The organism is Frigoribacterium sp. Leaf44 (genome assembly GCF_001421865.1).
Classification (GTDB): domain Bacteria; phylum Actinomycetota; class Actinomycetes; order Actinomycetales; family Microbacteriaceae; genus Frigoribacterium.
Genome location: NZ_LMLG01000007.1, coordinates 66,370 through 123,092 on the forward strand (window position 1 = coordinate 66,370; position 56,723 = coordinate 123,092).

Annotated in this window: 52 protein-coding genes (1 of these 52 running past the window's edge); 28 read left to right on the top strand and 24 right to left on the bottom strand. The window is 72.0% G+C overall.

The window, feature by feature from the left end; genetic code table 11:
- Positions 1–358: 358 nt before the first annotated feature.
- From ASE87_RS14495 to ASE87_RS16420, 8 genes are all read left to right on the top strand, one after another.
- The gene (locus tag ASE87_RS14495; protein ID WP_200925489.1) at positions 359–2,206 is read left to right on the top strand and encodes a sugar transferase; all 1,848 of its coding nucleotides are present in this window, start codon (positions 359–361) and stop codon (positions 2,204–2,206) included.
- Positions 2,207–2,371: 165 nt separating this feature from the next.
- Entirely contained in the window at positions 2,372–3,766 is a 1,395-nt protein-coding gene (locus ASE87_RS14500; RefSeq protein WP_056229845.1) for a polysaccharide biosynthesis tyrosine autokinase, read from the top strand.
- A 67-nt stretch (positions 3,767–3,833) separates the two neighbouring features.
- Positions 3,834–4,931 carry a polysaccharide biosynthesis protein gene (locus ASE87_RS14505; RefSeq protein ID WP_082452698.1) on the top strand — a complete coding sequence of 366 codons (1,098 nt, stop codon included), beginning with the start codon at positions 3,834–3,836 and terminating at the stop codon, positions 4,929–4,931.
- Positions 4,931–6,022 carry an SDR family oxidoreductase gene (locus tag ASE87_RS14510; protein ID WP_056229847.1) on the top strand — a complete coding sequence of 364 codons (1,092 nt, stop codon included), beginning with the start codon at positions 4,931–4,933 and terminating at the stop codon, positions 6,020–6,022. Before ASE87_RS14505 ends, ASE87_RS14510 begins: the two co-directional genes overlap by 1 nt.
- The gene (gene wecB, locus ASE87_RS14515; protein WP_056229850.1) at positions 6,019–7,158 is read left to right on the top strand and encodes a non-hydrolyzing UDP-N-acetylglucosamine 2-epimerase; all 1,140 of its coding nucleotides are present in this window, start codon (positions 6,019–6,021) and stop codon (positions 7,156–7,158) included. The genes ASE87_RS14510 and wecB overlap by 4 nt, the downstream gene beginning before the upstream one ends.
- Positions 7,155–8,594 carry a hypothetical protein gene (locus ASE87_RS14520; protein WP_056229853.1) on the top strand — a complete coding sequence of 480 codons (1,440 nt, stop codon included), beginning with the start codon at positions 7,155–7,157 and terminating at the stop codon, positions 8,592–8,594. The genes wecB and ASE87_RS14520 overlap by 4 nt, the downstream gene beginning before the upstream one ends.
- Positions 8,591–9,763, top strand: a complete 1,173-nt coding sequence (locus tag ASE87_RS16415) for a hypothetical protein (protein WP_162235898.1) — start codon at positions 8,591–8,593, stop codon at positions 9,761–9,763. The genes ASE87_RS14520 and ASE87_RS16415 overlap by 4 nt, the downstream gene beginning before the upstream one ends.
- Positions 9,760–10,917: a glycosyltransferase family 4 protein gene (locus ASE87_RS16420; RefSeq protein ID WP_056229858.1), complete on the top strand. Its 1,158-nt coding sequence runs from the start codon at positions 9,760–9,762 to the stop codon at positions 10,915–10,917. Before ASE87_RS16415 ends, ASE87_RS16420 begins: the two co-directional genes overlap by 4 nt.
- Before the next feature lie 170 nt (positions 10,918–11,087).
- On the opposite strand, the gene ASE87_RS14535 is transcribed toward ASE87_RS16420, so the two are convergent.
- Complete coding sequence (locus ASE87_RS14535) at positions 11,088–12,290, bottom strand: LCP family protein (protein ID WP_056229861.1); 1,203 nt, start codon at positions 12,288–12,290, stop codon at positions 11,088–11,090.
- A gap of 134 nt (positions 12,291–12,424) precedes the next feature.
- Here ASE87_RS14535 and ASE87_RS14540 point away from each other — a divergent pair, with 134 nt between their 5' ends.
- Positions 12,425–13,816, top strand: coding sequence for a GNAT family N-acetyltransferase (locus ASE87_RS14540; protein WP_056229863.1), 1,392 nt, complete (start codon positions 12,425–12,427; stop codon positions 13,814–13,816).
- Positions 13,817–13,846: 30 nt separating this feature from the next.
- Here ASE87_RS14540 and ASE87_RS14545 read toward each other — a convergent pair whose 3' ends face one another.
- The 5 genes from ASE87_RS14545 to ASE87_RS14565 all read right to left on the bottom strand — a co-directional run bounded on the left by ASE87_RS14545 (position 13,847) and on the right by ASE87_RS14565 (position 20,435).
- Positions 13,847–15,028: a glycoside hydrolase family 1 protein gene (locus ASE87_RS14545; protein WP_056229866.1), complete on the bottom strand. Its 1,182-nt coding sequence runs from the start codon at positions 15,026–15,028 to the stop codon at positions 13,847–13,849.
- A gap of 34 nt (positions 15,029–15,062) precedes the next feature.
- Positions 15,063–16,757: an ABC transporter ATP-binding protein gene (locus ASE87_RS14550; protein ID WP_056230070.1), complete on the bottom strand. Its 1,695-nt coding sequence runs from the start codon at positions 16,755–16,757 to the stop codon at positions 15,063–15,065.
- 62 nt (positions 16,758–16,819) lie between these two features.
- On the bottom strand, positions 16,820–17,773 hold the full coding sequence (locus ASE87_RS14555) for an ABC transporter permease (protein ID WP_056229867.1): 954 nt from the start codon (positions 17,771–17,773) through the stop codon (positions 16,820–16,822).
- On the bottom strand, positions 17,770–18,750 hold the full coding sequence (locus ASE87_RS14560) for an ABC transporter permease (protein WP_043594062.1): 981 nt from the start codon (positions 18,748–18,750) through the stop codon (positions 17,770–17,772). Before ASE87_RS14560 ends, ASE87_RS14555 begins: the two co-directional genes overlap by 4 nt.
- On the bottom strand, positions 18,747–20,435 hold the full coding sequence (locus ASE87_RS14565; RefSeq protein WP_056230073.1) for an ABC transporter substrate-binding protein: 1,689 nt from the start codon (positions 20,433–20,435) through the stop codon (positions 18,747–18,749). Before ASE87_RS14565 ends, ASE87_RS14560 begins: the two co-directional genes overlap by 4 nt.
- A 277-nt stretch (positions 20,436–20,712) precedes the next feature.
- Between ASE87_RS14565 and ASE87_RS14570 the strand changes: the two genes are divergently transcribed.
- On the top strand, positions 20,713–22,077 hold the full coding sequence (locus ASE87_RS14570; RefSeq protein WP_056229870.1) for a globin domain-containing protein: 1,365 nt from the start codon (positions 20,713–20,715) through the stop codon (positions 22,075–22,077).
- A 68-nt stretch (positions 22,078–22,145) separates the two neighbouring features.
- On the opposite strand, the gene ASE87_RS14575 is transcribed toward ASE87_RS14570, so the two are convergent.
- Positions 22,146–23,315 carry a LacI family DNA-binding transcriptional regulator gene (locus ASE87_RS14575; protein ID WP_056230076.1) on the bottom strand — a complete coding sequence of 390 codons (1,170 nt, stop codon included), beginning with the start codon at positions 23,313–23,315 and terminating at the stop codon, positions 22,146–22,148.
- Positions 23,316–23,637: 322 nt separating this feature from the next.
- Here ASE87_RS14575 and ASE87_RS14580 point away from each other — a divergent pair, with 322 nt between their 5' ends.
- From ASE87_RS14580 to ASE87_RS14590, 3 genes are read left to right on the top strand one after another with little or no spacing between them, the layout of a single operon-like run.
- The gene (locus ASE87_RS14580; protein ID WP_056229874.1) at positions 23,638–24,342 is read left to right on the top strand and encodes a PadR family transcriptional regulator; all 705 of its coding nucleotides are present in this window, start codon (positions 23,638–23,640) and stop codon (positions 24,340–24,342) included.
- The gene (locus ASE87_RS14585; RefSeq protein WP_043594069.1) at positions 24,339–25,067 is read left to right on the top strand and encodes an ABC transporter ATP-binding protein; all 729 of its coding nucleotides are present in this window, start codon (positions 24,339–24,341) and stop codon (positions 25,065–25,067) included. Before ASE87_RS14580 ends, ASE87_RS14585 begins: the two co-directional genes overlap by 4 nt.
- The gene (locus ASE87_RS14590; protein ID WP_056229876.1) at positions 25,064–27,868 is read left to right on the top strand and encodes an FtsX-like permease family protein; all 2,805 of its coding nucleotides are present in this window, start codon (positions 25,064–25,066) and stop codon (positions 27,866–27,868) included. Before ASE87_RS14585 ends, ASE87_RS14590 begins: the two co-directional genes overlap by 4 nt.
- 17 nt (positions 27,869–27,885) lie before the next feature.
- Here ASE87_RS14590 and ASE87_RS16525 read toward each other — a convergent pair whose 3' ends face one another.
- Entirely contained in the window at positions 27,886–30,324 is a 2,439-nt protein-coding gene (locus ASE87_RS16525) for a S8 family serine peptidase (protein WP_235472357.1), read from the bottom strand.
- 161 nt (positions 30,325–30,485) lie between these two features.
- On the opposite strand from ASE87_RS16525, the gene acs reads away from it, so the two are divergent.
- From acs to ASE87_RS16215, 4 genes are all read left to right on the top strand, one after another.
- A complete protein-coding gene (gene acs / locus ASE87_RS14600; RefSeq protein ID WP_056229881.1) occupies positions 30,486–32,543 on the top strand; it encodes an acetate--CoA ligase in 2,058 nt (685 codons plus the stop codon).
- Positions 32,544–32,639: 96 nt separating this feature from the next.
- Positions 32,640–33,245 (top strand): nitroreductase family protein, encoded by a 606-nt coding sequence (locus ASE87_RS14605; protein ID WP_056230078.1) that lies wholly within the window; start codon positions 32,640–32,642, stop codon positions 33,243–33,245.
- 58 nt (positions 33,246–33,303) lie between these two features.
- On the top strand, positions 33,304–34,101 hold the full coding sequence (locus ASE87_RS14610) for an isocitrate lyase/phosphoenolpyruvate mutase family protein (protein WP_056229884.1): 798 nt from the start codon (positions 33,304–33,306) through the stop codon (positions 34,099–34,101).
- A 102-nt stretch (positions 34,102–34,203) separates the two neighbouring features.
- Complete coding sequence (locus tag ASE87_RS16215) at positions 34,204–34,368, top strand: hypothetical protein (RefSeq protein ID WP_157489931.1); 165 nt, start codon at positions 34,204–34,206, stop codon at positions 34,366–34,368.
- Between the two features lie 98 nt (positions 34,369–34,466).
- Here ASE87_RS16215 and ASE87_RS14615 read toward each other — a convergent pair whose 3' ends face one another.
- The 5 genes from ASE87_RS14615 to ASE87_RS14635 form a co-directional block, all read right to left on the bottom strand.
- Positions 34,467–35,654 (bottom strand): YihY/virulence factor BrkB family protein, encoded by a 1,188-nt coding sequence (locus ASE87_RS14615; RefSeq protein WP_056229888.1) that lies wholly within the window; start codon positions 35,652–35,654, stop codon positions 34,467–34,469.
- A gap of 3 nt (positions 35,655–35,657) precedes the next feature.
- Entirely contained in the window at positions 35,658–36,074 is a 417-nt protein-coding gene (locus tag ASE87_RS14620) for a DUF3618 domain-containing protein (RefSeq protein ID WP_056229891.1), read from the bottom strand.
- Positions 36,055–36,483 carry a phage holin family protein gene (locus ASE87_RS14625; RefSeq protein WP_056049738.1) on the bottom strand — a complete coding sequence of 143 codons (429 nt, stop codon included), beginning with the start codon at positions 36,481–36,483 and terminating at the stop codon, positions 36,055–36,057. Before ASE87_RS14625 ends, ASE87_RS14620 begins: the two co-directional genes overlap by 20 nt.
- Positions 36,476–36,886 carry a hypothetical protein gene (locus ASE87_RS16220; protein ID WP_043594082.1) on the bottom strand — a complete coding sequence of 137 codons (411 nt, stop codon included), beginning with the start codon at positions 36,884–36,886 and terminating at the stop codon, positions 36,476–36,478. Before ASE87_RS16220 ends, ASE87_RS14625 begins: the two co-directional genes overlap by 8 nt.
- 136 nt (positions 36,887–37,022) lie before the next feature.
- Positions 37,023–38,411, bottom strand: coding sequence for a glycosyltransferase 87 family protein (locus ASE87_RS14635; RefSeq protein ID WP_056229895.1), 1,389 nt, complete (start codon positions 38,409–38,411; stop codon positions 37,023–37,025).
- A 103-nt stretch (positions 38,412–38,514) separates the two neighbouring features.
- Here ASE87_RS14635 and ASE87_RS14640 point away from each other — a divergent pair, with 103 nt between their 5' ends.
- A complete protein-coding gene (locus tag ASE87_RS14640; RefSeq protein ID WP_231567049.1) occupies positions 38,515–39,048 on the top strand; it encodes a MarR family winged helix-turn-helix transcriptional regulator in 534 nt (177 codons plus the stop codon).
- Between the two features lie 57 nt (positions 39,049–39,105).
- Here ASE87_RS14640 and ASE87_RS14645 read toward each other — a convergent pair whose 3' ends face one another.
- Genes ASE87_RS14645 through ASE87_RS14670 form a run of 6 tightly spaced genes read right to left on the bottom strand, consistent with a single transcriptional unit; the run spans position 39,106 to position 44,521 of the window.
- Positions 39,106–40,089, bottom strand: a complete 984-nt coding sequence (locus ASE87_RS14645; protein WP_369814018.1) for a prenyltransferase — start codon at positions 40,087–40,089, stop codon at positions 39,106–39,108.
- On the bottom strand, positions 40,086–40,502 hold the full coding sequence (locus ASE87_RS14650; protein WP_082452700.1) for a lycopene cyclase domain-containing protein: 417 nt from the start codon (positions 40,500–40,502) through the stop codon (positions 40,086–40,088). Before ASE87_RS14650 ends, ASE87_RS14645 begins: the two co-directional genes overlap by 4 nt.
- Positions 40,499–40,873 (bottom strand): lycopene cyclase domain-containing protein, encoded by a 375-nt coding sequence (locus tag ASE87_RS14655; protein ID WP_056229898.1) that lies wholly within the window; start codon positions 40,871–40,873, stop codon positions 40,499–40,501. Before ASE87_RS14655 ends, ASE87_RS14650 begins: the two co-directional genes overlap by 4 nt.
- The gene (gene crtI, locus ASE87_RS15895; protein WP_171007279.1) at positions 40,873–42,576 is read right to left on the bottom strand and encodes a phytoene desaturase family protein; all 1,704 of its coding nucleotides are present in this window, start codon (positions 42,574–42,576) and stop codon (positions 40,873–40,875) included. The genes ASE87_RS14655 and crtI overlap by 1 nt, the downstream gene beginning before the upstream one ends.
- Positions 42,573–43,454 (bottom strand): phytoene/squalene synthase family protein, encoded by an 882-nt coding sequence (locus tag ASE87_RS16530; protein ID WP_056229901.1) that lies wholly within the window; start codon positions 43,452–43,454, stop codon positions 42,573–42,575. The genes crtI and ASE87_RS16530 overlap by 4 nt, the downstream gene beginning before the upstream one ends.
- The gene (locus ASE87_RS14670) at positions 43,451–44,521 is read right to left on the bottom strand and encodes a polyprenyl synthetase family protein (RefSeq protein WP_082059877.1); all 1,071 of its coding nucleotides are present in this window, start codon (positions 44,519–44,521) and stop codon (positions 43,451–43,453) included. The genes ASE87_RS16530 and ASE87_RS14670 overlap by 4 nt, the downstream gene beginning before the upstream one ends.
- Positions 44,522–44,539: 18 nt before the next feature.
- Here ASE87_RS14670 and idi point away from each other — a divergent pair, with 18 nt between their 5' ends.
- Both idi and ASE87_RS14680 read left to right on the top strand, forming a co-directional pair.
- Positions 44,540–45,109 (top strand): isopentenyl-diphosphate Delta-isomerase, encoded by a 570-nt coding sequence (gene idi / locus ASE87_RS14675; RefSeq protein WP_043594089.1) that lies wholly within the window; start codon positions 44,540–44,542, stop codon positions 45,107–45,109.
- Between the two features lie 128 nt (positions 45,110–45,237).
- Positions 45,238–45,435: a hypothetical protein gene (locus ASE87_RS14680; protein ID WP_137847395.1), complete on the top strand. Its 198-nt coding sequence runs from the start codon at positions 45,238–45,240 to the stop codon at positions 45,433–45,435.
- Between the two features lie 40 nt (positions 45,436–45,475).
- Here the strand turns inward: ASE87_RS14680 and ASE87_RS14685 are convergent, their stop codons facing one another.
- Positions 45,476–46,618: an acyl-CoA desaturase gene (locus tag ASE87_RS14685; RefSeq protein ID WP_056229906.1), complete on the bottom strand. Its 1,143-nt coding sequence runs from the start codon at positions 46,616–46,618 to the stop codon at positions 45,476–45,478.
- Between the two features lie 158 nt (positions 46,619–46,776).
- Between ASE87_RS14685 and ASE87_RS14690 the strand changes: the two genes are divergently transcribed.
- From ASE87_RS14690 to ASE87_RS14700, 3 genes are read left to right on the top strand one after another with little or no spacing between them, the layout of a single operon-like run.
- Positions 46,777–47,460 (top strand): hypothetical protein, encoded by a 684-nt coding sequence (locus ASE87_RS14690; RefSeq protein WP_156155487.1) that lies wholly within the window; start codon positions 46,777–46,779, stop codon positions 47,458–47,460.
- A 34-nt stretch (positions 47,461–47,494) separates the two neighbouring features.
- A complete protein-coding gene (locus ASE87_RS14695; RefSeq protein ID WP_235472359.1) occupies positions 47,495–48,193 on the top strand; it encodes a DUF308 domain-containing protein in 699 nt (232 codons plus the stop codon).
- The gene (locus ASE87_RS14700; RefSeq protein ID WP_043594098.1) at positions 48,190–48,435 is read left to right on the top strand and encodes a hypothetical protein; all 246 of its coding nucleotides are present in this window, start codon (positions 48,190–48,192) and stop codon (positions 48,433–48,435) included. Before ASE87_RS14695 ends, ASE87_RS14700 begins: the two co-directional genes overlap by 4 nt.
- 127 nt (positions 48,436–48,562) lie before the next feature.
- On the opposite strand, the gene purB is transcribed toward ASE87_RS14700, so the two are convergent.
- The 3 genes from purB to ASE87_RS14715 are packed head-to-tail and all read right to left on the bottom strand — an operon-like array spanning position 48,563 to position 50,852.
- On the bottom strand, positions 48,563–49,945 hold the full coding sequence (gene purB, locus ASE87_RS14705) for an adenylosuccinate lyase (RefSeq protein WP_056229911.1): 1,383 nt from the start codon (positions 49,943–49,945) through the stop codon (positions 48,563–48,565).
- A complete protein-coding gene (locus ASE87_RS14710; protein ID WP_255350958.1) occupies positions 49,942–50,448 on the bottom strand; it encodes a low molecular weight protein-tyrosine-phosphatase in 507 nt (168 codons plus the stop codon). The genes purB and ASE87_RS14710 overlap by 4 nt, the downstream gene beginning before the upstream one ends.
- Positions 50,445–50,852: a phage holin family protein gene (locus tag ASE87_RS14715; protein ID WP_043594100.1), complete on the bottom strand. Its 408-nt coding sequence runs from the start codon at positions 50,850–50,852 to the stop codon at positions 50,445–50,447. The genes ASE87_RS14710 and ASE87_RS14715 overlap by 4 nt, the downstream gene beginning before the upstream one ends.
- Before the next feature lie 108 nt (positions 50,853–50,960).
- Between ASE87_RS14715 and ASE87_RS14720 the strand changes: the two genes are divergently transcribed.
- From ASE87_RS14720 to ASE87_RS14740, 5 genes are all read left to right on the top strand, one after another.
- On the top strand, positions 50,961–52,031 hold the full coding sequence (locus ASE87_RS14720) for a histidinol-phosphate transaminase (RefSeq protein WP_056229914.1): 1,071 nt from the start codon (positions 50,961–50,963) through the stop codon (positions 52,029–52,031).
- A gap of 30 nt (positions 52,032–52,061) precedes the next feature.
- Positions 52,062–53,222 (top strand): thiamine pyrophosphate-dependent dehydrogenase E1 component subunit alpha, encoded by a 1,161-nt coding sequence (locus ASE87_RS14725; protein ID WP_056229918.1) that lies wholly within the window; start codon positions 52,062–52,064, stop codon positions 53,220–53,222.
- Positions 53,219–54,247: an alpha-ketoacid dehydrogenase subunit beta gene (locus tag ASE87_RS14730; protein WP_056229921.1), complete on the top strand. Its 1,029-nt coding sequence runs from the start codon at positions 53,219–53,221 to the stop codon at positions 54,245–54,247. Before ASE87_RS14725 ends, ASE87_RS14730 begins: the two co-directional genes overlap by 4 nt.
- Positions 54,248–54,257: 10 nt before the next feature.
- Positions 54,258–55,787, top strand: coding sequence for a dihydrolipoamide acetyltransferase family protein (locus tag ASE87_RS14735; RefSeq protein WP_056229924.1), 1,530 nt, complete (start codon positions 54,258–54,260; stop codon positions 55,785–55,787).
- Between the two features lie 148 nt (positions 55,788–55,935).
- Positions 55,936–56,667: a GntR family transcriptional regulator gene (locus tag ASE87_RS14740; RefSeq protein WP_056230100.1), complete on the top strand. Its 732-nt coding sequence runs from the start codon at positions 55,936–55,938 to the stop codon at positions 56,665–56,667.
- A gap of 23 nt (positions 56,668–56,690) precedes the next feature.
- Here ASE87_RS14740 and ASE87_RS14745 read toward each other — a convergent pair whose 3' ends face one another.
- Positions 56,691–56,723, bottom strand: the final stretch of a protein-coding gene (locus ASE87_RS14745; RefSeq protein ID WP_056229926.1) for a PTS glucose transporter subunit IIA. 426 nt of this gene lie beyond the right edge of the window; the window shows 33 of its 459 coding nt (coding positions 427–459); its start codon lies beyond the right edge, outside the window; it ends in the stop codon at positions 56,691–56,693.

A 56,723-nucleotide genomic window follows, 5' to 3' on the forward strand; every position in this document is an offset into this window, starting at 1 on the left:
GGTCAGCACCGAGGTCCGCCCCGACGGCAGCTGGAGCATCAGCCGCGGCTTCGGACCGTCGAAGTACAACGCCGCGGTGTTCGTCCAGACCGGCGGACCGGGCGCCGACCAGATCATCCCCTTCCCGCTCGACGGCACCCGCTGAGACAGACCCACACCGACCGACGGGCCCCGAGACACCTCGGGGCCCGTCGCCGTGTCAGCAGCAGGTCGTCTCCCCGTTGACACGAGGAAACCTAAATATTAGTATATTTCACTGGTACGTCGGCAGGGAGCTGATGGTGCCGACCCGAGACGCGAGGAGTCCCATGACCCGCACACCCACCACCCGCCGCGATGCGACGATCGGTCCGCGACGATGAAGATCCTGTTGATCACCCAGTTCTTCGACCCCGAGCCGACCCTCAAGGGCATGGCCTTCGCCCGCGAACTGACCCGTCGGGGCCACGACGTCCAGGTGCTGACCGGCTTCCCCAACTACCCGAGTGGTCGCCTCTATCCGGGGTGGCGGCAGCGTCCGTTCGCCCGCGAGTCCGTCGACGGCATCACGGTGACCCGCGTCCCGCTCTACCCCAGTCATGACGACTCCGCCGCCCGCCGAGCCCTGAACTACGCATCTTTCGTCGCGAGCGCATCGCTCGCGGCCCTGCTCGTCGATCGACCCGACGTGGCCTACGTCTACAACCCCACGGCCGGCATCGCCGCCTGGGCGCTCAAACATCTGAGGGGCGTGCCGTTCGTGCTCGACGTCCAAGACCTCTGGCCCGAAACCGTGACCAGCAGTGGCATGATGCGCAACCGAGTGCTCGTGCGCGTCCTCGGAGCGATGACCGCTCGGGTCACCGCCGCCGCAGAGCACGTGGTGACCCTGTCCCCGGGAATGACCCGCGTGGTGGCCGAACGATCGCGACGCCCCGAAGCCGTCTCGACGATCCCCAACTGGGCCCACGAGCCCTCCCCGGCGGAACCTGCGGCCCCGGCCCCCCTGGCCCCGGCCGCCCCGGCCGGCCGGGCCGGCCGGTTCGTGGCGACCTTCGCGGGCAACGTCGGCCCCGCCCAGGGCGTCGACACCCTCCTCGACGCCGCCGCCCTGCTGTCGGACGCACCCGGCGTCACCATCCGCGTGGTCGGCGACGGCCTCGACGCCGACCGCCTGCGGCGCCGCGCCCAGGTCGAGCGACTGTCCAACGTCGAGTTCACGGACCGCGTGTCCGTCGAGGAAGCCGCGAGGATGCAGCAGTCCTCCGACGCCCTGATCGTGCACCTCACCGACGATCCCCTCTACCACATCACGGTCCCGTCGAAGACCCAGGCCTGCCTGATGGCCGGACGCCCCGTCGTGATGGCCGTCCACGGGGACGCGGCCGAGCTCGTACGACGAGCGGGCGCGGGTCCGGTCGTGCCCCCCTCCGACCCCGGACGACTGGCCGACGCCCTTCGCGACCTCGCCCGGCTGGACCCCCACGAGAGAGAGCTCCTCGGAGCGGCGGGACGCCGCTTCTACGACGCCGAGCTCTCCCTCCGGAGAGGCGTCGACCGGTTCGAGTCGATCCTCGAGCGAGCAGCGTGCGCCCGTCCGCGACTCGACGCCCTCAAGCGGATGGCCGACCTGGTCGCCGCGGTCGTCGGGCTCGCCCTGAGCGCGCCCGTCCTCGCCGTGGTCTCCGCTGCGGTCGCGGTCGATCTCGGTCGGCCCGTGCTCTTCCGCCAGGAGCGCCTCGGGCGCGACGGTCGGATCTTCCGCCTGGTCAAGTTCCGCTCGATGAGCGACGAACGGGGGGCCGACGGCGAGCTGCTGCCCGATGAACGACGAGTCACCCGACTCGGCGCCTTCCTGCGCGTCTCCAGCCTCGACGAGGTGCCGAGTCTCGTGAACGTCCTGCGGGGCGACATGTCCCTGGTCGGACCTCGTCCGACCCTGCCCCGCTACTCGGGCTGGTTCACCGACGTCGAGCGCCACCGCTTCCGGGCCCGACCGGGGGCATCGGGCCTGGCGCAGGTCTCGGGACGCCACACCTCGTCATGGGACGAGCGCCTCGCCTTCGACGTGCACTACGTCCGCCACCCGTCCCTTCGCGCCGAGCTCAGCATCGTGGCGCGGACCATCTCGACGGTGCTGAGGAGGTCCGATGCCGTCGCGGTCGACGCGGTGAGCCGGGCGCACCTCGACCACGAACGGGCGGCGACCCCTCCTCAGCCCTCGTGACGAGACTCCGGACGGATGGACGCCGTCCGGCACGCAGCAGCGGGACACTCTCGCGAAGTATATATTTATATCCACTCTTGCCGGATGATGTCTGAAATGCAAGAATAGTTCATGTCCGAGAGGGCAGCCCGAGCACGGTCTCCGTGCGACTTCGAGGAGAAGAACATGGATCTGCGCGACTACGCCCGACTGGCTCGACGCTCGTGGTGGATCGTCCTGATCGCCTCCGCGGTCGGAGCCGGCATCGCCCTGGCGATCTCGTCCGTCGTGACCCCGCGATACGTGTCGACCGCCCAGCTCTACGTGGTCGTCCGCGCCTCGGGCGACGCCACCACCGGTGACGTGGTCCAGGGCAGCACCGCCGCCCAGCAGAAGGTCCTCTCGTACGTGGACATCGCGAGCTCGAGCCGGGTCCTCGGGCCCGTCATCGACGAACTCGGACTCGACGTCTCGTCGCGCGAACTCGCCGAGTCCGTGACGGCGACGTCGCCCGAGGACACCGCACTCGTCGTCATCGAGGCCGCTGACCCCTCGGCAGAGCAGTCCGCACGCATCGCCGACGCCATCGCCACGACCCTGAGCCGGGTCGTCGACTCGATCGAGAACGTCGAGACCGCCGGCGTCGTGAGACTCGAGCTGGTGCAAGGGGCCGACACCCCCGATTCGCCCGAATCACCCCGGCCCGTCGTCAACACCGCCCTGGGCGCCCTGCTCGGGAGCGTGGCGGGCCTGGGGCTCGCCGTCCTGCGCTCGACCCTCGACACCCGCATCCGCACCGCGGCCGCAGCCGAGGCCGCGTCAGGAGCCCCGGCCATGGCCGCGATCACCTACGACCCCGACATCCAGCGTCGACCCCTCATCGTGCACAGCGACCCGCACGACCACCGGGCCGAGGCGTTCCGCACGCTGCGCACGAACCTCCGGTTCGCCTCGGTGGGCGGACACCTGACGACCCTCGTCATCACCTCTCCCAGCCAGGGCGAGGGCAAGACCACCGTCGCGTGCAACCTCGCCATCGCCCTCGCCGACAGCGGCGCGCGGGTCGTCCTGGTCGACGCCGACGTCCGTCGCCCCCAGGTCGCCGATCGAATGGGTCTCGAAGGCGCGGCCGGTCTGACCGACGTGTTGATCGGTCGCGCCGAGGTCGACGACGTCCTCCAGCCCTGGGGTCGTGACCGACTCATGGTCCTGCCCGCCGGCGCCATCCCCCCCAACCCCAGCGAGTTGCTGGGTTCGCAGGGCATGTCGACCCTGCTCACCGACCTCGCCCACGAATTCGACCACGTCGTGATCGACGCCGCACCGATCCTCCCGGTCACCGACGCGGCCGTCGTGAGCACGGTGGCCGACGGGGCCTTGATGGTCATCGCGGCCTCCCGGACGCAGATCTCCGACGCCACCGCCGCCCGCGCGGCCCTCGACCGCGTCGGCGGTCGCGTGGTGGGCGTCGTGCTCAGCATGGTGCCGACCAAGGGTGCCGACGCCTACGCCGCCAACAACTCCTACTACCGCGCCGAGTCCCGACACGAGACGGGCGCGAGCAGCCCCTCGGGGCGCTGACGTGTCAGCAACCCACGACGAACGACCATCAACGACCAACCGGCAGCAGCCGAGCACGGGAGACGCCATGACCACCACGACGCACCACCGCACGCCGACCGGGCCCGACGGGCCCGGTCCACTCGGCGGCCACGCCGGCCGCCGTGTCCTCGTGACCGGTGGCACGGGTTCCTTCGGCCGCACCGTCACGCGCCGACTCCTCGACGGCGACGTCGCCGAGGTCCGCATCTTCAGCCGCGACGAGGCCAAACAGGACGCCCTGCGCCACGAGCTGTCCGACCCTCGGGTGCGGTTCTACGTCGGTGACGTGCGCGACTTCGAGAGCGTGCGCCGCGCCTCCCGGAACGTCGACCACGTCTTCCACGCCGCCGCCCTGAAGCAGGTGCCGTCATGCGAGTTCTTCCCGCTCGAGGCGGTCAAGACCAACGTGCTGGGCAGCGAGAACGTCGTCCGCGCGTCCGAGGAGAACGGCGTGACGTCGCTGGTCTGCCTCAGCACCGACAAGGCCGTGTACCCGGTCAACGCCATGGGCATGACCAAGGCCATGATGGAGAAGGTCGCGCGGTCCCACGGGTTGAACGACATGAAGGCCACGACGACCGTGTCGTGCGTGCGCTACGGCAACGTGATGTACAGCCGCGGGTCCGTCATCCCGCTGTTCATCTCGCAGATCAAGGCCGGCACGCAGCTGTCGGTGACCAACCCCCACATGACCCGCTTCATGATGTCGCTCGCCGACAGCGTCGACCTGGTCGAGCACGCCTTCGGGCACGCCGAACAGGGCGACCTCTTCATCCGCAAGGCCCCGTCGTGCACGATCGGTGATCTCGCCGTGGCCCTGCAGTCGCTCTTCGGCGTCGACCGCCCGCTCAAGGTGATCGGCAGTCGTCACGCCGAGAAGATTTCGGAAGCTCTCGCCACACGTGACGAGCTGGCCCGCGCCGAAGAGCACGGCGAGTACTTCCGCATCCCCGCCGACGGCCGCGACCTCAACTACGGCGAGTACGCCGACGACGGCGACCACACCGTCGACGCGGCCCGGGACTACGACTCGCACACGGTCGAGCGGCTCGACGTCGCCGCGGTCCGACGCATGCTGTTGCAGCTTCCCGAGGTGCGGCGCGAGCTCTCGCGGGCCGGCCTCGGCGAGGGGGCGGCCGCCTGATGGACGTCATGACTGGCGCCGGCGGGTTCCTCGGCTGGCACGTCCGCGCGCTCGCGCACCTCCGCGGACACGACGAAGCCCGCCGCATCCGACTCGGGCGGGACGCCGACCCCGCCTCGATCGCCACGGCCGTCGAGGGGGCCGACCGGGTCCTGCACCTCGCGGGCGTGAGCAGGGCGAGCGACGACGACCTGCGCGACGGCAACGTCCTCTTCGCCGAACAACTCGCCCGGGCCGTCACGACGTCCGACCGCCCGCCGGCCACGATCGTCTACGCGAACTCCATCCAGTCGGGCGCGGCCACCGCGTACGGCCAGGGCAAGGAGCGAGCCCTCGAGGTCCTCCAGGTCGCCGCCGACGCGGTGGGTGCCGACCTGGTCGACCTGCGGCTGCCGAACGTCTTCGGCGAGCACGGACGGCCGCAGTACAACAGCTGCGTGGCGACGTTCTGCGACGACCTGACGTCGGGCCGAGAACCACGACTCCACGTCGACATCCGTCGTGGCTTCGTCTCGGCTCAGACCTCCGCGGAGTTCGTCCTCGGCGAGCGCCCCGCCTCCGAGCTCGCCTCGGCGGCGCGCTGGCGGCTGGTCTCCGAGGTCATGAGCGAGCTGATCGAGATCGATCGCGAGTACTCGGGTGTCGCCGTGCCCGCGCTCGACGGGGGCTGGCGACGAGATCTCGTCAACGCCTATCGGTCGTTCTCGTTCGCCCGACGGCCCGTGATCGACCTCGACGGTCACGTCGACGACCGCGGCGCGTTCCACGAGATCGTCCGATCTGACGTGGGGGGCGGGCAGACGTCGTACTCGACCACCGTCCCCGGTGTCACGCGGGGCCAGCACGTCCACCGCCGGAAGGTCGAGCGCTTCTGCGTCGTCGGCGGTGACGCCGTGATCAGGCTCCGTCGACTGCTGACCGGAGAGGTCGTCGAGATCCCCGTGTCCGGCGACCACCCGGTCGCGGTCGACATCCCGACGTTGTGGGCGCACTCGATCGTCGCCGTCGGCGACCGGCCCGTACAGACCATCTTCTGGGTCGACGAACCCTTCGACCCCGCCCGACCCGACACCTACCAGGAGGACGTATGACCCGCCCGCTCAAAGTGATGACGATCGTCGGCACCCGCCCCGAGGTCATCCGACTCGCCGCCGTCATCCGACGGTTCGACGACCACGTCGACCACGTGCTCGTGCACACCGGCCAGAACCACGACCACACCCTGAACCAGGTCTTCTTCGACGACCTGGGCCTGCGTGCTCCGGACCACGTGCTCGACATCGACACGTCGTCGCTCGGCCGCGTGCTCGGCACCGTCCTGATCGAGACCGAGCGGGTGCTGCTCGCCGAGGCGCCCGACGCCGTGGTGGTGCTCGGCGACACGAACAGCTGCGTCGCCGCCGTCGTCGCGAAGCGCATGCGCATCCCCGTGTTCCACCTCGAGGCCGGCAACCGTTCGTTCGACGAGAACGTGCCCGAGGAGACCAACCGCCGGCTGGTCGACCACGTGGCCGACTACGCCCTGGTCTACACCGAGCACGCCCGCCGCAACCTGCTGGCCGAGGGCATCCACCCGTCGCGCATCCTGCTGACCGGCTCGCCCATGCGCGAGGTGCTCGACTCGGCGGCCGACGGCATCGCCTCGAGCGACGTCCTGGCCCGCGAGGGTCTCGAGCCGGGGCGTTACGTGCTGGTCAGCCTGCACCGCGAGGAGAACGTCGACGACGCCGAACGGCTGACCGACTCGCTGGACGCGCTGGTGCACCTCGCTCGCCATCTCGACCTCCCCGTGCTCGTCTCGACGCATCCCCGCACCCGTCGCCGGCTCGACGAGCTCGGGGGCGTCGACACGACCGGGCTGGTCTTCCACGAACCGTTCGGGTTCCACGACTACAACGCCCTGCAGCGATCGGCCGCCGTCGTAGTCTCCGACAGCGGCACCATCAGCGAGGAGGCGTCGATCCTCGGGTTCGCCGCCGTCACCGTGCGCGACCGGATCGAACGCCCCGAGGCCCTCGACTCGGGGGCGATCATCACGTCCACCCTGGGACGACACGCGTTGGTCGAGGCGGTGGGCTACGCGATGGCCCGGGTCCGTGACGGTCATCGTCCCGCCGCTCCGGACGAGTACCGGATCGACGACACCTCTCACCGGGTCGTCTCGTTCGTGCTCGGCACCGCCCGGAGCCACCACGGCCGTCTCGGCCTCCGCCCGCCCGTCCGATGACGACCGCCCGCGCCCGCCGCACGAGCTCGCTCGGCGCGTTGCTCGCCGCCGGCGGCGCGGTCGCCACGGCGCGCGCGACGTCCCTGTTGCTCGCCGCCGTGCAGATCCCCCTCGTCGCCCGGCTGCTGCCCGCCGATGAGTTCTCCATCGTGCCGGCATCCGTCCAGCTCGCGGGCCTGGTCGGTCTGCTCGTCGCCGACCCGGCCGTCCTGGCGTTCCAGCGGCGCCCAGGGGCCGCGGACGACCGCCGCCACTACCGGTGGGCGGTCCGGTGGACGATCCTCGGTCTCACCCTGGGGGCCGTGGCGCTCGTCGTCGCGGGCGCCGCCTCGGGACTGCTCGAGTTGGCCGTCGGCGTCGCAGGGTGGACCCTCGGCATGACCGTCAACCGCCTCTCGGCAGTCGCCTGGCTCATGTGGGGTCGGGAGTGGCGGTACACCGCTGCCCTGCTGGCCAGCACGGCCACGCGCACCGCCGTGCTGCTCGGCACCCTCGTGGCCGGGTGGTCGGCGCCCCTCGCCGTGGCGTCGGCGGGCGCGGCCTCCGCGGTGGTCGCGATCGTCGCCGCGCCGCGACGACGTCCCGCGGACGACGCCGAACCGTCGGCATCGGCCGGCGGCGATGACGTGACCCCCGACGTGCACCGCCCGACGCTGCGGCTCGGAGCAGGCCTGGCCGTCGGCCAACTGGGCATCCAGGTGCAGTCCGTCGCGCCCCTCCTCGTCGCGACCGCCCTGCTCGGCACGGCGGCGACCGGTGCGCTCGGCGCCGCGACGCAGGTCGCCGCCGTGGTCGCCGCCTCTCTCAACCTGGGCACGACGCTGGCGTACCCGCGTCTGCGCCGGACGTGGGATTCAGGAGGCGCGGGTGCGGTCCTGACCGTCGCGCGCCTCCTCGTCGGGGGGTGCTTCGCCGTCGGGGCCTGGGCCGTCGTGACGTTGTGCCTCGGTGATCTGGCCCTGCTGCGCCGGGCCCTGCCCTCCGGCCTGGTGGACGGCCGCCTCGTGGTGGCCGTCACGGTCGGCGTCTGCCTGTCGTCGATCGGCCTCGTCTCGTCGTGGCTGCACCAGTTCCGACTGCACACGGCCCTGATCGCCCGACGATCCCTGTTCACCGCCGGCGTGGCCGTCGGACTCGTCGCCGTCGGAACACTCGTCGGTGGCGTGACCGGTGCCACCGCGGGTGCCGTCGTGGGACTCTCGGTGTACGCGACCTCGATGATCGTCGGCAGCGGACTGCTCGGCCCGGGCTCTCTCGCCTCCGTCGTCGGCCTGACCGCCACGGGCCTGGGCGTGATCGTCGCGGGCGACGAGTCCTGGACCCTCGTCGCCACCGGTGCCGCGGTACTCGCCCTGGCAGGTACGGCACGGCTCGTGCTGCAGGTCCGACGGCTCGTCTCGCGCGACGGGGTGCCTCTTCTCGGCGGCACGACATGAGGGCCCTGAGAGGAACGACGAGCGAGAGCGTCCTCGTGACGCTCGGGCTCCTGGCGCTGGTCGCGACGCTGACCCCACTCGGCGAGAGCACGGTCGCCGCCCTGGGCGTGCGGGTCGTCGGCGTCGCACTCGTCGTGGTGGCCGCGGCGCGGACGCGCGCGCCTCGACGCGGCGACGTGGCCTGGCTCGGAGGCCTGATGGCCTCGATCGCCCTCTACGTCGTCGTGGGCACCTTCTTCCACGGCCAATGGGTCGACGGGATCGTCACCCTCGCCTCGCTCGTGGTCGTCACCTCGGCTCTGCTGTTCGCCCTGCGGCGTCTCGATCCGGCGGTGTTCCTCACCGCCTGCCGTCGGGTCCTCACGGCGAGCGTCCTGGTCTCGCTCGCCCTGGGCGTGCTGACGCCCGACACCGCACTCGAGATGGGCAGGCTCCGGGGTGCGTTCGAGAACGCGAACTCCACGGGTTTCGTGGCGCTGGCCCTCGGCACGCTGACCCTGCTGCGCCCGCTGGGCGCGTTCTCGACGGTGGTCGCCGTGGGTGGCGTCGCCGCGGCCCTGGCCTGGAGCGCCAGTCGCACGAGCGCCCTCGCGCTGCTGATCGTCGTCGTGATCGTCCTCATCGCGCGACGATCGGCGACCCTCGTGCTCGTCGCGTTCGTGGTCGCCGTCGGCGTGCTGTGCCTCTGGGCGTGGCAGCCCGAGGTGCAGACCGTGCTCGACGGTCTCCTGCGTGGCACCGACTCCCGCTCGGCGACGACCGACCTCGCCGTGGAGGTCTTCCGCCGCCGGCCCGAGATCGGCATCGGCATCGGCAACGAGCACGGCACCCATGTGAGCAGCCCGATCATGGCGTTCGTCCACGCCGGCCTCGCGGGTTCGATCGCGTTCGCCGGGATGGCGGCGGCCTTCGTGCTCCCGGCCGGCAGAGGCGGGTGGAGCTCGTGGACCGTCACGCTCGCGCTGCTCGTCCACAGCACCGGCGAGTCCTGGCTGCTGAGTCCGATCAGCCCGATGCTGCTCGTCTCCCTCTGCGTCTGGCGCGGGGTCGTCGGGACCGACCCGGTGCTGCGTCGACGCGACCCCGAGCCGCCCGTGCCGGACCTCGCCCCGTCGACCGCCCTCTGTCTCGTCCCGTCCGCCCCCTCCCGTTCGAAGGTGACCTCATGACCCCCCTCTTCGCCGTCTTCGCACCGCACTTCCCGCCAGCCTCGGCCGGGGGCGGGCCGATCCGCAGCCTGGACGCCCAGACGGCCAGCATCCCCGACGGCACGAGGGTGTTGGTCCTCACCCGCGACCGGGACGTCGGCTCGATGACGCGCCTCGACGTCCCCTCGGGCGAGTGGACCCGTCACGGCGACGTGCCCGTGTTCTTCGCCGACACGACGTCGGTGCCCGCCCTTCTGCGAGCCTTCGCGGCGGTCCGAGCCCGGCGTCCGGACTACGTGTGCCTGAACACGTTCTTCGGCGTGGCCCTGTCGCTCGCCCCGCGGCTGCTCGGTCGCGTCGGCTGGTGGCGTGGAGCGCGCATCGTGATCGCGCCCCGGGGTGAGTTCGGCAGCTGGGCCCTGGGCTCGAAGGCCGCGAAGAAGAAGGCCTTCATCGCCGCCTTCCGACTGCTCGGTCTGCACCGTGGCGTCATCTGGCACGCCGCCACGCCCGACGAAGCCGACGACATCCGCGCCGTCTGGGGCCCCACCGCCCAGGTCGTCGTCGACACCCCTCGGTCCCCGCTGCCGGCGACCGCCCGACGAACGGCACCGGCGCCGGCACCGGTTCTGAGAGCGGTCAGCTACGGCCGCCTCACCCACCTCAAGGGCCTCGACCTGGTGCTGAGAGGGCTGGCCGGACTGCCCACGGGCACCCGGCTGCACCTCGACGTGGTCGGCCCGCCCGAGGACGCCGCGTTCGTCTCCGAGTGCCGACGGTTGGCCGCCGACCTGCCCGCGGGCATCACGGTCGCCTTCACCGGGCTGCTCGACCACCACGACGTCCAGACGGCACTGTCCCGGTACGACGTCGCGTTCATGGGCACCCTCGGCGAATCGTTCGGGCACGCGTTGGCCGAGGTGCTGTCGGTCGGCTGCCCCCTGCTCGTCGCCGACACGACCCCGTGGACGAGCGCGATCGCGGGAGGCGCGGGCCTGGTGGTCCCGGACGTCACCGCGGACGCGTGGGCGGCCACGATCGCGCGGTTCGTCGCCCTCGACGAGGACGCGCGCCTCGCCCTCCGCGAAGGAGCCGCCGACGCGTTCGAGCGGGCACAGGACGATGCCGCCCCGCATCTGTTCGAGCGCGTCCTCGCCGCGGACCGGCACCGCTGAGGCATCGGGGCCACTCGCCCCCTCTCGCTCGCGTTCCCGTTCCCGTTCCGCACGACGGCGGCGCGCTGCCGGACGGCGAGACGCCGGGTCGCGAGGGGTCGGGTCGCGCGATGTCCGACGGCGAGACGTCGAGCAGTTCGACGTCGGCCGGTCGCCAGCCGACACGGAGGTCACTCGATGGCGGGCTCCGGCGCAGGAGGCGCGGTGAGGTAGTCGCCGAGGGTGTCGTCCTGCAGGGCCTCGCGCAGCGGATAGAGCGCCTCGACGTCGAGCTGGACGTACGACTGCCCGTCGGCGGCGACGCCTCCACCCGCCGTGGGCAGGGTGAAGGTCTGCACCGCCGACGGTGACAGCGACCGGGAGCCCCACCCGATCTCGACCAGACGACCGAAGGTGAGTCCGGGGTCGACCGAGAGGTGCTCGGTGACGGCTCCGACGAAGTCCGACACGGTGGCCGGTGAGCTGAGCGTGCCCCGGTCGACGACGCCGTCGATCAGACCCCGCATGAACGCCTGCTGGTTGCGCACCCGCTGGTGGTCGGCGTCGGCGAACGGGTGACGGGCCCGGACGAAGTCGAGGGCCTGCCGCCCGTCGAGGTGGTTCGGGCCGGCGACGAAGTCGTGCCCCTTGACCGTGAACGCCTTCTCGGAGACGACGTCGACCCCGCCGAGGGCGTCGGTCATGGCCTGGAACCCGGCGAAGTCGATCTCGGCCACGTGGTCGACCCGCACCTGCAGCAGTTGTTCGACGGTCTGCACCGTCAGGGGGACGCCACCCCAGCTGTAGGCGGCGTTGATCTTCGCCATGCCGTGACCGGGCACGTCGACCCAGCTGTCCCGCATGATCGACATGACGTACGCGGCCCGGCGGTCGGCGGGGAGGTGCACGAGCATCATCGAGTCGGAGCGACCCGCGGCCCCGGCCTCGCGGGTGTCGGAGCCGAGCAGGAGGACGTTCAACGCCCCGGTCTCGTCGGCCACCGGGCGATCGACCTCGGCGGGGAAGGCCTGCTCGATGGTCGTCGTCCGGTCGCCGTAGGTCGAGGCGATGTGCCCCAGGTAGCCCGCGACGAACAACGCGCCGACGGTCGGCAGCCCCACGACGACACCGGTGATCCAGGCCGTGACCGCGATCCACCGGCGACGTCGGCGGCGCTGAGTCGCGCCCGACTCGACCTGCTCACGCTGGCGCAGTTCACGCCGCGACCGGGGCTCGCCGAGACCGAGCGTCGCGAGACCGTCGTCGGGGTCGACCCCGTCGACCGGGGTCGGGCCCGAGCGCGTGACGGGGGCGGAGGCGGAGGGCGTCCCGAGCACGCGGTGGGTCGTGGTCGGGTCGCGGTCGTCGCCGGACGACGGGCTTTTCTCGGGCATGGAATCCTCTTGATCATGAATGATTCCTCACATCATATTTCGCATGTCGTAGAACCTCAAGGTGTCGCCCCTCCCCCCACGGGGTCCGTCCTCAGGACGACGACAACGACGGTGCCGATCCGTAGGCTGTGCGGGTGAGCACCCTCGACGACGACTACGACCTCCGCACGTCCGCGGCCGCGCTCGACACCGACGGGACGGACGTGGCCGATCCGGCGGCCGCCGCCGATCCCGCCACCGCCGCCACCGACGCCGACGCCGACGACGCGACTCCCCGCGCAGACGCCGCGACCGCGGCGTGGATCGGTGCCGAATCGATGGGCTTCCACGGCGCCGTCGACGACACCGCCGCCCTGGGTCGTTCCGCGCGCCGCCTCGTCGCCGACGGCCGACGCCTGACCGGCGTCCACCGTCGTGACCCGAACCCCGGCTCGCTCGACGAGCTGGGCTGGCCCGTGGCCACCTTCGCCTCGTTCGACAAGACCCTGCACGTCGGCGGCGGGCGCCTGATCGAGGCCGACCTGATCGCCGGGGTCACCGTGCAGCCGACCCACCGCCGCCGGGGCATCCTGCGCCGCATGATCACCGACGACCTCGCGCGGGCCAAGGCGGCCGGCACCGCCGTGGCGGCCCTGACCGCGAGCGAGGGCACCATCTACCGTCGCTTCGGCTTCGGGGTCGGCGTGCGCGAGCGCACGATCGAGGTCGACGCGCGTCGTGCGGGTGGTCTGCTGAGCGAGCCCGAGGGCAGCACCGAGCTGGTGACGACGGCGTCCCTGGCCGAGGTCGCCCCCGAGGTCTTCGCGCGGTTCCACGTCCGCAGCCCCGGCTCGATCGACCGCCACGAAGGCGCCTGGGACCACGCGCTCGGCCGCGAGCGCGCGGACGGCACGCCCGACCCGGCCGTCCGGGCCGCGGTGCACCGTGACGCGACCGGCACCGTCGACGGCTACGTCACGTACCGGGTCGAGTCGGTGGGCGGCGGCGAGGGCGCCACGGGCACGCAGACCCTCGTGGTCGTCGACCTCGTGGCCGCCTCGGACGACGCCTACCTCGGCCTCTGGCAGCTGCTGCTCGCGGTCGACCTGGTCTCGACGATCCGGTACCCGAACGCCCCGCAGCACGACCCGCTGCCCCATGCACTCGTCGACGGCCGTGCCCTGACCGTCCGCCACGACGAAGACCACGTCTGGTTCCGCATCCTCGACCCCGTCACGGCCCTGCAGGCACGCCCCTGGGCGGCGGACGGCGTCGTCACCATCGCGATCGGCGACTCCCTGGGGCACGCCGCCGGCACGTACCGCGTCACGAGCGAGGCCGGCGAGGCGACGGTGAAGAAGGCGGCCGTCCGCCGGGCCGACCTCGAACTCGACGTGGCCACGCTCGGCTCACTCTGGCTCGGCGGCTTCGACCCGGTCACGCTGGCCGCCGCGGGGCTCGTCCGCGAGCGTCGCAAGGGGGCCGTGCAGAAGCTCCGCGCGATGCTGCTGCCCGAGCGGCCCCTGCACGGCATCACGTACTTCTAGGCGCGGCATCGGCCACGGCGCCGGTGGGACCTACGCCCGAGCCAACCCGTTCGCGCGCGCGACCTCGCCGTACCAGCGGGCGCTCGGCTTGGGCGTGCGCTCGAAGGTCTCGCGGTCCCACCCGATCAGGCCGAACGTGGGGCGGAACCCACTGGCCCACTCGTAGTTGTCGAGCGCGCTCCAGTGCTGGTAGCCGAGCACCTCGATGCCCTCCTCGACGGCGTCGTGGACGTGCTCGAGCGCTCCCTGCGTGTAGGCGATGCGTCGAGTGTCGTCGGCGGTCGCGATGCCGTTCTCGGTGACCATGACGGGCACGTGGCCCGAGAGCTCCCAGGCGCTCCGGATGCCCTCGGCGGCGGCCGGCGGGTAGAACTCCCACCCCGTCAGCGTCGTCTCGAGCCCTTCGGCGACCGGACGCGGGCCCTCGGGCCCGACGAACGTCTGCGTGTAGGCCTGCACGCCGACGAAGTCGTCGCCCGCCGCCATCTCGCTGTACCAGTCGTCTCGGACGTAGCCGTACTCACGCGTCTTCTCGGCGGCACCCGGCTCGTCGACGGCCTTGAAGGCCTGGGTCGCGACGGTCCAGCCCGACTTGATCTGCGGCAGCTGCGACAACACCTCGCGGCTGCGCTTGTGCGACGCGAGCAGGGCGTCCGCGACCTCGAGGTCGGGGTTCGGCAGGCCGTAGGCGACGAGGTTCGAGGCGTCCTCTCCCCCGGCCAGCATGGCGGCGATGTTCGGCTCGTTGATGGTGCACACGTACCGGACGCCCTCCGCGACGACCGGCAGCGCGAGCTCGGTGTAGCGGGCGAACAGGTCGGCGGCGTCGGGCGCGCGCCAGAAGCCGTCGCGCTCGAACCAGCGGGGCACGGTGAAGTGCATCAGCGTGACGATCGGCTCGATGCCGAACTCGTGGCAGGTCTCGACCATGCGGCGGTAGTGCGCGACCTGCGCCTTGCTGACCATGCCGCGCTCGGGCTCGATGCGGGCCCACTCGATGCTGAAGCGGTAGCTGTTCAGGCCGAGCTCGGCGAGCAGCCGGATGTCGTCGCGGAACCTGTTGTAGCTGTCGGCCGCGTCACCGCTCGGCTCGACGATGGTCGTGCCGGGGGCGTTCTCGTGCACCCACCAGTTGCTGTTGACGTTGTTGCCCTCGATCTGGTGGGCGGCGGTGGCGGCTCCCCACAGGAAGCCGTCGGGGAAGGTCAGCACAGGGTGGTTCCTTTCGGGTGGAGCGAGGGAGATGTCAGGAGGCGCGGTGCGACCGGCGCGGGTTCGGCACCGCGTCGAGCAGCGTCACCGTGTAGGGGTCGGTCGGCCGCTGCAGCACCTCGGCCGTGTGCCCCCGCTCGACCACGGCACCGTGGTTGAGCACCATGATGTCGTCGGTGATCAGCCGGGCACTGAGCAGGTCGTGGGTGATGTAGAGCATCGACACGCCCCACTGTTCGCGGAGGTCCTCGAGCAGCGCCAGCACGCCGGCCCGCAGCGAGACGTCGAGCATCGAGACCGGCTCGTCGGCGATGATCACCTGCGGGTCGCTCGCGAGCGCCCGGGCGATCACGACGCGTTGTCGCTGACCACCCGACAGCTGGTGCGGCAGCTTCGCCGCGAACTGCTCGACCGGCGTCAGACCGACCGTCTCGAGCAGCTCGAGCACCCGACGCCGCGCCTCCTGGCCGGTCAGGCCGGTGTAGTTCACGACCGGGCGCGTCAGCGTGTACTCGACCGTGTGCAGCGGGTTCAGCGCGGCGTACGGGTCCTGGAAGACCATCTGCACGTCGCTGCGGAAGCTGCGGAGCGCGCGTCCCCGGAGCTTCGTCACGTCGGTGTCGCCGAACGAGACGCTGCCGCTGGTCGGCTTCTCGACGCCGGTGACGAGCTTGGCGATCGTGCTCTTGCCCGAGCCGCTCTGCCCGACGAGGGCGAGCGACTGACCCGGTTCGAGCGTGAACGACACGTCGCGGACGGCGCGCACGGGGTCGTCGCCCCGCCGAGGAGGCGCGTAGGTCTTGGTCACACCGTTCACGGTGATCGCGTGCTGCGCCGTGCGCTGGCCGCGCGTGGCGACGGTCGGCACCGAGGTCGTCGTGTCGACGCGGCGGTCGCCCCGGGCCCGACGGACCGAACGGTCCTCGAAGCCGGGCAGCGAGACGACCTCGGCGCGCGGGTCGGCGTAGTGCGACAGCAGCATCTTCGTGTAGTCGTCCTGCGGGTCGGCGAGCACGTCGGCCGAGCGGCCGTCCTCGACGATGCGTCCCTCGTGCATCACGAGCACGCGCTGCGCCGACTCGAGCACGATGCCGAGGTCGTGGCTGATCAGCACGGCCGTGAAGCCCTCGCTCTGCTGCAGCGAGATGATCGTGTCCATCACGGCGTGCTGCACGAGCACGTCGAGGGCGGTGGTCGGCTCGTCGAAGACCATCAGCTGCGGCTCGAGCGACAGGGCGAGGGCGATCGAGACGCGCTGGCGCATGCCGCCGGACAGCTCTCCCGGGAACCGCGCGAGGACGCCCGGGTCGAGTTCGACCTTGGCGACCAGCTCGGCGGCGCGGGCGTGCCAGCGGTCGCGCGGCACGTGGCCGTGGGCCTTGAACACGTCGACGAAGTGGTTGCGGATCGTGCGCACCGGGTTCAGCGCGTTCATTCCCGACTGCAGCACCATCGCGAAGCCACCCTGTCGCTGCTGACGCAGCGCCTCGGTGTCGAGGTCGCGGACGTCGGCGCCGTCGAACCAGATGCTGCCGCCGTTGGTCCGCGCCGGTGGCTTCTGCAACCGGGTCAGTGCGTAGCCGAGCGTCGACTTGCCCGAGCCGGATTCGCCGACCAGGCCGACGAACTCGCCCCGCTTCAGCCGGAACGACACGTGGTCGACGGCCTGCACCGGCTCCGCGCCGGCGCTCTCGTAGACGACGCTGAGGTCGCGGACGTCGAGCAACACGTCGTCGGAGGACGAGGGCGAGGGCGAGGAGGTGGTGGGCTGGTCGGTGAGGTCCGTGGCGGTCACTTGCGCGCCTCCTTCTTCTGCTTCGCGCCTTCGCGAAGTCGGGGGTTGCCGACGGCGTCGACGCCGAAGTTGATCAGGGTCAGGCTCATCGCCAGCAGGGCGATGCAGAGGCCGGGCGCGAAGAGCAGGATCCACTGGCCGGTGAGCAGGGCATTCGAGTTCTGTGCCCAGTAGAGGATCGTGCCCCAGCTGACGATCGACGAGTCGCCGAGCCCCAGGAACTCGAGGCCGGCCTCGGCGAGGATCGCACTGGTCGCGGCACCGAAGAACGAGCCGGTGATCAGCGAGGTCATGTTGGGCAGGATCTCGCGGAACACGATGCGTCCCGCGCTCTCGCCCGAGAACCGTGCCGCCGTGACGAAGTCGCGCGATCGCAGCGACTGCGTCTGGCTGCGCAGCACGCGCGCACCCCAGGCCCAGCCGGTGATGACGATCACCGCGAGGATCACGGTGATGCCGCCGTTCTGCAGGTAGGCCGCGATGACGATCATCAGGGGCAGACCCGGGATGACGAGGAACAGGTTCACGATGAACCCGACGACGTCGCCGCCGAAGCCCTTCATGTAGCCCCAGCTCAGCCCGATCGCGACGGCGACCAACGTCGACAGCACGCCGGCGACGACGCCGACGAAGACGCTGATGCGGGCGCCGTAGATCAGTTGGCTCAGGACGTCCTCACCGGCGGCCGTGGTGCCCATCCAGTGGGCCCAGCTCGCGTCGGCGTTGCGCTCGAAGCCGTTCTCGCTGCCGCCGTAGGGCGCGAGCAGCGGGGCGAAGATCGCGACGAAGACGAAGACGCCGAAGATGACGACGCCGATCTTCGCCTTGGGGTTCGACCAGATGGTCGCGGCCATGCGGCCGATGGTGAGCCAGCGACTGGGCGCCTTCTGCTCGGCGGGGCCGGTGGGAGGCGCGCCCTCGGGCAGGTGGACGGACACGGTGGAGGTCATCGGCGGGTCCTTGGGTCGAGCACGCCGTACAAGATGTCGACGAGGAAGTTGGCGACGAGCACGCTGACCGTGATCATCAGGAAGAGGGCCTGCATCAGCGGGTAGTCCTGGCCGATGACGGCGTTGAACAGCAGGTAGCCGATGCCGGGGTAGCCGAACACCTGCTCGACGAGGATCGAGCCACCGACCACGCCGCCCAGGGCGAGGCCGAAGCCGGTCAGGTTCGGCAGGATCGCGTTGCGGGCGGCGTAGCGCACGGCGACCGTGCGGCCCTTGAGCCCGTTGGCCTCGGCGAAGGTGACGTAGTCGTCGCCCAGCGTCGAGATCATCGCGTTGCGCATGCCGAGGATCCATCCGCCGAGACTCGTCAGCAGGATGGTGATGGCCGGCAGCACCGCGTGCTGCAGGGCGTCGCCCACGAAGGCCGGCGTGAACCCGGGCGTGGTCGTCGCGCCGTAGGCCCCCGTGGTCGGGAACCAGTGCAGCACGTAGCCGAGGAAGAACAGCAGCAGCAGGGCCGTCCAGAAGTACGGGAACGTGCTCATGAAGCTGCCCGACAGGGTGGGCAGCGAGTCGAGCCAGGTGCCGCGCTTCCACGCCGCGGCGACGCCGATCAGGGTGCCGAGCACGAAGGCGATGATCGTGCAGACCCCGACGAGGATCAGCGTGAACGGCAGGGCCTGGCCGACCAGGTGGCCGACCGTCTCGGGGAAGAACGTGTAGCTCGTGCCGAAGTCGAGACGCACGACCTGGCCGAGGTAGCTGACGTACTGCTGCAGCACGTTGCCGTCCGGCACGCCGAGCTGGGCCTCGATGGCGGCACGGGTCGCCGCGCTGACCGGACCGTTCAGCGACAACTTCGCGATCGCGGCGTCGGTCGGGCTGCCGGGCATCAGCCGCGGCAGGATGAAGTTCAGGGTGACCGCGGCCCACAGGGTGAGCACGAACAGGCCGAGTTTCTGGGCTGCGTACTTCACTGGTCGCCCTCTTTCTGGTCGACGCGCTTGAGCTTCGTGAAGATCAGCAGCGGTGCCTGGTCGTAGTTCTGCGGTGCCATGTACGGGTTCTCGGCGGTGGGCCAGCCGGTGAACTTCGAGTCGTTGAACAGACCCCAGAGCCCGCCGTAGTACAGGCCGATCACGGGCAACTGGTCGTAGACGACGTTCTGCAGCTGGTAGCTGTACTGCTTCTGCTGCTCGGGGTCGGTCGTGGCCTTCCAGTCGTCGAGCAGCTGGTCGACCGCCGGGTCGCTGAACCGCTCGTAGTTGGCCGCCGTGGTCTCGCCGACCGGGGTGGCGAACTGGCTGTTGAGCAGGTTGTTGTAGGCCTGGTAGACGTTTCCGTTGCCCATGCCACCCATCGCCATGTCGAACTCGCCGTTCGCGATGGCCGACTGGTAGCCGGCCGGCTGGGGAGCCTGGATCTGCACGTCGATGCCGATCGCGCCCAACTGGCTCCGCACCTCCTGCACGGCCCGCAGCCAGTCGGTGTAGCCGTTGGCGGTGAGGATCGTGATCTTCAACTGCGTGCCGTCGGGGCCGACCAGCTCGTCACCCTGCTGCGTGTAGCCCGACTCGGCGAAGGCCGCGAGGGCGCCGTCGACGTCCTGCTCGATCACGCCGGCGTTCGGGATCGACGGGTCGAGGTCGTCCTGCTGGTTGGGCAGGATGAGCCCGGTCTGGCCGGCCGGCTCGAGGTAGCCCTCGGTGGCCGACTCGGCGATCGGACCGCGGTCGAGCGCCAGGGCGATGCCGCGACGCACGTTGACGTCGTCGAAGGGTGCCTTGGTGAGGTTGGGCACGAGACCGATCACGCCGCCCGGCGGGAACCAGAACTGGTTGTCGGGGCTGGCGGCGCCCCAGGTGCCCTCGACGTCGCTGATGAACGAGTACGACCAGTCGTAACCGCGCGTGACGGTGTCGAGCTGGTTGTTCGTGGCGGGCAGGATCAGGTGGCCGATCTCGATCTTGTCCGCCTGCCAATACGACTCGTTCTTGTCCATCGAGTACTGCTGCGGCGAGTAGTTGCCGAGCGTGAACGGGCCGGTGCCGACCGGGTCGGGGTTGCGGAAGGTCGTGGGGTCGTCGACGTCCTTCCACAGGTGCTCGGGCACGATCGTCGTCTGGCCGATGATCTCCATCGCGGGGACGTCGTCGGTCTGCAGGTGGAAGACCACGTGGTCGCCCTGCTGCTCGATCGTGTCGATGTGCTGCCAGGCGCCCTTGAGGTCGAGCGACGGGTTCGCCTTGATCAGGTCGAACGTGTAGACCACGTCCGCCGGGGTCATCGGCGTGCCGTCGGACCACTCGACGCCGTCGCGGATCGTCATGTCGATCGTGCGCGCGTCGGGCAGGACGGTCTCGCTCGCGAGCCAGGGCGTGATCTCGCCGTCGAGCGGGTTGATCTCGAGCAGGGGCTCGTAGATCCAGGTCGAGGCGGTGCGCTTGTTCGTGAGGAACGGGTTGAAGTTGCGCTCGAACTGCGGGTTGCCCTTGTCGGCGTTGATCAGCATCGTGTCGGCCCCGATGCTGGGGTCGGGCTGGCTGCGGATCTGGATGCTGCAGCCGGTGGCCACGAGCACGGCGGCCGTGGCCGCTGCCAGGGCCGCGAGCGTGCGGAAGCGTCGGCGTGGGTGTCGCCGAGGGGGTGTCGCGTGCGTCATCGCCACGTTCTCTCATTCGTCGTCGAGGTGAGCTGGGCCCACTGTAAGCGCATACATCGCATGGGCGCAAGCAGGGGAACTCGAGAAGACGCGCCGACCTGCCGCTCGGGTCCGACCGTGAGCGTCACGTCATCGCCTCTCCGGGCCGCGAACCCCGGAGGACGAGGAGGCGCGAGGTCGTTCGACGCCGAGCCAACCGTCAGGGGACGCCCGGGCCCGCACGCCAGAATCGGCGTCGGGTGCCGGTCGCGGCGCCCCGCCGACCGGAGGGACCCGCATGGCCAGCACGACGCAGCTGCGAGCGCTCCGCGCCTCGCTGCCCGTGGTCGCCGAGCGGTCGCGCGACATCGCCGACGAGTTCTACCGCCGCCTGTTCGGCACCCGACCCGACCTGCTGCGCGACCAGTTCAACCGCGGCGACCTGGCGCAGGGGCGGCAGCAGCGCGAGCTCGCCCGGACGATCGTCGCGCTCGCGCAGGCCGTCCTCGACGCGGCCCCGGGGTCGACGCGCGGCGAGGGGGCCGACCGGCACCGCGCCTCCTCGGGGGGCCGACCGTCCGGCGGGGACGCCGCCCGCCAGGCCGGGGCGCCGACCCTCGCGCCGGCGACACCCGGTGAGATCGTCTCGCGATTGGCCCAGCGGCACGCGGCACTCGGCGTCACCCGCGACGAGTACGACCTGTTCGAGCGGCACCTCGGCGAGGCGTTCGCGGTCGCCCTCGGCCCGGACCTCACGGCCGACGTCGCCGACGCCTGGGCGGCCGTCTACCGTCAGGCCCGCGACGAGATGGTGGCGACGGTCGAGGCGATCTACCGGCAGGCCGACCTCGAGCCCGGTGACGAGTGGCGCGAGGCCCTCGTCACCGAACACCGCGTCGAGGCCGAGGACGTGGTCGCGCTCACCCTGGTCTCGGCCGACAGCGAGGCCCTGCCCCGGTACCGCGCCGGTCAGTTCGCGTCGGTGCAGGTGCGGCTGGCCGACGGGGCCCGGCAGATCCGGCAGTACAGCCTCCGCGGCGGTCACGACGAGCAGTGGCGGATCAGCGCCCGACTGCTGGTCGGCGAACCGCCCGCGCCCGACGGCGAGGTGTCGTCGCACCTGATGGGCGAGCTGCGGGTGGGCGACGTGGTGAGCGTCTCGCCCCCGATCGGGTCGCTGACCATCGACGACCTCGACGACGCCCCGCTGCTGTTCGTCTCGGCGGGCATCGGCTGCACGCCCGTGCTCGGCATGCTCGACCACCTGGCCCGGACCGAGCCCGACCGCGTCGTGACGGCGCTGCACTTCGAGCGCACGCCGGAGCGGCACGCGCACCGCGTCGAACTCGAGGCGCTGGTCGCGTCGATGCCGAACGCGACCCTGCGGGTCAGCTACACGCAGGGGTCGCTGTCGGCGCTCAGCGCGCTGGCCGAGGCGTCGATCGACGGGCCGGGCGTCTACCTCGACCCGATCGACCTGGCCCGGGTCGACCTGACCGCGTCGCACCGGGTGTTCCTGTGCGGACCGGTGCCGTTCATGGCGATCGCCCGGGCGGCCCTGATCGGCCACGGGGTCGACGCCGACCGCGTGCACTACTTCGTCTTCGGGCCCGACGACGGGAGCGTCACCGGCGCCGACACCGGGCAGGGCGGGCTCGGGTAGGACGGGCTCGGGCAGGGCGGGCTCGGGTAGGGCGGGCTCGGTAGGGGCTGACTCGGACAGGGCGGTTCTCAGAGCGCGGGGCAGCTCTCGCGCAGCAGCACCTCGACCGGCAGGGTGACCCGCTGCGGCGGCGCCCCGGGGTCGGTGAGTCGTCGGACGACCGTGCGGACGGCGATGCGGCCGAGTTCACCCATCGGCTGGCGCACCGTGGTGAGCCGGGGCCGGGAGAACCGGCCGGCGTCGATGCCGTCGAAACCCGTCACGAGCACGCGACCGGGCACGTCGACGCCCTGCTCGCCGAACACGTCGAGGACGCCGAGCGCCGACTGGTCGTTCGCGCAGAGGACGGCCCGGGGCAGGTCGCCGGTCTCGAGCAGCGCCGCTGCCGCACGACGACCGCCGGCGCGGGAGAACTCGCCCGGCTCGACCCGGACGGTGACGCGCGCCCCGGCGGCGCGGTGCGCCTCGACGGCCCGGTCGAACCCGGCGTGGCGGTCGAGTTCGTCGGGCGAGTCGGACGGCCCGGCGACGTAGGCGACGTCGTGCACGCCCCGCGTGCCCAGCACGAAGTCGGTCAGGGCGTGCATGCCGGCGACGTTGTCGACGCCGACGTGGTCGAGGTCGTCACCCGGCCTCGAGTCGGCGAGCACGACGACGGGGATGCGTCGCGAGACGTGCGCGAGCAGGTCGCCGGGCACCGTCTGGGCCAGCACCGCGAGCCCGTCGACCCGGCCCGCGATGTCGTTGACCATGACCTCGCGGCTCGACCCCCGGCCGGCGGCGACCATGAGGGCGAATCCCCGCCGCCAGGCCTCGACCTCGGCGCCGCGCAGCACTTCGTCGAAATAGAGGTTCGCCGGGTTCGACCCGTGGTCGGACGCAGGAGGCGCGGTGAGGCTCGTCGCACCGCGGCCCGGCTCGACGACGGTCGACGCCTCCACGCGCTCGCGGTCGTCGATCAGCGGGATGCGCGACGCGTCCGACACCCGAGCCCAGTCGGGTTCGGGGCCGTCGATGCCGTCGTGGCCCGGCAGGAAGAGCCCGAGCACGCCCGTGCGCCGCCCGGCGAGGCCGCGGGCCGCGCCGCTCGGCACGTAGCCGAGGGCACGCACCGACTCGAGCACCCGGCTGCGGGTCTCGGGGCGCACGTCGTCGGGACGGCGCAGCACCCTCGACACCGTCGCGATCGACACGTCGGCGTGGGCGGCCACGTCGTACACGGTCGGGGCCTTGGTCACGAGGGGTCCTCCAGGCGGGCGGCGGCGGGTCGCGGACCATCCTAGGTCGGTCGGCGTCCGAGACCGGGCCGCGGCTCCGGCCCCGGCCCGGCCCGGTGGCGTGACCGGCGGTGCGGTGCGGTGGTGCGGTGCGGCGCGGTCGTGTGGTGCGGACCACCGTCGGACGCCGTCGTCGAGGACGTCGGAGACGGACGTCGCCGGGCGCCGGTTGTCGGAGCCCGCGATGCCGGGCATACTCGGTATGCACGAGCGCCGCAGGGCGACGTCGCCACTCGATCACAGGAGGCCACGTGACGGCACGACCGGACGGCGGGGCGGCCGCATGACCGTGCGATTCGGCCTGTTGGCGATCCTCGACCAGGGTCCGGGCTACGGCTACCAGCTGCGCAGCGAGTTCGACCGGCGCACCGGGTCCACCTGGCCGCTCAACGTCGGCCAGGTGTACTCCACCCTCGACCGGCTCGACCGCGACGGGCTCGTCGAGCGCGACGAGCCCGCGCCGGACGACACGTCGCCCGAGGCCGAAGGGGCACCCGCAGCCGAGGCCTCGGCGGCGGGCACCACGCACCCCGTGGGCGAGCAGCAGCGGCTCTGGCGCATCACGGCCGCCGGGCGGGCCGAGGTCGCCCGCTGGCTCGGCACGGCCGTCGACACCCCCGACGCCACCCGTGACGAGCTGCCGCTCAAGTTCGCCCTCGCCGCGACCCTGCCGGGGGTGGACGTGGCGACGCTCGTGCAGACGCAGCGCCGCGCCTCCTTGGCGAAGCTGCAGCGGCTGACCCGCACCAAGCACGCCGGCGGCGACCCGGGCGCGCCCGGCGAGTTCGCCTGGCGCCTCGTCGTCGACTCGATGATCTTCGCGGCCGAGGCCGAGGTGCGCTGGCTCGACCACGTCGAGTCGAGCCTGCGTCGTGCGTCCCTCGCTGAACGGCAGTGGGCGGTCGAGGCCGTGGCCCCGACGACGGGTGTGCCCCGATCCCCGGCCCTGACGCCGGACCCGGCACCCACCGCGCGAGGCCGGTCGTGACCGGGCGCGCCGAGGTGCTGACCCTGCTCGGGGTGGGGCACGAACACGGAACCGGCGACCTCGCCCGTACCGCCCTCGACGGCGTGAGCCTGACCGTCCTCGAGGGCGAACTGGTCGCCGTCATGGGCGCGTCCGGCTCGGGCAAATCGACCCTCTTGGCGATCGCGGGCGGCCTGACGACGCCGACCGCCGGGCACGTGCAGGTCGACGGCACCTGGCTCGCCGACCTGAGCGCGGCCGAGGTCGCCCGGGTGCGACGCCGGTCGGTCGGCTTCGTGTTCCAGCAGTTCAACCTCGTCTCGACGTTGACCGCGGCCGAGAACGTCGCCCTGCCGCTCGAACTCGACGGCATCGGCACCCGTGCCGCCCGGCGTGCCGCCGACGACGCCCTGGCCGCCCTCGGCCTCGCCGGTCGCGGGCGGGCCTTCCCCGCCGAGCTCTCGGGCGGCGAGCAGCAGCGGGTCGCCATCGCGCGCGCCCTCGTCGGCAGCCGTCGCCTCGTCCTCGCCGACGAACCGACCGGCGCGCTCGACAGCAGCACGGGCGACGAGGTCATGGGCCTGTTGCGCGAACGGGTCGACGCAGGTGCCGCAGGCCTGCTCGTCACGCACGACGCCCGACACGCCGCCTGGGCCGACCGGATCGTGTTCCTCCGCGACGGCCGCCTCGTGGACGAGTCCGCGCCGCGAGGGCCCGAGTCGCTGCTGACCCCGGAGGCGCGGTGACGGCCGGCGGCCTCGTCGCGCGTCGCCAGGTGCTCAAGCGCCTGCGCGAGTACGTGATGGTCGTGCTGCTGATCGCGCTGCCCGTGGCCGGCGCCTCGGGGGCGGCGGTGCTCGTCGCGAGTGCGATGCCGACGACCCGCCAGGAGATCACCTCGACGCTGGGCCACACGGCCGCCCGGGTGCACTGGACCGGCTACGAGACCCGGCAGTCCGTCCGGGGGCTGAACCAGTGGTCGGGCGACGAGGTGACCTACCGCGCGCCGGCCGACGTCGTGCCCGGGGTCGACCGGACGCTCACCCTGCGCACCCTCTGGACCCGGGTCGGCACGTCCCCTGCCGGCGTCGTGATCGGACCGGTGACGGACCCGGCCTTCGAGGGCCGCTACGTGCTCGAGCGGGGGCGGGCCGCCGAGCAGGGTGACGAGGTGCTCGTCACGCCCGCCCTCGCCCGCGACGACGGGCTCGAGACCGGGTCGACCACGACCCTCCACCGCGTTCCCGGCGCCGACGGTGCACGCGACCTCGAGGTGACGGTCGTCGGCATCATGTCCGAGGTCGGCGGCGGCACGGACGACCGACAGGTGTTCGCCCGCGACGACCTGGCGGCGGGTCTGCCCGACCCGTCGTCGACGGCCTCCTCGTCATCGACCGAGCAGTACCTCGTGGGCGACGCCGTCGACTGGGCTGAGGTGCGCGAGTTGGGACGCGCGGGATTCGTCGTCTGGTCGGCCGCGGTCGTCGCCGACCCTCCGCCCGACGGCACCCCCGGCCTCGAGAGCGAGGCGGGCTACGGCAGCGCGGGCACCTACGCCGCCCTCGGCGTGGTCTTCGCCGTGTTCGCCGGCGCCGAAGTCGCGCTTCTCGCGGGTGCGGCCTTCGGGGTGGGGGCCCGTCGGCAACGCCGCACCCTGGCCGTGCTCGCCGCGGTCGGGGCCGATCAGCGCGCGCTGACGAGCGTCGTGACGCGGCAAGGGGTGTGGGTCGGCGTCGTCGCCGCCGTCACCGGCCTCGCGGTCGGCGTCGACCTCGGCATCGGCGTCGTGGTCCTCTCCCGGCGAGCCGGCGTCGACGTGGGCCCGTTCGCGTTCTGGGGCGTTCATGTCCCCGGTGTCGTGGTCGCGGGCATCGGGCTCTTCGCCGTCGCGGTGTCGTGGATCGCGGCCGTCGTGCCCGCGCGGCGTGCCGCCCGGGTCGACGTGATGGACTCGCTGCGCGGCGGGACGGCCTCCGGCGCGGTGGACGCCGCGTCGGACCGGGGTCGTGGTCGGGGCCGACGATCCGCCGTGCTCGCCGGCGTCCTCGTCGTCGGCGGCGTGCTCGCCTGCTTCGGCGCGGGATGGGTTTCGTACGCCACATCGGTCCCGGTCGGCTCACGATGGTGGTGGGTGGCGTTCGTCGGCCTCGCGGTCTCCGCCGTGGCCGCTCTCGTCGGCGTCCTGCTGCTCGTGCCGACGCTCGTCCGTCGGCTCGGGCGCGCGTCCACGCCGGCACCCGTGCCGTTGAGGCTCGCCCTGCGCGACGCCGCCCACGGGGTCGCCCGCACCGCTCCCGCCGTGGCGGCCGTCACCACGGCGGTGTTCGTCGCGGTGTTCGGCGTCTCGATGTCGACCGCGGCCGCACGACAGTCCGAGGACTCCTTCTACCGCCCCTACCCGGCGGGCACCGTGGCGATCTCGTACGACCAGGCGTCCGACCTCCGCGTGCCGGGCGGCTCGACCGAGGCGGCCTCGCTCGACTCCGCGGCCGTCGCCGCCGTCGCGCGCGACCTCCCGGTGGGCGACCGTACCGTGTGGCAGACCCCGGTCCCCAGCGGTTACGACTCGAACGGCGCCCCGGTCGCCGTCGACGCGATCACGCCGTGGGCCGTGCTGACCGTCCCCGACCGTTGCGACTCGTCGACGGGGCGCCTCGAGGGCCTGTCGTCCCGTGAGGCGCAGCGGATCACCGATGCCGACCCGGCCTGCGACTACCCGCTCGGCTCGTTCACGTCACAGGACAACATCATCGTGACCGACGAGGACGGCCTCGCCGTGACCCTGGGGGCCGCTCCGTCCACGGCCGCCCGAGCCGCGTTCGAGTCGGGCGGCGTCATCGCCTTCGACCCGTCGCTCGTCGTCGACGGCGAAGCCACCATCGGTCTCGCCACCCCGGCCGAGGTCGAGGACGGCTTCGACGCCTCGGCCACCCCCTCGACGTCCGTGTCGCTCCCGGCCGTCGTCCAGCGTCCGACGACGCTCAGCACCGGGGCCGTCCTGATGAGCCCCGGGACCGCCGAGCGGCTGGGCTTCGAGCTGACCCAGCGTGCCGTGGTGATGGCCACCGACCGGCAACCGACCGAGGACGAGGCCGCCGGCCTCCGGGCCGCGGTCACCGCCGCCACCGACGGCCGGGCGACGGTCGAGACGAGTCCCGTCGACCGCAGCCTCGACCTGGCACTCGTGCTGGCACTCGTCGCGACGACCCTCGTCTGTGCCGCGGCAGCCGCGGTCGCCCTGGGTCTCGCCCGCGCCGAGGGGCTGAGCGACCAGGTGACCATGCAGGCCGTCGGAGGCACGGACGCCCAGCGACGCGCCATGTCGTTCTGGCAGGGCGTGGTGGTCGTCGGCACGGGTGCCGTACTGGGCACCATCCTGGGCCTGGTGCCGACGGGGGCCATGGTCTGGGCCTCCGACCTACCGTTCACCCCACCGTGGTGGGTGCTGGTCGTCGTCGTCGTCGGGCTTCCCCTCGTCGTCGCCGCCGGCAGTGCCCTGACGAGCCGTCGACCGCGCTCCCTCGTGCGGCGACCCGTGCTGGACTGACGAGCGCGTCGGCGTCGCTACCGGGCCTCGTCGACGGGACGACGCCGCCCGACGCCGACGCCGACGACGCCGAACACGACGATCAGCAGGGCCGCGAGAGCCACCGGCCCCGGCTCGGAACCCGTCCAGGCGAGAGCATCCGAGGAGGCGCGGGCCGGCTCGGCGGCGATCCGGCGTCCCGAGGCACCCGCGTCGAGCACGGTTCCGCCCGGCCGCGCACCCGGGGCGGGCGACGTGGGCCCCTGGCCGGCCGGCGCGGCCCCGGGCCCGACCGGGACGCCGCTCTCGTCACCCGGCACGGGAGCGGGGAGCGGGTCGACGGCGAAGAGGACGACGGGGCCGGTGGCCGAGACGATGTCGTCCACCGTCCGGGTGACGGCCGAGACGTGCCAGTCCCCCTCGGCGAGGCCGGAGAACGTCGCGCTGAACGTTCCGTCCTGCTGGGCGCGGACCGTGGTGGACACGGCAGCGGCCGCCACGGCCCGGGTCGACGCGAGAACCTCTGCGGCGGGCTCCACGGTGACGGTGACGCGGGCGGAGTCGATCGAGGTGCCCTCGACGACCACGTCCTGCCCCGAGGGCACCCGTGCCCCGCCGGCGGGTGAGGTGACGACCGGGCCGGCCAGCGCCTCCTGCACCTCGACGTCGACGACCGCGCTCGCGCCCGACGACCCGACCACGGCGAACGTCGAGGGGCCCGGCGGGGTGCCGGGCGAGAGCCGGACGGGCAGCTGGACCCGCCCACGCTCGTCGGCGACGGTCGACGTCGACTCGTCGAACGCGTCCCCCTCGGCCCGGACCGTCTCGCCGGGCACGAAGCCGGTGCCGCGCAGGGTGGCCGCCGTGCCCGCCCGCAGCGTGCCGTCGGGGGCGACGACGACCGGGCCGAGCGAGAGGTCTTCGGTCACGGCGGCGAAGGCGTCGACCATGCCGGCCCCGAAGTACTCGGCCGGGGTCTCACCGCCGGCCTGACGGGTGAGCAGGTCACGCAGCTGGGCCGGGGTCGCGTCCGGATGCACGCTCGCCAGCAGGGCCGCGACCCCGGCCACGTGCGGAGCCGCCATCGAGGTCCCGCTGAGGGCGGCGAACCCGCCACCCGGCACCGTGCTGAGCACGGCGGACCCGGGGGCCGTCAGGTCGACGACGCCCGCCCCGTAGTTCGAGAAACGGGACTTCTCGATCGAGCCCCCGGTGCCCTGCTGGGCCGACGAGACCGTGACGACGCCGTCGACCTCGGCGGGCAGCTGCGCGCACCCCTGCGAGACGTCACGCCCCGACTGCGGGGTCGAGTCGTTCGGGCTGAGCGAGTCGGTCGTCTTGTGGGCGAGGTCGACGGCGACGGCACCGGTCGCGGCGTTGCCGGCGGCCGCCACGTCGAGGACGCCCTCGTGCTGCGACCAGGCGACGGCCCGCGCGACCGCCTCGAGGGCCGGGGCCTGGTCGGGGTCGCCCGAGCACCAGGCGGCCCACGGGTCGACGAAGAGGCTGGCGTTCGTCACGTCCATCTGCTGCTGCGCCGCCCACATGTAACCGCAGATCGCGTACTCGGGGTAGATGAAGCCGTTCGCGTCGACGACCTTGACGCTCGCCAGCCGCACGCCCGGGGCGACGCCGACGACACCCCGGCCGTCGTCGGCCGCGGCGATGACGCCCGCCACGTGGGTGCCGTGTTCGCGCGTGCTCGTCGCGGCGTCGGGTGAGGGCGCCCAGGCGGCGGGGTCGCTGTCGGCGACGCCGTCCACGCTGCAGCCCACCGAGGCGGCCGGGTCGACCTGCGAGGCGAGGTCGGGGTGCGTCGCATCGATCCCGCTGTCGAGCACGCCGACCAGCACGTCGCGGCTGCCGGGCTGCACCGCCCGCGCCTCGGCCGCGTGCACGGCCTGGTCGTTCCACCCTCGTTCTTCGGCGGGGTCGGCCACGTCGGTCACCTGCTCGGCCAGGCCGGTCGACTGCACGCCGACCGTCGGGGCCGGCGCGGAGCCCGCGTCGTCGCGCGGGCCGGCTCCGGCCGTCGTCCGGACGGCGGCCGTCCGCGTCGGACCCGCCGATCCGACCGCCGAGGAGGCGCGGACCCGGTCGACGAAGTCGGCTGCGGTCGACCGCGCGGTCACCACCCCGATCTCGTCCCACCGGGCGAGGACGGTGCCGCCCGCGGCGACCACGGCGGCCGACGCCGCGTCGGTCGTGACGGCACCGGGCGCGGCGTTGACGACGTAGGTCATCGCGTCGACGGCGGTCGGCACCGAGCTCGAGGCGGGCGCGGACAGCTGGGGGACGGCGGTCGTCGGCGCCGGAGACGAGGTGGCAGTCGTCGGGGCCGGGGACGAGGTGGCAGTCGCCGGGGCGTCCGCGGCGAAGGCCGTGACCGGTGCGAGCACGAGCACCGCGGCGAGCGCCGCCCCACCCAGTGCACGGGTCGATCGACGAGCGAGAGGACGTCGAGGGCTGCTGATCACCTGGCAACGATAAGCGGCGACGCATCACGGCGGGGTCACGATCCTGCCGCCTGGGCAGGACTCGGTCGCACGCCTCGTCCCCGCCCTCCGGATCGCCCGCGCGTTACGCAGCGTTGCCCCGCGGCGCCCGACGCCGCCGAGCCGCCCGTAGCGTGGGGCGCATGGCCACCAGCGACACCATCTCGAACCTGCTCGACGAGCGACGGACCTTCGCCGCGCCTCCCGCGCTCGTCGAGGGGGCAAACGTCACGTCCGCCGAGCACGCGCGGGCGGCCGCCGACCCCGTGGCGTTCTGGGCCGAGGCGTCGCAGCGGCTCGACTGGCACACGCCGTGGACGGTCGCGCACACCTGGAAGCCCGTGACCGAGGGGCCGGGCGGCGAGCTCACGGTGCCCGAGGCGACCTGGTTCGCCGACGGCACGCTCAACGTCGCCGTCAACTGCGTCGACCGGCACGTCGACTCCGGCCTCGGCGACAAGGTCGCCCTGCACGTCGAGGGCGAGCCCGGCGACCGTCGCGACATCACGTACGCGCAGCTGCAGCGCGAGGTCGTGAAGGCCGCCAACGGCTTGCGGTCGCTCGGCGTGGGGAGGGGCGACCGCGTGGTCGTCTACCTGCCGGTGATCGCCGAGACGATCGTGGTGACCCTCGCCATCGCCCGTCTCGGTGCCATCCACTCGTTGGTCTTCGGCGGGTTCTCGGGCGAGGCGCTGAAGTTCCGCGTCGAGGACACCCGCGCCAAGCTGCTGGTCACGACCGACGGGCAGTTCCGTCGTGGCACCGCGGTGCCGGTCAAGGCGAACGCCGACCACGCGGTCAGCGGCGAGAACGAGATCGAGCACGTGCTCGTCGTCCGGCGCACCGGCGAGCAGACGCCCGACGTGCCGTGGACGGACGGCCGCGACCTGTGGTGGCACGATGTCGTCGACGACCAGCCCGACACCGACGAGCCCGAGTACTTCGGCGCCGAGACGCCGCTGTTCATCATGTACACGAGCGGCACCACCGGGAAGCCCAAGGGACTCGTGCACACGAGCGGCGGCTACCTGACGCAGGCGAACTGGACCCACTGGGCCGTCTTCGACGCCAAGCCCGACGACGTGCACTGGTGCACGGCCGACCTCGCCTGGGTGACGGCGCACACCTACGAGATCTACGGTCCGCTGTCGAACGGCCTGACCCAGGTGATCTACGAGGGCACGCCCGACACCCCCCACCCGGCCCGGCACCTCGAGATCATCGAGCGCTACGGCGTGACCACCTACTACACGGCCCCGACGCTGGTGCGGACGCTGTCGTCGTGGTTCCCCGACGGATTGCCCGACACCCACGACCTGTCGTCGCTGCGCCTGCTCGGCACGGTCGGCGAGGCCATCAACCCCGAAGCGTGGGTCTGGTTCCACGAGCAGTTCGGCCGGGGCCGGTGCCCGATCGTCGACACCTGGTGGCAGTCCGAGACGGGGGCCGCCGTCATGGCCCCGCTGCCCGGGGCCGACACCCTCAAGCCGGGCTCGTCGCTGCGGGCCCTGCCCGGGCTCTCGACCGCCGTGGTCGACGACGCCGGCGAGCGCGTCCCGAACGGCAGTGGCGGCTACCTCGTGGTCCAGCGGACCGGGCCGGCGCTCGCCCGCACGGTCTGGGGCGACCCCGAGCGGTACCGCGACAGCTACTGGGCGACCTACTGGCGGCAGGGCTGGTTCTTCTCGGGCGACGGCGCGAAGTACGACGCGGACGGCGACATCTGGGTGCTCGGGCGGGTCGACGACGTGATCAACGTGTCGGGTCACCGCCTGTCGACCATCGAGATCGAGTCGTCGCTCGTGTCGCATCCGGCCGTCGCCGAGGCGGCCGTCGTCGGCGTGGCCGACGAGCGCACCGGCCAGGCGATCGCCGCGTTCGTGGTGCCGTCGACACGACCGGCAGGAGGCGCGGTGCGAGACGCAGGCGACGCCGCCGAGCCGTCCGTGTGGGCTCCGCTCGCGGGGTCGCTGTCCCCCGTGCTGCGCGCGCACGTGGCCGATCAGATCGGGCCGATCGCCAAGCCCGCCACCGTGCTCGTCGTGCCCGACCTGCCCAAGACCCGCTCGGGCAAGATCATGCGGCGGCTGCTGGCCGACATCGTCGACGGCCGCCCCCTGGGTGACACGACGAGCCTTCAGGACGAGACCGTGCCCGGACGGGTCGCGGCGATCCTCGCGGAGGCGACCCGCGCCTCCTGAGGTCGGGAATCACCGGCCCACACCCGGGGTTACCGTGGTCGGGGCCCGATGACGCGCCTCGCCTCCCCCGTCCCGTTCCGAGAAGAAAGCGTCGTCATGTCGATCTCCGAGACCACCGCCGCCCCGTCCACCCTCCGCACCGCCGAGACGAGCGTGCCGCTCGTGCCGCTGCTCGACGAGCGCTGGAGCCCCCGCTCGTTCGACCCGACCGCCGAGATCTCGGACCGTCAGCTCGACGCCCTGCTCGAGGCCGCCCGCTGGGCACCGTCGGCCCAGAACCACCAGCCCCGCCGCTTCATCGTGGCCCGCCGCGGCAGCGAGTCGTTCGACACGATCGTCGGCACCCTCATGAGCTTCAACGCGATGTGGGCCGGCAACGCCGCGGCACTGATCGTGGCCGTCGCCGAGACCTCGACCGTCGAGGGCGACGCACGCCCGACCGCCGAGTACGACCTCGGCCAGGCCGTCGCCCACCTCACGGTGCAGGCCCACGCCGAAGGCTTCCACACCCACCAGATGGCCGGCGTCGAGTGGGACAAGATCGTCGCCGCGTTCGACCTGACCGACAACCTCAAGCCTGTCACGATCACGGCCGTCGGCGTCGTCGACGAGGCCGACAAGCTGATCGAGGCCCTGGCCGAGCGCGAGACCGCCCCCCGCGAGCGCCTGCCCCTGGGCGAGCTCGTCCTCCGGCGCGACTAGTCCCCGCCGGGATCGGCCCGGGCTGGTGCCTGCCAGCCCGGGCTGGTTGGCTGGGCGCATGTCGATCTCCAGCACGGCCGAGAAGGCCGAACTCCTCCGCTCCCTCCACGTCCCCGGCGACCCGCTGATCCTGACGAACGTCTGGGACAGCATCACCGCGCGCATCGTCGCGGGTGCACCGGGCGTTAAGGCCTTGGCCACGGCCTCCCACTCGATCAGCGAGGCGCACGGCGTCGAGGACGGCGAGGGCCTCGACGTCGACGACATGCTGGCCGCCGCCCGCATCGTGATCCGCTCGGTCGATCTGCCCGTCTCCGTCGACTTCGAGAAGGCCTACGCGACCGACGCCGCCGGCACGCTCGACAACGTCTTCCGCCTCATCGAAGAGGGCGCCGCCGGCCTCAACATCGAGGACAGCATCGGCCAGGCCAAGGCGCCCCTGTACGACATCGACACCCAGGTCTCGAAGATCGCCGCCGCCCGCCGCGCCGGCGATCGCGCCGGTGTGCCGATCGTGATCAACGCCCGGGTCGACGCCCTGGCCGGCGACCCGGATTCGTTCGACGACGCGATCACCCGCGCCAACGCCTACCTCGACGCCGGCGCCGACTGCGCGTTCGTCCTCGGCCTGGGCACCGAAGACCTCGTCAAGGCCGCCCTCGACCAGATCCACGGCAAGGTCAGCGTCATCTCGAACCCGTCGTCCGTCCCGCTCGCCCGCCTGGCCGAGCTCGGCGTCTCGCGGGTCAGCTTCGGCCCGACCACGATGGGCCTGACCCTGTCGCACCTGCGCGACGCCGCGACCACGCTCACCGCGCGGGGCGACTACCCGTCCGAGCTCGGCTTCGAGTTCTAGCCCGCCTCGGACGCCCAGCCCCTCCACCCCGGTGTGCACTTCGCGACCATCCGAGCACGACACGCCGTCCGCAGCGCCTGTCGGGCGGCGTGTCGCCACCGCATGGTCGGGTTCGGCACCCACATCGCGCACGCGCAGGTCGGATTCGGCACGTCCGTTGAGCACGTGCAGGTCGGGTTCGGCACGCACATCGCGCACGTGCAGGTCGGGTTCGGCACGCCCGACGAGCACCCGCAGGTCGGGTTCGGCACGCCGGTCGGGGCGTAAGCGACCCGGTGTCCGTTGCCGCCGCACGAGAGACGACCCGCGCCTCCAGAGCTCGTAAGAGCCGAGGAGGCGCGGGTCGCGTCGTCAGAGGACGTCACCTAGTCGTCGCGGTCGCCCTTCGAACGGTCGCCCTTCGAGTGTCCGCCGTCGGCGCGCTCGTCCTTCTTCCGGTCGGACTCGGACGCCTCGGAGCCGCCCTCGCCGTTCGGCTCGGGCACCTCGTCGCCGTTCCGCTCGATCGTCGCGGCGGCGGCCTGACGCAGTCGCATGCCGGCGAGTTCGTCCTTGGCGAGGGCCGCGGCCTTCTTCTCGCTCTGGGCGGTGTCGCGGGGCGGCAGCAGGATGTCGCGCTCGGCCCGGAGGCCCGCCTGCAGCTCGCGGCCACGCTCGAGCTCGGCGTCGAACTCGGCCCCGAAGAGCAGGGCGTTGTTCGTGATCCAGAGCCACAGCAGGAAGACGATGACCGCACCGAGCGAGCCGTACGTCTTGTTGTAGTTCGAGAAGTTCGCGATGTAGAACGCGAACCCCACGGACGCGACCAGCCAGATGACGAGCGCCACGAGCGACCCGAGGCTCATCCACTTGAACTTCGGCTGCTTGACGTTCGGGGCCCAGTAGTAGAGCACCGCGACGATCACGACGGCGATGATCGCGAGGATCGGCAGCTTCGCGATGTCCCAGACGAACACCGCGGTGCTGCCCAGTCCGACGAGGTCGCCGACCGTCTCGGCCACGGGACCACTGATGACCAGGATGAGCGCCGCGACGACGATGAGCACGACCGTGAACGCCGTGACGCCGAGCATGGTCGGGCGGAGCTTCCAGATCGGACGCCCCTCGTCGATGCCGTAGACGCGGTTCATGGCCCGACCGAAGGCACCCACGTAGCCGGAGGCCGACCAGAGGGCACCCAGCACACCGACGATCAGAGCGACCCCGGCGGCCGGCGAACCGGTGAGCTGCATGATCGGGTCCCGCAGCAGGTCGGCGACCTGCGGCGAGCCGAACTGCGAGACGAGGTCGAGCAGCGTCTTGGCGGTCGAGTCCGCCTGCCCCACGACTCCGAGCAGCGACACGATCGCCAGCAACGCCGGGAAGATCGCCAGCACCGCGTAGTACGTGAGCGCGGCGGCGAGGTCGGTGCACTGGTCGCGGGTGAACTCGCGCAGGGTCTTGCCCAGCACGTACCCCCACGAGGGCTTGGAGACGTCCGTCAGGTCTTGTGGCTTGCGCGAGTCGTCCTCGTCGGGTGACTGCTGTTCGCGCTCGGTGCTCTTCTGGGCCACGGGTCAGCGCCTGATCGTCTTGACGATGCCGGCAACGAGCGCCACGACGCCGACGGTGCCGGCCGCAGCGGCCGCCACGACGGGCTTCGGGTCGCTGTCGAGGCGCCGCTTGACGCTCGCCTTCAGCCGACGGGCGTGGGCAGGGACGCTCAGCTTGTCCTCGATGGCGTCGAGCGTGGCCGCGAACTCTTCACGGGTGCGAGCGAGGTCGAGCTCGATCTCGGGGATGCTCGCACCGGGGCGGGGCCCGGTGGCGTTCTCGGCGTCCTTGTCGGGCGACGTGCTGCCGTGGGCATCGGCGCGCTCCTCGGCCGCACGGGCCTCGGCGAGCTCGGCACGGGGGTCGGGCTCGTCGCCCTTGCCGCGCTTCGCCGTGCCGTGTGCGTCGTGATCGCTCGCGTCAGTGCTTCTCGGAGTCATAGCTGCCCTGCCCTTTCAACGCGCTGACGTCGGCCTTCACGCTGGCGACGGCCTTCTCCGGGGTCGGCGGCACGCCCTTCTTGAGGGCCTTGATGCCGAGCAGTGCCAGCACGGCCGTGATGACGAGCAGGACGGCAGCGACGATGAGCGCCGCGAGCCAGGGAGCGACGACCGTCGCCAGCCCCAACACACCGGCCGTGATGAGCACGGCGAGCAGGAAGAAGCCGAACAGGGCGGCGCCGACCAACAAGCCGACACCCACCCCGGCCTCTTTGGCCTTGGTGGCGAGCTCGGTCTTGGCCAGCGCGATCTCGCCGCGGATCAGCCGCGAGATCAGCTCGGGCAGGCTGCCGATCAGCGAGCCGAGCGAACGTTTGGTGCTCTGTTCGGGTGCCTTCAGGTCACTCACCGACCGTCACCCCCGGCAGCTTGTCGTCGTCGGGGCTGGTGCCCGCGGTCTGCTTCTTGACGTCGTCGGCCTTCTCGTTCACCTTGTCGGCGGCCTTGTGCGCCGCCTCGGTCGCCTTGGCGGCGGCCTTGTCGGTGGCGTCCGAGCCCTTGCCCGACACGGACTTCGCCTTGGAGCCGACCGCGTGGGCGGCGTCGTTCGCGACGTCCTGCGCCTTCTTGGCGACGATCGGAGCGTTCTCCTTCACGAAGCCCTCGGCCTGCTGGACGCCCTTCTGGACGGTCGGGTTCTCCCACAGGCTCTCGGCCTGGTCCTTGATCTTGACGTACGCGCCGCGACCCGCGCGGGCTCCGAGGACGTATCCGACGGCCGCTCCTGCGACGAAGAGGATCTTGCCTTTCATGAGTGCTCCTTGGCTCGTGGTGGCAGGTAGGCCTTCCACGCTGGCACGACCCGGCGCACGCGGCCCAGATTGGCCGGGCATCCGTGGACGACGCCGTCCGTCGGCATGCAGGGGACGAGCCACCCCGGCGCCGGGGTCAGGAGGCGCGGGTCGCCACCAGCGGGACGCGCACCTCGAGCGCGTCGCTGCGCACCGTGGCGACCGCCAGCCGCACGAGTCGGGCCGTGCACCAGCAGAACAGGACCACGAGCAGGGCGTTGCGGGCGCCGAGGAGGAGCACAGCCACCGGGTTCAGCTCGATCAGGGATCGGTAGAGGATCGGGAAGACCAACGTCGTGAGCCCCGAGGCCCAGGCGGTCAACACGGCCGGCGTCCGGAACGCCTCGGGGCGCGAGGCGTACCCGACGGCCACGATCGGCACGATCCAGAGCAGGTACTGCGGCGAGCCCACCTTGTTGAAGACGACAAAGGCGAGGGTGAGGGTCAGGGCGCCGAGCAGCACCGTGCCGAACTCGTCGTCGCGGCCACGAGCCGGGACGACGGCCGCGGCGCCGGCGGACGCTGCCGACCCGCGCCTCCGGAGCCCTCCCCATCGGGGCAGGCCGAAGCTGGCCACGGCCAGGACACCCGCCAGCAGCACGAGGACGGCGAGCATGACCTGGGTGCTGTCGTTGATCATCCAGGTGTCGCCGGGGCCCATCACCTCGCGGGTGGCGAGGGCGACGTTCTGGTACACCGAGGCGCCGGGGACGCGCAGCATGGCCATCCAGAGCCAGGGCGTCGAGAGCGTCGCCTCGAGTTGCAGGGCCCGCCCCGACTGCATCGTGACGAAGCTCGTGATGTCGTCGGCCCCCCGTCCGAGCAACACGCACGACACGACGACCATGGTGACGAGCACGCCCCCGCGCAGCACGACCGCCCGGTGACGCGACCCGACGACGACCGCCGCGATGACGGCGGCGGGCCAGACCTTGATCCACGTGGCCGCCGCCAGCAGCAGCCCGGCCACCCGCGGACGCGTCGAGAGCAACATCAGGGCGGCGACGACCAACGGCGCGCTGAACCCCTCGAGTCGCAGGAACGCGACGGGGCTGAGCACGAGCGTCACGAGCAGCCACCACCAGGCGGCCCGGTTGTCGACCGTGCGTCGGCCGCGGTCGGTCAACAGCCAGAGCGCGACGGCGTCGAGCGCGGTGAGCAGGGCCAGCCAGACGAACTGGTAGTGCTGTTCACCGAAGACGTTCGGCAGCACGATCGGCACGAGGGCCCCGGCCGGGTAGACCCACGAGAAGTCGAGGACGGGCCAGACCCCCTCGCTCAGGGCCCCCGTCGCCCAGAGGCGGTAGAGCGGCAGGTCGCCGGTGACCCCGCCGCCGATCATCAGCGGCGTGAGCGCCAGGAACACGGCGGCGTGCACGGCGACGAAACCGTAGAGCAGGCCGCGCGGATGGGCCTGCACGCGCGACCAGGTGCGGCGCAGTCGCGTGGGGAGGGGCGCAGGCGCGACGGCGCTCGAGGTGGTCACGCCTCGAATGTAAGGCCGCGGCCTTGCCGTTGTCTTTCCGGCAGGTGAATCCATCGGAAGATCCCTCTCGAGGCGGAGGTCCGACCGGTGTACGGTGCCGTCCATGGACCGACGACGTTCCGCAGACGGAGGCGAGGTCACTCCGCCGACCGACGACACGCACGCACCTCACGACCTCGGCAGCGTCGACGACGACCTCGCCGTCGACCGGGGGCGCCCGATCGGCTTCTGGCTGAGGCTCGTGGACGGGCTGATCGACCGGCGCTTCGAGGAGGTCCTCGACGAACACGGGGTCACTCGCCGTCAGTGGCAGCTGCTGAACCTGCTCGAACGGGGCCCGGCCACCCGCACCACCCTCGACGGGGCCGTCGCGCCCTTCCTCGACCCGGCCACGGGCGAGTCGAGTTCGGACCACCTCGCCGAGCTGGTCGAGAGCGGCTGGGTGAGCCTCGCGACCGACGGGGTCGGTGACGGTCGCTACGCCCTCACCGAGCGCGGGAGCCTCGCGCACCGCAAGCTCGTCGACGTCGTCGACGGCATCCGCGACGAGACGGTCCGGGGGGCCGAGCCGGGCGCCCACGCGACCACCGTGCGGTTCCTCCGCACGGCCGCGCTCAACCTCGGCTGGCGTCCCTGATCGCCCGGCCCGCCCGACCCGGCGGGCCGAGGGGCGACGAGCGCAGGAGGCGCGGCGTCAGTTCCGCAGGAAGACCCACCAGATCATCAGCATCGTCACGACGAACCCGCTGACGAAGTTGAGGGCCAGGAAGCGCCGCCACCCACGGTTGACCTCTTCGGCCCGGTCGTCGGTCACGTTCCACCACGGGGCGCAGCTCATCGCGTAGGGCAGGGTCAGCAGGGCCGCGAGCGGCCCGGGCCACTCGGTGAAGGTCAGCAGAACGCCGGCCAGCAGGTAGGCCACCACCGAGAGACGCACCGTCGAGCGGGCCCCGATCTCGGTCGCGATCGACGAGATGCCGCCCTCGCGGTCGGCCAGCACGTCCTGCACGGCACCGAACGCGTGACTCGCGACGCCCCAGAGGAAGAACGCCCCGAGCAGCGCCCACAGCTGGGGCGTGAACGTGGCCCCGGCCAGCACGAGACCGTAGACGGCGGGGCTGACGAAGTGCGTGCTCGAGGTGATCGAGTCGACGAAGGGGCGCTCTTTGAAGCGCAGGCCGGGGGCCGAGTAGGCGATCACGGCGAAGACGCTGACGGCCAGCACGAGCCAGCTCAGCGGACTGCCGACCGCCACGAGGAACACCAGGAACGGGACGTTCGTGATCACCGCCGCGCGCAACGTCGTGCGGTGCAGGCTGCGATCGAGCAGCGCGCCCTCGACGCCGCCCTTGCGCGGGTTGTGCAGGTCGCTCTCGTAGTCGAAGACGTCGTTGATGCCGTACATCGCGAGGTTGTAGGGGATCAAGAAGTAGAGCGCGCCGACGATCAGTACGAGCCAGTTCACCGGGCCCAGCACGTTCTCGGCCGCGGAGAAGATGACGGCCTCCGTGCCGGCCGGCGTCACGTCGATCTGGGACAGCGGCTGGTACGAGCCCAGGTACCCGGTCGTCGTCGGCGCGAGCAGCGACGTCAGCACGTACGCCGCCGCGAACGGGAACGCCGTGTTGATCCAGCTCAGGGGCCGGGACGAGACGAACAGGGCCTTGAGCGTGTTCACGAGCGCGCCTCCTTCACGGTCGTCGATCCGCCGGCCGCCGGCGCCGCGGGAGCGCGGGGCGTCTTGGGGCCGCCGAGCAGCACCCACACCGAGGGCAGCAGGACGAGCGCCGCGACCGCGTAGGCGAAGTCCTCGAGCGGGGCGATGCCCACGAAGACGCCGCTGATGCGGGCGGCGTCGTAGCCGACCAGTCCGATGCCGATCATGACGTTGTCGAACACGGCGGTCATCACGAGCAGCACGCCCGTCGCGAGGCCCGCCCCCAGCAGCCGTTCGCGTCGCCGCCGCGACCTCTCGGCCGGGGAGGAGGAGGCGCGCGCGGCCCGGCCACGCACCCCTGCGGCCACCAGCGCCAGCACCCCGAGCACCGCGACGATCGACAGGAACACCGCGTTGACGGCCCAGTAGGTCACGACGCCACGCCGTCCGCCCGGCGACCGGCCCGCGCGTGGCTCTCGTCACGCCGGTCGAGGACGACCGCCGCCGCCATCCGGGCTCCGGCCAGCAGGTTCATCGTCAGGTAGCAGAGCAGCGCCAGGAAGAAGACCTCTTCGAGCGGCAGCTCGGTCGCCACCAGGACGCCGGTCATGAACGAGGTCTCGCCCCGGAAGAAGATGCCGAGGTCGATGCCCACGACGTCCCAGATCAGGAAGAACACGACGCCGACCAGCAGCGTCACCGCGGCCCGGGGCACGTCGCGCCAGAAGAAGAGGTGGAACCTGCGGTCGAGCATCACCATGCCGAACAGCGAGACGAGCAACGCCGCGAGGTAGACGAACCCCATCAGCCGGCGGCGGGCTCGGGGAGCGGCTCGGTGCTGGTGTCGCCGCGCAGGTTCTTGAGCAGGACCTCGGCGCTGATCAGGCACATCGGCAGGCCGATGCCGGGGCGGACCGACCCGCCGGCGTAGAACAGCGAGTCGACGCGGGTCGAGACGTTCCCGGTGCGGAACAGGGCGCTCTGGGCGAGCGTGTGCGCGGGGCCGAGCATGCTGCCGCTCCAGGCGTTGACGTCGTCGACGAAGTCCCGCGGTCCGCGGGTGCGTCGGACCACGACGCGGTCGGCGAGGTCGGGCACGTGCGCCCACTCGGCGATCTGGGCGATGACGCCGTCGGCGAGCCGCTCGATCATCGGGTCGCCGTCACCGTCGACGTCGCCGGAGCCGAGCGCAGGGTCGGCGGGCAGCGGCACCAGGACGAAGAGGTTCGTGTGACCGGCGGGCGCCGTCGACGGGTCGACCGTGCTCGGTTTGCAGACGTACAGCGACGGCGGGTCGGGGATGCGCTTGTCGGCACCGAAGATCCGCTCGAAGTTCTCGTGCCAGTCCCGGGCGAAGAGCAGCGTGTGGTGCTCGAGCTCGGGGATCTCGCCCTCGACGCCCAGGTAGAGCAGCAGGGCGCTCGGCCCGGGGTTCTTCTTCGCCCAGTACGACGAGTCGTAGGTGCGCAGCTCGCGCGGCAACAGCTGCGTCTCGGTGTGGTGCAGGTCGGCCGCGCTGACGACGAGGTCGGCGTCGACGCGGTGCGTCTCGCCCTCGGCGTCGGTCCAGTCGACCCCGGTCGCCTCGGCGGTCGCCTTCGAGCCGCGTGGCAGGGCAGCGCCCTCGGCCGCGAGCGGCTGCGTGACGATCTGCGTCACCGCCGCGCCGGTCACGACGGTCACCCCGGCCTCGACGGCCACGTCGCGGATCGCCTCGATCACCGAGATCAGGCCACCCTGCGGGTACAGGACGCCGTCGTCGAGGTCGAGCGTGCTCATCAGGTGGTACATGCTCGGGGTGTCGAACGGCGACGAACCGAGGAAGACCGCGGGGTACCCCAGGATCTGTCGGAGGCGCGGGTCGGTCACCGTGCGGGAGGCGTACGAGTCGAGGCTCGTCAGCAGCAGCCGCGCCAGCTTCGGCAGGCGCACCAGCACGTCGCCGCGCAGCAGCGGCGTGAGGCTGCCGAAGCTCGTGTAGAGGAACCGCCGCTTGGCGATCTCGTAGGTGTCGCGGGCCGAGCGCAGGTACCGGCGCATGCGTTCGCCGCTGCCGGGCTCGACGCGCTCGAAGAGCTCGACGTTCTGCTCGAGCCCGCGCGGCACGTCGATCGGTGCGCTGGCCGCGGGGTCGTCGGGCGTCGGCTCGAACAGCACACGGTAGCCCGGGTCGAGTTCGACGAGGTCGAGGCGCTCGGCCGCCGACGTGCCCATCAGGCGGAAGAAGTGGTCGAAGACCTCGGGCATGAGGTACCAGCTCGGGCCGAGGTCGAAGCGGAAGCCCTCGTGGCTCCACGACCCGGCGCGGCCGCCGACCTCATCGTTCTTCTCGAGCAGGGTGACCTCGTGGCCTTCGCGGGCCAGCAGCGCGGCCGAGGCCAGGCCGCTGATGCCACCACCGATCACGACGACGCGGCGGCCGTGGCGGGTGACGCTGAGGCCGTGCGACTCGTCGGGCGCACCGGTGCCGGCCCCCGTGGCCCCGCGGTCGACCGTGTCGCGGTTCATGCGCGGGCCTCGGGCAGGCGCGTGACGCGACCGGCCGCGGCCCCCGCGGCGATGCGGACCTTGACCGGGTTCGGCACGCGCACGCGCGCCCGGACGAGCGAGGAGGCGGGGGTCGCCTCGAGACGCCGGTTCAGCTCGGCGAACAGGCCGTGGGCCAGTGCCACCGCACGACGCGAGGACGTCGGCAGCACGGGGATGATCTCGCCGCTCACGCGGAGGTCGTCGTCGATGTCTCGCACCAGTCTCGTCTTGGTCTGCTCGTCGAACGTGGTCACGTCGACACCGGGGAAGTAGCTGCGGCCGAGCTGCTCGAAGTCGGCCGCGAGGTCGCGCAGGAAGTTCACCTTCTGGAAGGCCGCGCCCAGGCGGCGAGCCCCCTCTTCGAGCTCGGCGACCGTGCTCGACGGGAAGGGGTGCCCCTGCAGGAACGCCTTCAGGCACATCAGGCCGACGACCTCGGCCGAGCCGTACACGTAGGCGTCGAACGAGGCCTGGTCGTGCTCGCGGGCGCTGAGGTCGGCCCGCATGGAGGCGAAGAAGGGAGCGGTGAGCTCGGCACCGAACCCGGTGGCGCGGGCGGTGCGGGCGAAGGCGTGCACGACCAGGTTGGGGCTGAATCCCTCGACCAGGGCCCGCTCGGTCTCGGCCTCGAAGCCGTCGAGCAACCGGCCGGCCGCCTCGGCGCCCAGACCGGCCTCGGTCGCGGGGCCGTCGACGATCTCGTCCGCGACGCGCACGAGCGCGTACACGTTCTCGACGTGCTGCCGCACCTCGCCGCCCAGCAGGCGGGACGCCAGGCCGAAGGACGTCGAATAGCGGCGGATCACGCCTCCCGCGGTCGCGTCGGCCACGGAGTCGTACAGCGACAGGCCCGTCATCGCACCCTCTCGAGGACGTCCTGGACGACCGGCGTCAACGCCTCGCGCAACGACTCGGGCACCTCGGCCCGGTCGAGCACGTCGAGCGCACGGCGGGCGTGCTGCTCGACGAGTCCCTCGGCGAAGGAGCGGGCGCCGCAGACCTCGAGGCGACCACGGACGTGCTCGGCCTCGGCCTCGCTGAGGTCGGCCTTGCCGATGAACGGCTGGATCGTGAACCACTCGTCGGTGGTCGCGGCGTGGGCGACGAGCACCGTGCGCTTGCCCTCACGCAGATCGCCGCGTGTGGTCTTGCCGGTCGCCTCTTCGGTGCCGAAGACGCCGAGCAGGTCGTCAACCACCTGGTACGCGACCCCGACCTCGCGGCCGAAGTCGCCGACCGCCGTGACGACGGCCTCGCCCGCACCGGCCAAGACGGCGCCCGCCTGCAGCGGTGCCTCGAACGAGTAGACGGCCGTCTTGGCGCGCTCCATCTCGAGGATCTCGTCGACGGTCGGCAGGTCGGCGGACAGCGAGAACTCGACGTCGACCATCTCTCCGCCCGCGCTGACGAAGATCGCCTCGTCGAGCAGGTCGAGCAAACGCGTGCGGACGTGGTCCTGGCAACCGATGCCGAGGAGCATGCGGCTGGCCCCGGTCAGGGCGAGGTCGCCGGCGATCACGGCGGCCGACATGCCCCGGTGCTCTGCCGCGGGGGTCGGGATGCCCGCCGTCGTCGCGGTGTCGCGATAGCTACCCGAGACGTTGGGGATGCCGCGCCGCGAGAAGTCGCGGTCGATGACGTCGTCGTGGACGATCAGGGCCGTGTGCAGCAGCTCGAAGGCCGCGCCGACCCGGGCCACGGCCTCGTCGTCGGTGCCCCCGAGGGCGTCGTAGGCCGTGAAGACCATGCGGGGCCGGAAACGCTTGCCCCCGGCGCTGTTGCGCTCGAGCACCGACCACAGGTCGACGTATCGCCAGCCCACCGACTCGGCGCGGCGCTTGGCCAGCGCGAAGAAGTCGTCGAGGACGGCGTCGACACGATCGTGTCTCGCCCGCGTGCCTGCGTGCAGGTGATCACCGTCCACCAGGGCAGACTACCTCTCATGACCCGTGAGATCTCGACGCATCCCCAGCCGACGTCCGGTGACCGCCCCGGCGCGCACGACGAGCTCGTGGTACTGCTCGACGACGAGGGCACGCCCATCGGCACGACCGCGAAGGCGACCGTGCACACCGCCACGACGCCGTTGCACCTGGCCTTCAGCTGCCACGTCACCGACGACCTCGGCCGCGTCCTCGTCACCCGTCGCGCCCTGTCGAAGAAGACCTGGCCCGGCGTCTGGACCAATTCGTTCTGCGGCCACCCCGCCCCCGGCGAGACGCCGGCCGAGGCGCTGATGCGGCGCGCCCACCAAGAGCTCGGCATGGAGGTCCGCGACGTCGAGGTGATCCTGCCCGAGTTCCGGTACCTCGCCACCGACGCCTCGGGCGTCGTCGAGAACGAGATCTGCCCGGTCTTCACGGCCCGCGCCGTGGGCCTGCCCGACCCCTCGCCCGACGAGGTCGCCGAATGGGCCTGGGTCGAGCCCGCCGAGCTGCGCGACGCGGTCGCGGCCGCGCCGTTCGCCTTCTCGCCCTGGTTGGGCTGGCAGCTGGCCGCCTGGCCCGCCTGAGAGCACCGAACCTTCGACGGTAGCCCCCGCCGAGGGGCCTGACAAGCCCCTCGCGAACGGCCTCGCGCACTCATATCGTGGCGATCGAGGGACCGGATGCGACGTCCGGCCCGCGACGGGAGGCGACCGTGGGTTCCACCTACACGAGGGACGCGACGACGTCCCCGGTCGCGATCCACCCCTACCCCAAGCACCAGTCCCGAGCGGTCGGGGACCGCGACCACTCCTCGGCGACCCGGGAGGCGGGGGCCGCGTCGGGCGACGCACGTCCCGTCCGCTACGAGGACTTCTTCGGGGACGACGAAGGCGCGAGCCGGTCCGCCTGACCCGGCCCGCGCCTCCTGCGCTCTCCGTGCTCGACGCGGCCTAGCGCGGACGCATGGCGTACGCCGCGGGGCAGTCGAACGGGTCGCGGGCCGAGAGGCCGACGCGGTTGAGGTACCGGATCACGATCGCGTACGACTTGCCGATCGTCGTCTCGGTGTAGGGGATGCCGTGCTCGGCGCAGTGCGCCTTCACCAGGGCGCTGGCCGCGCGCAGGTTGGGACGCGCCATGCTCGGGAACAGGTGGTGCTCGATCTGGTAGTTCAGCCCGCCCATGAAGGCCGTCGAGTGCCGACCCGTGATGTTGCGCGAGGTGAGCACCTGCTTGCTCAGGAAGTCGACCTTCGCACCCTCGGGGATGATCGGCATGCCCTTGTGGTTCGGGGCGAAGGACGATCCCATGTAGAGGCCGAAGACGGCCATCTGCACGCCGATGAAGGCGAAGGCCATGCCGAGCGGCAGGAACCAGAAGACGACGCCGAAGTAGGCGACGAGTCGCACGGCGATCAGCGTGATCTCGAGCGCGCGGCCCTCGACCTTGTCACGGCCGAGCAGCGTGCGGAACGACGTCACGTGCAGGTTGACGCCTTCGCCGAGCAGCAGGGGGAAGAAGAAGTAGCCCTGACGACGGGTGACGAAGCCGAGCACGCCGCGCTGCTTCGCCGCGTCCTCTTCGAGGAACGAGATCGTGTCGAACGCGATGTCGGGGTCTTTGCCCTTGGTGTTCGGGTTGGCGTGGTGGCGGCTGTGCTTGGTCATCCACCACGCGTAGCTGATGCCCACGACGCCGGCCGCGAGGACGCGACCGACCTTGTCGTTGCGCGTGCCCGACTCGAACACCTGGCGGTGCGCGGCCTCGTGCGTGAGGAACGCAAACTGCGTGAGGATGACGCCGAGGGCAGCGGCGATCAACAGCTGGAACCAGCTCGAGCCCAACAGGACGAACCCGGTGGCCGCGCCACCGAGGCACGAGACGAGGACGACGAAGACCGTGACGTAGAAGCCGGTGCGGCGCTGCAGCAGGCCCGCCTCGCGCACGGACTTGAGCAGGCTCGAGTAGGTGCTGGTCGGCTTGCCGACCTGGCCCGCGACGGTGGGTCGGAACCCGGCGGGCGCGGCACCTGCGGGCGCGTGGACGATGCGCGGGTACGAGGTTCGGGGGGTCGTGGGGACGGTGGCGGTCATCGGGCTCCCGCGGCTGGTCGACTTCTCAGCCGGGTGGATGGGCCGGAGGCGGCCCGAAGATGCTGCGAACGTAACGGCGTGGGCTGGGAAGGTGTCGGGAGATCGCCGTGTCGTGACGCGCTTGCCCTCACTCGTATGTCACACGTAACCTGTCACACGTGACAGCCAGTTTCGTCGAGCGTCTCAGCGGGGTGGTCCACGACCTCGAGCAGGTGCCCTACCGCACGGGCGAGCGCGACGCCCGACAGGGGCACGGGCTGCGGCACCGCGCCCTCGAGGCCGCGGCCTCGGCCGCACCGGTACGCGAGATCGAGATCTCGGGGCTCGAGGTGCTCGTCGAGACCTGGCCCGACGCCAAGGACGGCCACGGCTCGTGGGTCACGGGGGGCACCGTCGTCGGCACCGGGCCGCGGCCCGCCTCGGTCGTGGCGGGCTACGTCGACCTGCTCTTCATGAGCACCGCGGGCGTCCGGCGCACGTACTACCGACTGCTCACCGTCGACGACCCCGACCCCGACGTCGCGACGGCCCGCCTGATCGAGTGCGTCAAAGAGGTCGGACCCGACTGGCGATCCACCTGGGCCGACACGACGACCGCCTACACCCGGGTCAGCCGCCTGCCGGCCGGCGTGCTGATCGCGGACCAGCTGCACACGGCCGAGGGGCTGGCCTCCACCCGACGCGTGATGGACGGCGTGCTCACCGGGTTGTCGCTCGAGTCCGAGGGGGTGCTGCGGGTGACGCCCTCCGGCATGGCCCGTCAACTCACGACGCTCAGGGGCCGCGGCTGGCCACTGACCTTCGGCACCGCCCGCCGCCTGGCGTTCAGGAGCGCGCGGTAAACTCGGCGGGTCCCCCACCCGTGAAAGAGGTCTCGTGACGCCTGCGCACCACGACTCCGGCGCGACCGCCCCCGTGGCGTCGCCCGACCCCTCCGACCGGGGCGTCGACCCCTCGCCCTCCGCGTACTGGCCCGTGCCCGTGTTGCGTGCCGTCCCCGCCCTCGCGGCCGCCGCCGCGATCACCTTCACCCCCGATCACTCACCGCAGGTCGGCCTGCTCGCCTTCGGGTCGTCGGCGGTCGTCGGCGGCGTCGTGCTCGCCGCGGGCTCGGCCCTGCGCCTGTCCGACCGATCGAGCCGCACCATCGCCGTGCTCCAGGGTGTCGTCGGTGCCGTGATCGGCGCTCTCTGCCTCGTCTTCTCGCACGGACAGCTGCCCGTGCTGGTCGCCTTCGTCACGGCCTGGGCCGTGCTGACGGGCGTCCTCGAACTGCTGACCGGCCTGCGCCGTCGTCGTCGCTCGCCGCTCGCCCGTGACTGGACGACCGTCGGCGTGCTCACCCTGGCCCTGGCCGTGGTCTTCCTCGTCGTCCCGCCGGACTACAGCCAGCAGCTCGGCGGCATCGAGCAGATCGAGGGCGAACTGACGTCCTCGACCGTGCTCGTCGGCATCCTGGGCGCCTACGGCGCCCTGGTCGGCGTCTTCCTCGTGATCGCCGGCCTCTCGCTCAAATGGCAGACCGGTCACCCGGCCGCTGTCGACACCCCCGACGACAAGGCACGAACGTCATGACCCACCCCACCTGGCGCGACCGGTTCCGCCCCGCCGAGTTCCTCGGCCTGTCGGGGGTCTTCGCCGCCTTCGTCGGCCTCGTCGTCCTCATGACGACGCGCGACCTGCAACTCGCGCTGATCTTCCTCTGCATCGGCTTCATCGTCGCGCTCGTCACCATCGCCATGCTCGCCCTCGCGGCCAAGCCCAACGACGACGAACGCCACGAGATCGACGACGCCGACAAGCCCCGCGGCCACTGACGCGACGCGGATCGACTGCCGCGGCCTCTCGGCCGCTGCTCCGTCGCGGCCCGTCGGCCGCTGATCCGCCGCGCGGCGCCCTCGGGTGCGCAGGCCGTCCTGACGGGCCGGCCCGCACCTCCTGGGGTCAGGCCAGGCGGTCGACCAGCTGCGACGCGATGCCCGTGTAGGTCGCCGGGGTCAGCGCCACGAGGCGCTGCTTCGCCTCGTCGGAGACGTCGAGGCCCTCGACGAACGCGACCAGTTCGGCCTGCCCGACGCGCTTGCCGCGGGTGAGCTCTTTGAGCATGGCGTACGGGTCGTCGATCGACGATCGTCCGGAGACGACCTCGGCGCGGATCACCGTCTGGATGGCCTCGCCGAGGACCTCCCAGTTGGAGTCGAGGTCGGACTCGAGCGTCACGGTGCCGACGGCGATCTCGCCGAGGCCACGGCGCAGGTTGTCGAGCGCGAGCATCGAGTGACCGAAGGCGACCCCGATGTTGCGCTGGGCCGACGAGTCGGTGAGGTCGCGCTGCTGGCGACTGGTGACCAGGGTCGAGGCCAGCGAGTCGAAGAGCGCCGACGAGATCTCGAGGTTGGCCTCGGCGTTCTCGAAGCGGATCGGGTTGATCTTGTGCGGCATGGTAGACGACCCGGTCGCCCCCGCCTGCGGGATCTGCGTGAAGTAGCCCATCGAGATGTACGACCACACGTCGGTGGCGAGGTTGTGCAGCACGCGGTTGGCGTGGGCGACGCGCGAGTAGAGCTCGGCCTGCCAGTCGTGCGACTCGATCTGTGTCGTCAGCGGGTTGAAGGTCAGCCCGAGGGCGTCCTCGACGAAGGCGCGGGCCGTCGCGGGCCAGTCCAGCCCGGGGTCGGCGACGACGTGGGCCGAGAAGGTTCCGGTCGCCCCGCTGAACTTGCCGAGGAACTCGGTGCCGACGATCTGCGAGCGCAGGCGCTGGAGGCGGTGCGCGAAGACGGCGAACTCTTTTCCGACCGTGGTCGGCGTCGCCGGTTGCCCGTGGGTGTGCGCGAGCATCGGCACGTCGCGCGCGTCGGTGGCCCAGGTGGTGAGGGCGGCGAGGACGGCGTCGAAGGCCGGCAGCCAGACGTCGAACAGGGCCGCCTTGACGGTGACCGCGTACGAGAGGTTGTTGATGTCCTCGCTGGTGCAGGCGAAGTGGGTGAGTTCGGCGATCTCGTCGAGCCCGAGCTCGGCCAGACGGGCCCGGACGAAGTACTCGACCGCCTTGACGTCGTGCCGGGTCGTCGCCTCGAGGCCGGCGAGCTCGTCGATCGCAGCCTGGCCGAAGTCGGTGACGACGGCCCGCAGTGCCCGCTTCTGCTCGTCGTCGAGCGGGGCAGAGCCGAACGCGCCGCGGTCGGTCTGGGCGATGAGCCACTCGACCTCGACGTGCACGCGGGCCCGGTTCAGCCCCGCCTCGCTGAGGTGGTCGCCCAGCGTGCCGACCGACGAGCGGTAGCGGCCGTCGAGCGGGCTGAGGGGCTGAGGAGGCAACGTCATGACTGTCCCTTGCGGAGTGCGGGTTCGATCTGGCGGAAGAGGGCCGAGCAGGCGCGCTCGACCATGTCGAGCACCTCGTCGAAGAGTCCTGCGTCGGAGTAGTACGGGTCGGGGACGTCGAGACCGCCGCCCGCCGGCGCCGCGTCGGGAGCGAAGGTGAGCAGCAGCTGCACCTTCGAGCGGTCGGCGTCGTCGCCTGCCCAGGCCCGGAGGATGCGTTCTTGGCCGCGATCGAACGCCACCACGAGGTCGTAGCGCGCGAAGTCGTCGGCCTCGAACTGTTTCGCCCGGTGCCGGGAACCATCGTAGCCGCGGCGTTCCAGGGCCTCGACGGTGCGGGGATCGGCCCCCTCGCCGACGTGCCAGTCGCCGGTGCCCGCGCTCGTGACCTCGACCCGGTCGCCGAGGCCCGCGTCGTCGGCGAGCGAGCGCAGCACCGTCTCGGCCATGGGCGAACGACAGATGTTGCCCGTGCAGACGAAGCAGATGCGGAACCGGTTCACCGCTTCCGGTCACCCCGCCCGACCACGGGGCGGACGACGACGCCGATGGCCCAGGCGAAGACCGCGAGCACGACGGCACCGATCACGCCCCACCAGAAACCGTCGATCGTCAACCCGAAGCCGAAGAGATCCGAGATCCACGCCACGATCAGCAGCAGCAGCCCGTTCACGATCAACGCGATCAGGCCGAGCGTCAGGACGTAGAGAGGGAAGGCCACCACCCGGATCGCCGTGCCGACCACGCCGTTGACGATGCCGAAGACCAGGGCGAGCAGCAGGAAGGTCACGATCGTCTCGGGGGTGCCTCCTGCTCCGTAGGGCGTCACCGTCACCCCCGACACGAGCAGCGTGGTGAGCCACAGGGCCACCGCGTTGATGAGCAGCCTCACGACGAATCGGGTCATGCCCCCATCATGCCGACCTCTCCTCCACGGGCGGTAGTGCCCGACCGGATCCCCCGAGGAGGCGCGGTGCCCTGCCGCGACGCGGCCCCCGCCCCATAGGCTGACCGCGTGACCACTCCCGTCCGACTCCGTCCCGAGATCGCCGCCCTCCCGCCCTACCGCCAGGGCAAACAGGCGTCCCCCGACGCCTTCAAGCTGTCGTCGAACGAGAACCCGTTCGAACCCCTCCCCTCGGTCGTCGAGGCCGTCCGTGGCGCCGTCTCGCTCAACCGCTACCCCGACGCCTCGGCGACGGCCCTGCGGACCGCTCTCGCCACCCGGTTCGGCGTCACCGTCGACGAGGTGCACGTCGGCGCGGGGTCGGTCTCGTTGCTGGCCCAGTTCGTGCTCGCCGCGGCCTCGGTCGGCGACGAGGTCGTCTACGCCTGGCGTTCGTTCGAGGCCTACCCGGGGCTCGTCACGGTGGCCGGTGCGACGAGCGTCCAGGTGCCGTTGCTCGCCGACGGGAGCCACGACCTCGAGGCCATGGCCGCGGCCGTCACCGACCGCACCCGCGTCGTCATCGTCTGCTCTCCCAACAACCCGACGGGCACCACGGTGTCGACGAGCGAGTTCGAGTCGTTCATGGCCGCGGTGCCCGACGACGTGCTCGTGCTGCTCGACGAGGCGTACGCCGAGTTCGTCACCGACAGCACGGCCGTCGACGGCGAGACGCTCACCGAGCTGCACCCGAACCTCGTCCTGTTGCGCACCTTCTCCAAGGCGTACGGGCTGGCCGCACTCCGCGTCGGGTACGCGATCGGCGCCTCCTACCTGCTCGACGCCGCGCGGGCCACGGCCATCCCCCTCGCCGTCACCGAGCAGGGCGCGGCCGCGGCCCTCGCCTCGCTCGACCACGCCGACGAGCTGCTCGCGCGGGTCGACCGCATCGTCCTGCTGCGCGACCAGGTGCGACGCGCCCTGATCGACCAGGGGTGGACGGTCCCCGAGGCCCAGGGTAACTTCGTCTGGCTCGCCACGGGCGAGCACACGGCCACCGCGGCCCAGGTGTTCGCCGACCACGGGGTCGTCGTCCGGCCGTTCGCGGGCGAGGGCGTCCGCGTCACGATCGGCGAGCCGTCGTCGGTCGACAAGCTGTTGCACGCCGCCCAGCAGGTCGCCGACCTCACATCCCGGTGACGGCATATGCCGCGGAATAGATTGGACGCCATGTCTTCCTCCGAAGCGACCGACGCGCCCCCGCCCGTCCAGCTCCTGTCGCCGTCGGGCGAGGTGGTCGAGTCGGCCGCGGCCGACGAGTTCCGCCCCTACGTCGACGCCCTCGGCGACGACGGGCTGCGCGCCCTCCACCGCGACATGGTGCTGACCCGTCGGTTCGACCGCGAAGCCGCGGCACTGGCCCGCCAGGGTCAGCTCGCCCTGTGGGTGCCGAGCCACGGCCAAGAGGGGGCCCAGGTCGGCCTGGCCCACGCCACCCGTCCGCAGGACCACCTCTTCCCGTCCTATCGCGAGCACGCGGTCGCCCTGTCCCGCGGCATCGACCCGGTCGACATCCTGCGCCTGCTGCGCGGGCACACGCACGGCGGCTGGAACCCCGCCGAGCACCAGAACTTCCACATCTACACGCTGGTCATCGGCTCGCAGACGCTGCACGCGACCGGTTTCGCCATGGGGCTCGGCCTCGACGGCAAGAGCGGCACGGGCGATCCCGAGGTCGACCAGGCCGTCGTGACGTTCTTCGGCGACGGCGCGACCAGCCAGGGCGACGTCAGCGAGGCCCTGGTGTTCGCCGCGAGCTTCCAGACCCCCGAGTTGTTCTTCCTGCAGAACAACCAGTGGGCGATCAGCGTGCCGGTCGCACGCCAGTCGCGCACGCCCCTCGTCGCCCGCGCCGGCGGCTTCGGCATCCCCGGCACCCAGGTCGACGGCAACGACGTGCTCGCGAGCTACGCCGTCAGCCGCCGCGACCTCGAGGCCGCCCGTGGCGGCGGTGGGCCCCGCTTCATCGAGGCGCTCACCTACCGCGTCGGCGCGCACACCTCGTCCGACGACCCCACCAAGTACCGCACCGACGACGAGCTGCAGTCGTGGATCGCCCGTGACCCGATCACGCGGTTCGAGGCCTTCCTGCGCAACCGAGGCGAGGGCGATGCGTTCTTCGCCGACCTCGAGACCGAGGGCGACGACCTCGGAGCCGACGTCCGACGGCGCACGGTCTCGCTGCCGAACCCCGACCGCGGCCTCATCTTCGACCACGTGTACTCCGAGCCGCACCCGCTGATGACCGAGCAGAAGCAGTGGTTGGCGACCTACGAGCAGAGCTTCGGCGGCGTGGGCGAGACCGCGACCACCGACGAGGGGGCAGCATGACCGACACCGCCGAGAACCCGACCGGCACAGTCGAGTCGTCCCGCGCCTCCGTGCAGACCATGCCGCTCGGCAAGGCGATCAACGCCGGACTCCGCAAGGCCATGGCCGACGACCCGCGCGTCCTGCTGATGGGAGAAGACATCGGCACGCTCGGTGGCGTCTTCCGCGTGACCGAGGGGCTGCAGGCCGAGTTCGGCGAGAAGCGCGTCATCGACACCCCGCTCGCCGAGTCGGGCATCGTGGGCACCGCGATCGGACTCGCGATGGGTGGCTTCCGCCCGGTCTGCGAGATCCAGTTCGACGGCTTCATCTACCCCGGCTTCGACCAGATCACGTCGCAGCTCGCCAAGATGACCAACCGTCACGAGGGTGCGGTCACGATGCCTGTCGTGATCCGGGTGCCCTACGGCGGACACATCGGCGCGGTCGAGCACCACCAGGAGAGCCCCGAGGCGTACTTCGCCCACACGGCGGGGCTGCGCGTCGTCAGCCCGAGCACACCGCACGACGCCTACTGGATGATCCAGGAGGCGATCGCGTCGAACGACCCCGTCATGTTCTTCGAGCCCAAGAGCCGCTACTGGCCCAAGGGCGAGGTCGACCTGAGCGACCCGCAGGCGCCGCTGCACGCGAGCCGTGTCGTCCGGACGGGCACCGAGGTCACCCTGCTGGGGCACGGAGCGATGGTCAGCGTGCTGCTCCAGGCGGCTGAGATCGCGGCAGCCGAGGGTGTCTCGGCCGAGGTCGTCGACCTGCGCTCGCTCTCGCCGGTCGACTACGGGCCCATCCTCGAGTCGGTCCGCAAGACCGGGCGTCTCGTGGTGGCCCAGGAGGCCCCCGGTTTCGTCTCGGTCGGCTCCGAGATCGCCGCCACCGTGGCCGAGAAGGCGTTCTACTCGCTCGAGGCGCCCGTGCTGCGCGTCAGCGGCTTCGACGCCCCTTTCCCTCCTGCCAAGCTCGAGACGCAGTACCTGCCCGACGCCGATCGCGTGCTCGAGGCGGTCGACCGGGCCCTGGCCTACTAGGAGTCACGACATGACCAGCGAATTCACCCTGCCCGACGTCGGCGAGGGCCTGACCGAGGCCGAGATCGTCGAATGGAAGGTCGCCCCCGGCGACAACGTCGAGATCAACCAGGTGCTCGTCGAGATCGAGACCGCGAAGTCGCTCGTCGAGCTGCCGTCGCCCTACGCCGGTGTGGTCGAGAGCATCCTCGTCGAACCGGGCACCACGGTCGACGTCGGCACCCCGATCATCAGGGTCGGCGACTCGTCGGCACCCGCGACCCCGTCGGGTCGTGCCGCCGAGTCCGAGTCGCTCGAGTCGGGCGGACTCGCGCGCACGGCGCAGGTGGTGTCGCAGAACGAAGAGGCGCTCTCGGCACAGCGTGCCCGTCAGGCCGAACCCGCGGCACCCACCGCCCCCGCGTCGGCAGAGGGCTCGACCCCCGTCGCCCCGGCCCGCTCGGCCGACGCGGTCAGCGCCGACGGCGACACCGGTTCGGTGGCGCACGCACCCGAGGCCGCACCCGAGGCCCCTGCCGACTCCGGTTCGGGTGCCGTGCTCGTCGGCTACGGCGCCGCGGGCGGTCACGGCTCGACCCGCCGCCGTCGCCCGTCGCAGACCGAGGTCGACGCGCGGCAGCTGCGCGTCGCCGAGCAGGCCCGGCGGCGCCCCACCACGTCGGTGCCCGCCGCGCAGGCCCTGCCGATCATCGCCAAGCCGCCGATCCGCAAGCTGGCCAAGGACCTCGAGGTCGACCTCGCCGTCGTCCAGCCGACCGGCCTGGCCGGCGAGGTCACGCGCGACGACGTCATCCGTCACGCCCAGCAGGCCAGCGTCTTCCGCAACATCGAGACGCCCGAGTGGGGCGAGGAGCGCGTCGAGCGCATCCCGGTCAAGGGCGTCCGCAAGGCCATCGCCGCGGCCATGACGTCGTCGGCGTTCACCGCCCCGCACGTCAGCCTGTTCGTCGACGTCGACGCCACCCGCACGATGGAGTTCGTCAAGCGGCTCAAGGCGTCGCCGCAGTTCGCCGGCGTCAAGGTCTCGCCGCTGCTGATCATGGCCAAGGCGATCATCTGGGCCGTGCGCCGCAACCCGATGGTCAACTCGGCCTGGACCGACCGCGAGATCCTCGTGCGCCACTTCGTCAACCTCGGCATCGCCGCGGCGACCCCCCGTGGCCTGATCGTGCCGAACGTCAAAGAGGCCCAGTCGATGAGCCTGCTCGAGTTGGCCCAGGCCCTCGAGCAGCTGACGCTGACCGCGCGCGACGGCAAGACGACGCCCGCCGACATGCGTGACGGCACGATCACCATCACCAACATCGGCGTCTTCGGCATGGACACCGGCACTCCGATCCTCAACCCGGGCGAGGTCGCGATCGTGGCCCTCGGCACGATCAAGCCCAAGGCCTGGGTGGTCGACGGCGAGGTGCGTTCGCGCATGGTGACGACGATCGGGGCGAGCTTCGACCACCGCGTGGTCGACGGCGACGTCGCCAGCCGCTTCGTGGCCGACGTGGCGAGCGTCCTCGAAGAGCCGGCGCTCCTGCTCGACTGACGCCGCGCCTCCCCGTCCGTTCCTGAGAACGGCGCGGTCGGCCGGGCTCTCGCCTGGCTGGGGAGGGACGGCGTGGACTAACGTCGAGTGCAGGACGACCGGTCATGACCAGATGGGACCACCCTCGGGCGTGATCGACGAGGGGACCATGACCGAGCACATCACCGACGGAGCCGTGCCGAAGCACGAGCAGTTGCGCTCCATCGTGCAGCGCCTCGCGGCCGGGTCCCAGCCCGGCTCGGCGATCGCGAGCGAGCGCCAGCTCATGCTCGAGTACGGCGTCAGCCGCATCACCGTGCGCGAGGCCGTGGGGCAACTCGTGAACGAGGGCTGGTTGACCCGCGTCCGGGGCAAGGGCACCTTCGTGGCGCACCGCGTGGTGCAGTCGACGCTGCACCTGGCCTCGTTCACCGACGAGATGACCAAGCTGGGTCACGTGCCGAGCACGGTCGTGCTGGTCAAGGCCGAGACGACTCCCCCGCCCGAGACGGCCGCCGCGCTAGGACTCGAGGCCGGCGCGTCGGCGTTCCACGTCAAGCGCCTGCGACTGGCAGACGGCGTGCCGGTCAGCATCGACGACGGCTGGTATCCCGCGGACCGCCTGCCCGGCCTCCTCGACCACGACCTCAGCAGGTCGCTGTACCGCACCCTCGACGGCGACTACGCGACACCGATCACGCGCGCGACTCAGACCGTCAGCGCCGAGGGGGCAGACGCCGACGTCGCCACGCTGCTCGGCACGAGCGAGGGCGCCCCGGTGATGTACTTCGACCGGATCTCGTTCGCCGGCGACGTCCCGCTCGAACACGCCAAGAGCTGGTACCGCTCCGACCGCTACCGCCTGCAGATGCAGGTCGAGTCGGGCACGATGCCCGACTGACTCCCGACCGCGACGCGTCGGCCTCAGAGGTCGAAGAGGGGCTCGCCCGAGGCGAC

Excerpts from the sequence above, each read along its gene's own strand:
- ASE87_RS14495 (WP_200925489.1), top strand. The coding sequence starts at position 359 with ATGAAGATCCTGTTGATCACCCAGTTCTTCGACCCCGAGCCGACCCTC.
- ASE87_RS14500 (WP_056229845.1), top strand. The coding sequence starts at position 2,372 with ATGGATCTGCGCGACTACGCCCGACTGGCTCGACGCTCGTGGTGGATC.
- ASE87_RS14505 (WP_082452698.1), top strand. The coding sequence starts at position 3,834 with ATGACCACCACGACGCACCACCGCACGCCGACCGGGCCCGACGGGCCC.
- ASE87_RS14510 (WP_056229847.1), top strand. The coding sequence starts at position 4,931 with ATGGACGTCATGACTGGCGCCGGCGGGTTCCTCGGCTGGCACGTCCGC.
- wecB (WP_056229850.1), top strand. The coding sequence starts at position 6,019 with ATGACCCGCCCGCTCAAAGTGATGACGATCGTCGGCACCCGCCCCGAG.
- ASE87_RS14520 (WP_056229853.1), top strand. The coding sequence starts at position 7,155 with ATGACGACCGCCCGCGCCCGCCGCACGAGCTCGCTCGGCGCGTTGCTC.
- ASE87_RS16415 (WP_162235898.1), top strand. The coding sequence starts at position 8,591 with ATGAGGGCCCTGAGAGGAACGACGAGCGAGAGCGTCCTCGTGACGCTC.
- ASE87_RS16420 (WP_056229858.1), top strand. The coding sequence starts at position 9,760 with ATGACCCCCCTCTTCGCCGTCTTCGCACCGCACTTCCCGCCAGCCTCG.
- ASE87_RS14535 (WP_056229861.1), bottom strand. The coding sequence starts at position 12,290 with ATGCCCGAGAAAAGCCCGTCGTCCGGCGACGACCGCGACCCGACCACG.
- ASE87_RS14555 (WP_056229867.1), bottom strand. The coding sequence starts at position 17,773 with ATGACCTCCACCGTGTCCGTCCACCTGCCCGAGGGCGCGCCTCCCACC.
- ASE87_RS14565 (WP_056230073.1), bottom strand. The coding sequence starts at position 20,435 with ATGACGCACGCGACACCCCCTCGGCGACACCCACGCCGACGCTTCCGC.
- ASE87_RS14570 (WP_056229870.1), top strand. The coding sequence starts at position 20,713 with ATGGCCAGCACGACGCAGCTGCGAGCGCTCCGCGCCTCGCTGCCCGTG.
- ASE87_RS14580 (WP_056229874.1), top strand. The coding sequence starts at position 23,638 with ATGACCGTGCGATTCGGCCTGTTGGCGATCCTCGACCAGGGTCCGGGC.
- acs (WP_056229881.1), top strand. The coding sequence starts at position 30,486 with ATGGCCACCAGCGACACCATCTCGAACCTGCTCGACGAGCGACGGACC.
- ASE87_RS14605 (WP_056230078.1), top strand. The coding sequence starts at position 32,640 with ATGTCGATCTCCGAGACCACCGCCGCCCCGTCCACCCTCCGCACCGCC.
- ASE87_RS14610 (WP_056229884.1), top strand. The coding sequence starts at position 33,304 with ATGTCGATCTCCAGCACGGCCGAGAAGGCCGAACTCCTCCGCTCCCTC.
- ASE87_RS16215 (WP_157489931.1), top strand. The coding sequence starts at position 34,204 with ATGGTCGGGTTCGGCACCCACATCGCGCACGCGCAGGTCGGATTCGGC.
- ASE87_RS14620 (WP_056229891.1), bottom strand. The coding sequence starts at position 36,074 with ATGACTCCGAGAAGCACTGACGCGAGCGATCACGACGCACACGGCACG.
- ASE87_RS16220 (WP_043594082.1), bottom strand. The coding sequence starts at position 36,886 with ATGAAAGGCAAGATCCTCTTCGTCGCAGGAGCGGCCGTCGGATACGTC.
- ASE87_RS14640 (WP_231567049.1), top strand. The coding sequence starts at position 38,515 with ATGGACCGACGACGTTCCGCAGACGGAGGCGAGGTCACTCCGCCGACC.
- ASE87_RS14655 (WP_056229898.1), bottom strand. The coding sequence starts at position 40,873 with ATGGGGTTCGTCTACCTCGCGGCGTTGCTCGTCTCGCTGTTCGGCATG.
- crtI (WP_171007279.1), bottom strand. The coding sequence starts at position 42,576 with ATGAACCGCGACACGGTCGACCGCGGGGCCACGGGGGCCGGCACCGGT.
- ASE87_RS16530 (WP_056229901.1), bottom strand. The coding sequence starts at position 43,454 with ATGACGGGCCTGTCGCTGTACGACTCCGTGGCCGACGCGACCGCGGGA.
- idi (WP_043594089.1), top strand. The coding sequence starts at position 44,540 with ATGACCCGTGAGATCTCGACGCATCCCCAGCCGACGTCCGGTGACCGC.
- ASE87_RS14685 (WP_056229906.1), bottom strand. The coding sequence starts at position 46,618 with ATGACCGCCACCGTCCCCACGACCCCCCGAACCTCGTACCCGCGCATC.
- ASE87_RS14700 (WP_043594098.1), top strand. The coding sequence starts at position 48,190 with ATGACCCACCCCACCTGGCGCGACCGGTTCCGCCCCGCCGAGTTCCTC.
- purB (WP_056229911.1), bottom strand. The coding sequence starts at position 49,945 with ATGACGTTGCCTCCTCAGCCCCTCAGCCCGCTCGACGGCCGCTACCGC.
- ASE87_RS14715 (WP_043594100.1), bottom strand. The coding sequence starts at position 50,852 with ATGACCCGATTCGTCGTGAGGCTGCTCATCAACGCGGTGGCCCTGTGG.
- ASE87_RS14725 (WP_056229918.1), top strand. The coding sequence starts at position 52,062 with ATGTCTTCCTCCGAAGCGACCGACGCGCCCCCGCCCGTCCAGCTCCTG.
- ASE87_RS14730 (WP_056229921.1), top strand. The coding sequence starts at position 53,219 with ATGACCGACACCGCCGAGAACCCGACCGGCACAGTCGAGTCGTCCCGC.
- ASE87_RS14735 (WP_056229924.1), top strand. The coding sequence starts at position 54,258 with ATGACCAGCGAATTCACCCTGCCCGACGTCGGCGAGGGCCTGACCGAG.
- ASE87_RS14740 (WP_056230100.1), top strand. The coding sequence starts at position 55,936 with ATGACCGAGCACATCACCGACGGAGCCGTGCCGAAGCACGAGCAGTTG.